57 protein-coding genes and 1 riboswitch (1 of these 58 running past the window's edge) are annotated in these 57524 nt (G+C 67.5%); of the genes, 13 read left to right on the top strand and 44 right to left on the bottom strand.

Going from position 1 to position 57524, the window contains the following annotated elements:
* Nucleotides 1–107 precede the first annotated feature (107 nt).
* From G154_RS01065 to lepA, 3 genes are all read right to left on the bottom strand, one after another.
* A complete protein-coding gene (locus tag G154_RS01065) occupies nt 108–587 on the bottom strand; it encodes a bifunctional 2-polyprenyl-6-hydroxyphenol methylase/3-demethylubiquinol 3-O-methyltransferase UbiG (protein ID WP_234713141.1) in 480 nt (159 codons plus the stop codon).
* An 85-nt stretch (nt 588–672) separates the two neighbouring features.
* Nucleotides 673–1392: a sensor domain-containing protein gene (locus G154_RS01070; RefSeq protein WP_019510672.1), complete on the bottom strand. Its 720-nt coding sequence runs from the start codon at nt 1390–1392 to the stop codon at nt 673–675.
* A gap of 32 nt (nt 1393–1424) precedes the next feature.
* Entirely contained in the window at nt 1425–3332 is a 1908-nt protein-coding gene (lepA, locus tag G154_RS01075; protein WP_081649898.1) for a translation elongation factor 4, read from the bottom strand.
* A gap of 35 nt (nt 3333–3367) precedes the next feature.
* Between lepA and G154_RS01080 the strand changes: the two genes are divergently transcribed.
* Nucleotides 3368–3955, top strand: a complete 588-nt coding sequence (locus tag G154_RS01080) for a type II toxin-antitoxin system PemK/MazF family toxin (protein WP_019510670.1) — start codon at nt 3368–3370, stop codon at nt 3953–3955.
* A gap of 27 nt (nt 3956–3982) precedes the next feature.
* On the opposite strand, the gene G154_RS01085 is transcribed toward G154_RS01080, so the two are convergent.
* Nucleotides 3983–5077: an LLM class flavin-dependent oxidoreductase gene (locus tag G154_RS01085; protein WP_019510669.1), complete on the bottom strand. Its 1095-nt coding sequence runs from the start codon at nt 5075–5077 to the stop codon at nt 3983–3985.
* A 235-nt stretch (nt 5078–5312) separates the two neighbouring features.
* Here G154_RS01085 and G154_RS01090 point away from each other — a divergent pair, with 235 nt between their 5' ends.
* Genes G154_RS01090 through G154_RS01105 form a run of 5 tightly spaced genes read left to right on the top strand, consistent with a single transcriptional unit; the run spans nt 5313 to nt 9345 of the window.
* On the top strand, nt 5313–6314 hold the full coding sequence (locus G154_RS01090) for a methionine ABC transporter ATP-binding protein (protein WP_019510668.1): 1002 nt from the start codon (nt 5313–5315) through the stop codon (nt 6312–6314).
* Nucleotides 6311–6994, top strand: a complete 684-nt coding sequence (locus G154_RS01095; protein WP_019510667.1) for a methionine ABC transporter permease — start codon at nt 6311–6313, stop codon at nt 6992–6994. Before G154_RS01090 ends, G154_RS01095 begins: the two co-directional genes overlap by 4 nt.
* Nucleotides 6995–7016: 22 nt before the next feature.
* Nucleotides 7017–7355 carry a hypothetical protein gene (locus G154_RS27015; protein ID WP_237742475.1) on the top strand — a complete coding sequence of 113 codons (339 nt, stop codon included), beginning with the start codon at nt 7017–7019 and terminating at the stop codon, nt 7353–7355.
* Entirely contained in the window at nt 7319–7939 is a 621-nt protein-coding gene (locus G154_RS01100) for a MetQ/NlpA family ABC transporter substrate-binding protein (RefSeq protein ID WP_237742477.1), read from the top strand. The genes G154_RS27015 and G154_RS01100 overlap by 37 nt, the downstream gene beginning before the upstream one ends.
* Before the next feature lie 41 nt (nt 7940–7980).
* Complete coding sequence (locus tag G154_RS01105) at nt 7981–9345, top strand: NtaA/DmoA family FMN-dependent monooxygenase (RefSeq protein WP_045546603.1); 1365 nt, start codon at nt 7981–7983, stop codon at nt 9343–9345.
* Here G154_RS01105 and G154_RS01110 read toward each other — a convergent pair whose 3' ends face one another.
* From G154_RS01110 to G154_RS01135, 6 genes are all read right to left on the bottom strand, one after another.
* Nucleotides 9346–10101 (bottom strand): ABC transporter ATP-binding protein, encoded by a 756-nt coding sequence (locus tag G154_RS01110; RefSeq protein ID WP_019510664.1) that lies wholly within the window; start codon nt 10099–10101, stop codon nt 9346–9348.
* A gap of 28 nt (nt 10102–10129) precedes the next feature.
* The gene (locus G154_RS01115) at nt 10130–11155 is read right to left on the bottom strand and encodes an iron ABC transporter permease (RefSeq protein ID WP_019510663.1); all 1026 of its coding nucleotides are present in this window, start codon (nt 11153–11155) and stop codon (nt 10130–10132) included.
* Nucleotides 11152–12165 carry an ABC transporter substrate-binding protein gene (locus tag G154_RS01120; RefSeq protein ID WP_019510662.1) on the bottom strand — a complete coding sequence of 338 codons (1014 nt, stop codon included), beginning with the start codon at nt 12163–12165 and terminating at the stop codon, nt 11152–11154. Before G154_RS01120 ends, G154_RS01115 begins: the two co-directional genes overlap by 4 nt.
* On the bottom strand, nt 12162–13190 hold the full coding sequence (locus tag G154_RS01125) for an ABC transporter substrate-binding protein (protein WP_019510661.1): 1029 nt from the start codon (nt 13188–13190) through the stop codon (nt 12162–12164). Before G154_RS01125 ends, G154_RS01120 begins: the two co-directional genes overlap by 4 nt.
* A 39-nt stretch (nt 13191–13229) precedes the next feature.
* Nucleotides 13230–13353: riboswitch (cobalamin riboswitch) on the bottom strand.
* A gap of 10 nt (nt 13354–13363) precedes the next feature.
* Nucleotides 13364–13972 carry a GNAT family N-acetyltransferase gene (locus tag G154_RS01130; protein ID WP_019510660.1) on the bottom strand — a complete coding sequence of 203 codons (609 nt, stop codon included), beginning with the start codon at nt 13970–13972 and terminating at the stop codon, nt 13364–13366.
* 8 nt (nt 13973–13980) lie between these two features.
* The gene (locus tag G154_RS01135) at nt 13981–14409 is read right to left on the bottom strand and encodes a CBS domain-containing protein (protein WP_019510659.1); all 429 of its coding nucleotides are present in this window, start codon (nt 14407–14409) and stop codon (nt 13981–13983) included.
* Between the two features lie 88 nt (nt 14410–14497).
* Here G154_RS01135 and G154_RS01140 point away from each other — a divergent pair, with 88 nt between their 5' ends.
* Nucleotides 14498–15358, top strand: a complete 861-nt coding sequence (locus G154_RS01140) for a ribonuclease Z (RefSeq protein ID WP_023986035.1) — start codon at nt 14498–14500, stop codon at nt 15356–15358.
* On the opposite strand, the gene G154_RS01145 is transcribed toward G154_RS01140, so the two are convergent.
* The 3 genes from G154_RS01145 to G154_RS01155 are packed head-to-tail and all read right to left on the bottom strand — an operon-like array spanning nt 15342 to nt 18915.
* A complete protein-coding gene (locus G154_RS01145; RefSeq protein WP_019510657.1) occupies nt 15342–16181 on the bottom strand; it encodes a transglutaminase family protein in 840 nt (279 codons plus the stop codon). The two genes, G154_RS01140 and G154_RS01145, sit on opposite strands and share 17 nt — an antisense overlap.
* Complete coding sequence (locus G154_RS01150; protein WP_019510656.1) at nt 16181–17158, bottom strand: alpha-E domain-containing protein; 978 nt, start codon at nt 17156–17158, stop codon at nt 16181–16183. The genes G154_RS01145 and G154_RS01150 overlap by 1 nt, the downstream gene beginning before the upstream one ends.
* Nucleotides 17158–18915, bottom strand: a complete 1758-nt coding sequence (locus tag G154_RS01155; RefSeq protein WP_031601606.1) for a circularly permuted type 2 ATP-grasp protein — start codon at nt 18913–18915, stop codon at nt 17158–17160. Before G154_RS01155 ends, G154_RS01150 begins: the two co-directional genes overlap by 1 nt.
* Nucleotides 18916–19071: 156 nt before the next feature.
* Here G154_RS01155 and rpsT point away from each other — a divergent pair, with 156 nt between their 5' ends.
* Nucleotides 19072–19332, top strand: coding sequence for a 30S ribosomal protein S20 (gene rpsT / locus G154_RS01160; protein WP_019510654.1), 261 nt, complete (start codon nt 19072–19074; stop codon nt 19330–19332).
* Between the two features lie 91 nt (nt 19333–19423).
* Here the strand turns inward: rpsT and holA are convergent, their stop codons facing one another.
* The 7 genes from holA to G154_RS01195 all read right to left on the bottom strand — a co-directional run bounded on the left by holA (nt 19424) and on the right by G154_RS01195 (nt 25283).
* Nucleotides 19424–20380 carry a DNA polymerase III subunit delta gene (gene holA / locus G154_RS01165; protein WP_019510653.1) on the bottom strand — a complete coding sequence of 319 codons (957 nt, stop codon included), beginning with the start codon at nt 20378–20380 and terminating at the stop codon, nt 19424–19426.
* Nucleotides 20381–20392: 12 nt separating this feature from the next.
* Entirely contained in the window at nt 20393–21907 is a 1515-nt protein-coding gene (locus G154_RS01170; protein WP_019510652.1) for a ComEC/Rec2 family competence protein, read from the bottom strand.
* Entirely contained in the window at nt 21908–22759 is an 852-nt protein-coding gene (locus G154_RS01175) for a ComEA family DNA-binding protein (RefSeq protein WP_019510651.1), read from the bottom strand.
* A 95-nt stretch (nt 22760–22854) separates the two neighbouring features.
* Entirely contained in the window at nt 22855–23292 is a 438-nt protein-coding gene (locus tag G154_RS01180; RefSeq protein WP_019510650.1) for a VOC family protein, read from the bottom strand.
* A 7-nt stretch (nt 23293–23299) separates the two neighbouring features.
* Nucleotides 23300–23701 carry a hypothetical protein gene (locus tag G154_RS01185; protein WP_131701336.1) on the bottom strand — a complete coding sequence of 134 codons (402 nt, stop codon included), beginning with the start codon at nt 23699–23701 and terminating at the stop codon, nt 23300–23302.
* 17 nt (nt 23702–23718) lie between these two features.
* Nucleotides 23719–24597 (bottom strand): alpha/beta fold hydrolase, encoded by an 879-nt coding sequence (locus tag G154_RS01190; protein ID WP_019510648.1) that lies wholly within the window; start codon nt 24595–24597, stop codon nt 23719–23721.
* A gap of 11 nt (nt 24598–24608) precedes the next feature.
* Complete coding sequence (locus G154_RS01195) at nt 24609–25283, bottom strand: TetR/AcrR family transcriptional regulator (protein WP_234713138.1); 675 nt, start codon at nt 25281–25283, stop codon at nt 24609–24611.
* Nucleotides 25284–25361: 78 nt separating this feature from the next.
* Between G154_RS01195 and G154_RS01200 the strand changes: the two genes are divergently transcribed.
* Nucleotides 25362–26432, top strand: a complete 1071-nt coding sequence (locus G154_RS01200) for a dihydrodipicolinate reductase (protein WP_019510646.1) — start codon at nt 25362–25364, stop codon at nt 26430–26432.
* Here G154_RS01200 and G154_RS01205 read toward each other — a convergent pair.
* From G154_RS01205 to G154_RS01240, 8 genes are all read right to left on the bottom strand, one after another.
* Nucleotides 26416–27252 (bottom strand): DegV family protein, encoded by an 837-nt coding sequence (locus G154_RS01205; RefSeq protein WP_019510645.1) that lies wholly within the window; start codon nt 27250–27252, stop codon nt 26416–26418. The genes G154_RS01200 and G154_RS01205 overlap by 17 nt on opposite strands.
* Nucleotides 27249–28034: a diglucosylglycerate octanoyltransferase gene (gene octT / locus G154_RS01210; RefSeq protein ID WP_019510644.1), complete on the bottom strand. Its 786-nt coding sequence runs from the start codon at nt 28032–28034 to the stop codon at nt 27249–27251. The genes G154_RS01205 and octT overlap by 4 nt, the downstream gene beginning before the upstream one ends.
* A complete protein-coding gene (gpgP, locus tag G154_RS01215; protein WP_019510643.1) occupies nt 28024–28680 on the bottom strand; it encodes a glucosyl-3-phosphoglycerate phosphatase in 657 nt (218 codons plus the stop codon). The genes octT and gpgP overlap by 11 nt, the downstream gene beginning before the upstream one ends.
* Complete coding sequence (gene rsfS, locus G154_RS01220; RefSeq protein ID WP_023986038.1) at nt 28677–29057, bottom strand: ribosome silencing factor; 381 nt, start codon at nt 29055–29057, stop codon at nt 28677–28679. The genes gpgP and rsfS overlap by 4 nt, the downstream gene beginning before the upstream one ends.
* Nucleotides 29054–29668 carry a nicotinate-nucleotide adenylyltransferase gene (gene nadD / locus G154_RS01225; RefSeq protein ID WP_286140599.1) on the bottom strand — a complete coding sequence of 205 codons (615 nt, stop codon included), beginning with the start codon at nt 29666–29668 and terminating at the stop codon, nt 29054–29056. The genes rsfS and nadD overlap by 4 nt, the downstream gene beginning before the upstream one ends.
* Nucleotides 29669–29805: 137 nt before the next feature.
* Entirely contained in the window at nt 29806–31260 is a 1455-nt protein-coding gene (locus tag G154_RS01230) for a VWA domain-containing protein (protein ID WP_023986039.1), read from the bottom strand.
* Nucleotides 31257–32150, bottom strand: a complete 894-nt coding sequence (locus G154_RS01235; protein WP_023986040.1) for a MoxR family ATPase — start codon at nt 32148–32150, stop codon at nt 31257–31259. Before G154_RS01235 ends, G154_RS01230 begins: the two co-directional genes overlap by 4 nt.
* A gap of 32 nt (nt 32151–32182) precedes the next feature.
* Complete coding sequence (locus tag G154_RS01240) at nt 32183–33421, bottom strand: glutamate-5-semialdehyde dehydrogenase (protein WP_019510638.1); 1239 nt, start codon at nt 33419–33421, stop codon at nt 32183–32185.
* A gap of 56 nt (nt 33422–33477) precedes the next feature.
* Between G154_RS01240 and G154_RS01245 the strand changes: the two genes are divergently transcribed.
* Nucleotides 33478–34329, top strand: coding sequence for a ribokinase (locus G154_RS01245; protein WP_019510637.1), 852 nt, complete (start codon nt 33478–33480; stop codon nt 34327–34329).
* A 23-nt stretch (nt 34330–34352) separates the two neighbouring features.
* On the opposite strand, the gene G154_RS01250 is transcribed toward G154_RS01245, so the two are convergent.
* Nucleotides 34353–36398 carry an NAD(+) synthase gene (locus G154_RS01250; protein ID WP_019510636.1) on the bottom strand — a complete coding sequence of 682 codons (2046 nt, stop codon included), beginning with the start codon at nt 36396–36398 and terminating at the stop codon, nt 34353–34355.
* A 34-nt stretch (nt 36399–36432) separates the two neighbouring features.
* Nucleotides 36433–37386: a phosphotransferase gene (locus tag G154_RS01255; RefSeq protein ID WP_023986041.1), complete on the bottom strand. Its 954-nt coding sequence runs from the start codon at nt 37384–37386 to the stop codon at nt 36433–36435.
* 36 nt (nt 37387–37422) lie between these two features.
* Between G154_RS01255 and G154_RS01260 the strand changes: the two genes are divergently transcribed.
* Nucleotides 37423–38259, top strand: a complete 837-nt coding sequence (locus G154_RS01260; protein ID WP_019513243.1) for an NAD-dependent protein deacetylase — start codon at nt 37423–37425, stop codon at nt 38257–38259.
* Nucleotides 38260–38285: 26 nt separating this feature from the next.
* Here the strand turns inward: G154_RS01260 and G154_RS01265 are convergent, their stop codons facing one another.
* On the bottom strand, nt 38286–39551 hold the full coding sequence (locus G154_RS01265; protein ID WP_019513242.1) for a cytochrome P450: 1266 nt from the start codon (nt 39549–39551) through the stop codon (nt 38286–38288).
* Between the two features lie 66 nt (nt 39552–39617).
* On the opposite strand from G154_RS01265, the gene G154_RS01270 reads away from it, so the two are divergent.
* The gene (locus G154_RS01270) at nt 39618–40253 is read left to right on the top strand and encodes a TetR/AcrR family transcriptional regulator (RefSeq protein ID WP_019513241.1); all 636 of its coding nucleotides are present in this window, start codon (nt 39618–39620) and stop codon (nt 40251–40253) included.
* A gap of 4 nt (nt 40254–40257) precedes the next feature.
* On the opposite strand, the gene G154_RS01275 is transcribed toward G154_RS01270, so the two are convergent.
* The 7 genes from G154_RS01275 to G154_RS01305 form a co-directional block, all read right to left on the bottom strand.
* Nucleotides 40258–41550 carry an NAD(P)/FAD-dependent oxidoreductase gene (locus G154_RS01275; RefSeq protein ID WP_019513240.1) on the bottom strand — a complete coding sequence of 431 codons (1293 nt, stop codon included), beginning with the start codon at nt 41548–41550 and terminating at the stop codon, nt 40258–40260.
* Between the two features lie 3 nt (nt 41551–41553).
* A complete protein-coding gene (locus G154_RS01280; RefSeq protein WP_019513239.1) occupies nt 41554–42177 on the bottom strand; it encodes a PIG-L deacetylase family protein in 624 nt (207 codons plus the stop codon).
* A 263-nt stretch (nt 42178–42440) separates the two neighbouring features.
* On the bottom strand, nt 42441–43556 hold the full coding sequence (gene proB, locus G154_RS01285; protein ID WP_023986042.1) for a glutamate 5-kinase: 1116 nt from the start codon (nt 43554–43556) through the stop codon (nt 42441–42443).
* Nucleotides 43557–43558: 2 nt separating this feature from the next.
* Nucleotides 43559–44998: a GTPase ObgE gene (gene obgE, locus G154_RS01290; RefSeq protein WP_023986043.1), complete on the bottom strand. Its 1440-nt coding sequence runs from the start codon at nt 44996–44998 to the stop codon at nt 43559–43561.
* Nucleotides 44999–45106: 108 nt separating this feature from the next.
* Nucleotides 45107–45373 carry a 50S ribosomal protein L27 gene (rpmA, locus tag G154_RS01295; protein WP_019513236.1) on the bottom strand — a complete coding sequence of 89 codons (267 nt, stop codon included), beginning with the start codon at nt 45371–45373 and terminating at the stop codon, nt 45107–45109.
* Between the two features lie 13 nt (nt 45374–45386).
* Nucleotides 45387–45710, bottom strand: a complete 324-nt coding sequence (rplU, locus tag G154_RS01300) for a 50S ribosomal protein L21 (RefSeq protein WP_019513235.1) — start codon at nt 45708–45710, stop codon at nt 45387–45389.
* Nucleotides 45711–45872: 162 nt separating this feature from the next.
* On the bottom strand, nt 45873–48986 hold the full coding sequence (locus tag G154_RS01305; protein ID WP_031601610.1) for an Rne/Rng family ribonuclease: 3114 nt from the start codon (nt 48984–48986) through the stop codon (nt 45873–45875).
* A gap of 111 nt (nt 48987–49097) precedes the next feature.
* Between G154_RS01305 and G154_RS26260 the strand changes: the two genes are divergently transcribed.
* Nucleotides 49098–49259, top strand: a complete 162-nt coding sequence (locus tag G154_RS26260; protein WP_019513233.1) for a hypothetical protein — start codon at nt 49098–49100, stop codon at nt 49257–49259.
* A 21-nt stretch (nt 49260–49280) separates the two neighbouring features.
* Here the strand turns inward: G154_RS26260 and ndk are convergent, their stop codons facing one another.
* The 6 genes from ndk to G154_RS01335 form a co-directional block, all read right to left on the bottom strand.
* Nucleotides 49281–49700 (bottom strand): nucleoside-diphosphate kinase, encoded by a 420-nt coding sequence (gene ndk / locus G154_RS01310; RefSeq protein WP_023986044.1) that lies wholly within the window; start codon nt 49698–49700, stop codon nt 49281–49283.
* A gap of 27 nt (nt 49701–49727) precedes the next feature.
* Nucleotides 49728–50150, bottom strand: coding sequence for a DUF4233 domain-containing protein (locus G154_RS01315; protein ID WP_019513231.1), 423 nt, complete (start codon nt 50148–50150; stop codon nt 49728–49730).
* A gap of 66 nt (nt 50151–50216) precedes the next feature.
* A complete protein-coding gene (locus G154_RS01320) occupies nt 50217–51620 on the bottom strand; it encodes a folylpolyglutamate synthase/dihydrofolate synthase family protein (RefSeq protein ID WP_019513230.1) in 1404 nt (467 codons plus the stop codon).
* Between the two features lie 28 nt (nt 51621–51648).
* The gene (locus G154_RS01325; protein WP_019513229.1) at nt 51649–54300 is read right to left on the bottom strand and encodes a valine--tRNA ligase; all 2652 of its coding nucleotides are present in this window, start codon (nt 54298–54300) and stop codon (nt 51649–51651) included.
* Nucleotides 54301–54371: 71 nt separating this feature from the next.
* Nucleotides 54372–55646, bottom strand: a complete 1275-nt coding sequence (locus tag G154_RS01330; RefSeq protein WP_019513228.1) for a trans-acting enoyl reductase family protein — start codon at nt 55644–55646, stop codon at nt 54372–54374.
* A gap of 11 nt (nt 55647–55657) precedes the next feature.
* On the bottom strand, nt 55658–57524 hold the 3' portion of the coding sequence (locus tag G154_RS01335; RefSeq protein WP_019513227.1) for a S9 family peptidase. Its footprint extends 98 nt past the window's final position; 1867 of the gene's 1965 nt are visible here — the last part of the coding sequence; the start codon falls outside the window, past its right edge — the gene reads right to left on this strand; the stop codon is at nt 55658–55660.

The raw sequence follows: 57524 nt of genomic DNA on the forward strand, positions 1-57524 counted from the left end.
GGTGCCATCGAGATGCTGCTGGTCGGTCCAGCCGCCGGGCCCGCAGTGAAATGTCTTGATCAGATACACCTGATCATCCCACCGGGGTACGACAACTCACGCAAACGTCAGCGACGTCCGACCAACCAGGCCTGTCCCCCGCCCTCACCGTCGGCGATCACATCGAGATCACCGAAAGCCGAACGCAATTCACCGGCAACAGCCCTGAATCGGCCGGGTGCGGAGCCCACCTCGCTGAGCACGCAGATCGCCAACAGCCCGCCCGGCTTCAGCCGCGCCGTCATCGAACGGTATAGGGCGGTATCGCGAAACTTGTGGCACAGCAGCACATCGGCCGGTTCACCCGACGGCAGACCTGCATCGAGATCGGCCACGTCGAAGGCAACCGGGACGGCGGTCTGTTCGGCGAGCCGACGCGCCTGGGCAATGGCCACCGCGGAGATGTCGACGGCATGCACCCGCAGCCCGCGCTGCGCCAGCCACACCGCGGCACCGCCTGTGCCGCAGGCGATGTCGAGAGCCGTACCGGTGCGCGGGAAGACATCCTCCACACCGCCGAACACAGCGGGCAACGCGGCCACGGGCATGTCGGCACCCTCGACGTACATCGCGGCCCAGCGGGCACGGTCCTCAGCGCTCACACCACACCCCCACGAACCATAGGACGAAGACCTATTTGGCGGCGTTCTCCAGCATCTGCGCGGCGATCTCCGCCGCTTCGTCGCCCGCACCGTAACTACATGCCCAGGCCTCAACGGTGAGGTTGGACGCGAAGGACAACGCGTGCTGGCATTCCCAACCGTCGGCGTCCTCCTGCGCGGTCACCTGGGTGAGCACGGTGCCACTGTCGGTCAGATCCTCGATCTGCCAGGTGTAGCTGTCGGTGCCGTCGTCGATGTCGATCGAGGAGCCCGCACACTTCTTCCACATCGCCTGGGAGTCGTCGAAGAACTGCTTTGCGTCGTCGGCCGAGGGATAGAGCACCGCGGTCTGCTCGACCCAGTGCGCATTGTCCTCATCGGGTTCGCGCGAGACCTGATCGCGCACCGCCGTGTAACCGCTGTCGCCGTAGACCGGCTGCTCGGCACCGAAGATCGCACCGAGGCACTCCGGATTGGAAACGTCGCGGGAATGGTCGACCATCTGATCGAGCTCACCGGTCACCTCCATGGTGTCCGACCCCATGATGGAGTTGATCTCGCCGATGGGCAGCAACACATCATCGAGTTGGCGCTCGCGAAGCAGTGGCACATCGGCGGGCACGGCGTTCGGGTCGCGGACCGCCTGACCGCTCACGGTGCTGGTGCAGCCGGTCAGCAGCGCGCAGCCGACGGCAGCGGCCAGGACGGCATGACGGGCGTATCGCACGCGTGACGCGGCTGCTGTGTTCACCGCGCCATTGTGACCGATGACGCGCCTGCGAGTCACTTCTTGGCTTTGTCCGCGACGGCCTCGGTGGACAGCGCCGCGACAAAGGCCTCCTGCGGGACATCGACGCGGCCGATGGTCTTCATCCGCTTCTTGCCCTCCTTCTGCTTCTCCAGCAGTTTGCGCTTACGGGTGATGTCACCGCCGTAGCACTTGGACAACACGTCCTTGCGGATGGCCCGGATGTTCTCGCGGGCAATGATCCGTGAGCCGATCGCGGCCTGGATCGGCACCTCGAACTGCTGGCGCGGGATGAGTTCCTTGAGTTTCGTCGTCATCTTGTTGCCGTAAGCCGCGGCGCCGTCCTTGTGCACGATGGCGCTGAACGCGTCGACGGCCTCGCCCTGCAGCAGGATGTCGACCTTCACCAGGTCGGCCTCCTGCTCGCCGGCCTCCTCGTAGTCCAGGCTGGCGTAACCGCGGGTGCGGGACTTCAACGAATCGAAGAAGTCGAAGATGATCTCGCCCAGCGGCATCGTGTAGCGCAACTCGACGCGCTCCGGGGACAGGTAGTCCATCCCGCCGAGCTCACCGCGGCGGGTCTGGCACAGCTCCATGATGGTGCCGATGAACTCACTGGGCGCGATGACCGTCGTCTTGACCACCGGTTCGAAGACGGCGCGAACCTTGCCCTCGGGCCAGTCCGACGGGTTGGTCACCACCATCTCGGTGTTGTCCTCTTTGACCACCCGGTAGACCACGTTGGGGGCGGTCGAGATCAGGTCGAGATTGAACTCGCGCTCCAGGCGTTCGCGGGTGATCTCCATGTGCAGCAGGCCGAGGAATCCGCACCGGAAGCCGAACCCCAGTGCCACCGATGTCTCGGGCTCATAGGTCAGCGCGGCATCGTTGAGCTGCAGCTTGTCCAGCGCCTCACGCAGCACCGGGTAGTCCGAGCCATCCACCGGGTACAGGCCGGAGTAGACCATCGGGCGGGGCTCGCGGTACCCGGTCAACGCTTCGGTCGCACCGTGGCGCGCCGTGGTGACGGTGTCGCCGACCTTGGACTGACGGACATCCTTCACGCCGGTGATGAGGTAGCCGACCTCGCCGACCCCGAGGCCGTCGGAGGCCTTCGGTTCGGGTGAGACGATGCCGACCTCGAGCAACTCGTGCGTCGCGCCGGTGGACATCATCTTGATCTTTTCGCGGGGATTGAGCTTGCCATCCACGACGCGCACGTAGGTGACCACGCCGCGGTAGATGTCGTAGACCGAGTCGAAGATCATCGCCCGCGCGGGGGCGTCGGCATCCCCGACCGGCGCCGGGATCAGCCGGACGACCTCGTCGAGCAGTTCGCGCACACCCACACCGGTCTTGCCGGACACCCGCAGCACGTCCTCGGGCTCACAGCCGATGATGTGCGCGATCTCCCCGGCGTACCGGTCCGGATCGGCGGCGGGCAGGTCGATCTTGTTGAGCACCGGGATGATGGTGAGGTCCCGGTCCAGCGCCAGATAGAGATTGGCCAGCGTCTGCGCCTCGATGCCCTGCGCGGCGTCGACCAGCAGGACCGCCCCCTCGCAGGCCTCCAAGGCGCGCGAGACCTCGTAGGTGAAGTCGACGTGGCCCGGGGTGTCGATCAGATGCAGGACGTAGTTCTCTTCGGTGCCGTCCTCGCCGGTGACCGACCACGGCAGCCGCACGTTCTGGGCCTTGATGGTGATCCCGCGCTCGCGTTCGATGTCCATCCGGTCCAGGTACTGGGCCCGCATGTCGCGGTCCGCGACGACGCCGGTGATGCCCAGCATCCGGTCGGCCAGGGTCGATTTACCGTGGTCGATATGGGCGATGATGCAGAAGTTCCTGATCTGCGCCGGCGCAGTGAACGTCTTGTCGGCGAAACTACTGATGGGAATCTCCTGGTCGAGGCGCGATAGTCGAGTCCAGCGTATCGACAGCAGGCCGTCGCCTCACAATCGCGACCTATGCTCGTCACATGGCGTCGCAGTGGAAGACCTTCCAACGCTTCGCGGAGCACCTTGTCTTCAACGAAGCACCCAAGCTCATCCGGCAGCTGCCCAAGCCCGAACGGGTCCTGCAACAGGGGCTGAAAATCGGGCTGGACGCGCTGGCCGGAGCTCAGACCGTCCAGCGCCCACCGACGGCGATCCCCGCCGGACGCCCGGTGACCAGCGCGAGCGTCCCGACCGCGCACCGGGCCAGGCGCATCGAGTACTCCCCCGACCTGGACGGCCGAGCCGACCCCGGCGAGATCGTGTGGACCTGGGTGGTCTACGAAGACGACCCCACCCGCGGCAAGGACCGCCCGGTCCTCGTCGTCGGACGCGACCAGCGCGTGCTGCTGGGACTCATGCTGTCCAGCCAGGACCGGCACGCCGCCGACGGTGACTGGGTCGGCATCGGCACCGGCAGCTGGGACTACGAAGGCCGGCCCAGCTGGGTGCGGCTGGACCGGGTGCTCGACGTGCCCGAAGACGGGATTCGGCGCGAGGGCGCAATCCTGGAACGCGAGAAGTTCGAACTGGTCGCGACCCGGCTGCGCGCCGAGTTCTCGTGGAGCTGATTTTCGCTGCCGCGAAGACGTCCCGACTCAGACCAGTAGGCCCGCGCGCACCAGCGGCAGCACGCCGTGGCCGACATGGCGGATCTCGTCGGCCTGCGGGTAGCCCGAGAGCACGAACTCGCTGATGCCCAGACCCGCGTACTCGGCGAACACCGCGGCAACCTGCTCATAGCTGCCGATCGCGGCGGTACCCGCTCCGTCGCGTAACAGGCTCGGTCCGGCCCACAGCCCGGGATGGACCTCCAGGCTGCGCGCGTCGGTCAGTTGACCGGTGGTCAGCGCCGCCATCCGGCGCTGTCCCTCCGAACCGCTGGACAGGTAGCGATCGTGAGCACGGCGCACGGCGTCGGGGTCCAGGCCGGCGATGAGCTCGTCGGCGCGCTGCCAGGCCTGCTCCCCGGTGGGCCGCGCCACGGTGTGCAGGCGCAGGCCGAACCTCATTTCCCGTCCGTGTCGCGCCGCGGCGACGCGCACCCGGTCGATCTTCTCCGCGACCTGATCCGGCGGCTCACCCCATGTCAGGTAGACGTCGGCATGTTCGGCAGCCACCTCGATCGCCTCGGGTGAGGAACCGCCGAAGTAGACGGTGGGCACGGTCTGCACCGGATAGGCCGTCCTGGCGTTCTCCACGTCGTAGAACTCGCCATGGAAGGTGAACTCCGGATTGCTCCATGCGCCACGGACCACGGTCAAGAACTCGGCGGTGCGCCGGTACCGCGCGGACTTGTCGATCGCATCGCCATAGCGGCGCATCTCGGCATCGTCTCCACCGGTGACGATGTTGAGGGCCAACCGGTTTCCGGTGAAGCGCTGGTAGGTGCTGACCTGCTGGACGGCCAGCGTCGGTGAGAGCACGCCGGGCCGGAACGCCACCAGGAACGTGAGCCGTTGGGTGTGTTGGGCCAATGCCGCGGTGGCCAACCACGAATCCTCGCAATGGGATCCCGTCGGCGTGAGGGCTGCCTCGAATCCCAGATCTTCGGCAGTGCGCACCAGCGCGGTCAGGTTCTCCAGCGTCGGCTGCAGATGCGAGTGCGCACGGCTCGCCGCATCACCCCGGTTATCGGCGATGGTGGTGGTATCGCCGTGCGTGGGCAGATACCAGTGGAATTTCACCGTCACGGAGTCGACCCCTCGCCGACGATCCGCTTCGCCGATAACAGGCAGTCTTCAACTCGCATCCTGACAAATCTACTCAGCGACAGCGACTTTCGACAATCATGGCGCAGTTCGAATCAATCAGATCGCTACCGTTCCGCGGCGGGGGCCCAGTACGTATCTTGAGCGGATTCGCGCAGAGCTATGCCAGCGCTCCGTGCCGTCCGACCCTGGGGCCGGATCAACCAAGAGAGTCAACGTGATCGAGATCGAGAATCTGACCAAGAGGTTCGGCGACCGCACTGTCCTCGACGATATCTCGCTATCGGTCGGCAGCGGTGAGATCCTGGCCGTCGTCGGACCAAGCGGCGCCGGAAAGAGCACATTGTCGCGCTGCGTGAGCTTCCTGGAACGGCCCACCAGCGGCACGGTGCGCGTCGACGGTAAGGACTTCACCCGCCTCGACCGCGCCCAGCTGCTGGCCGCGCGCCGCAGCGTCGGCGTGATCTTCCAGACCGCTCCGCTGCTGCGCCGCCGCACTGTGGCCCAGAACGTCGCACTGCCATTGCAATACCTGCACGCCACCGACGACTCGGTGACCAAACGTGTCGACGAGCTATTGGGACGGGTCGGGCTCGGCGATCGTCGCGAGTTCTACCCGGCCCAGCTCTCCGGGGGCCAGAAGCAGCGGGTCGGCATTGCCCGCGCACTCGCGCTCGGCCCGTCCAACCTGCTCTCCGACGAGGCAACGTCCGGGCTGGACCCGGCCACGACCCAGTCGATCCTTGGATTGCTCGCCGAATTGCGCAACGAGTTCGGCCTGTCGATCATCCTGATCACCCACGAGATGGAGGTGGTCCGCGAGATCGCCGATTCGGTGGCCCGCATCGACAACGGCCGCATCATCGAGAGCGGCTCGGTCGAAGACATCATCCTCGATCCGAATTCCGCTCTGGCACACGAGCTGTTGCCCGATCGTCCCAATGCACCCTTGCGCGCACCCGGTGACGTGTGGGAGATCTCGTACGCCTCCCGCGATGTCCCGCCGGATTGGTTGACCTCCATCCGATCCACCCCGGGACTGGCCGGCGCACAGGTCCATGTGCTCAGCGCCAGCGTGGAAGCGATCCGCGGCGTCGCGGTGGGCCGCGCCGTGCTCGCCATCTCCCCCGGCGCACCAGCCGGTTTCGCCGATCACCTGCGTGCCCGCGGCCTGCACGTGCGTGCCGTCGACACCGTCGGCGGCGAGGAAGCGGCATGACCCTGGTCGCCGCCGAAGACTTCAGCACCCCATGGGCGCGGGTCCCCGATCTGTTGCTGCCCGCCTACGGTGAAACCTGGGTGATGGTCGGGGTGACGATGGCGCTCGTGGTGTTGATCGGCACACCGGTGGGCATCGTGCTACACAACACGTCCTCGTTCGGGCTGTTCCCGGACCCGCGAGTGTTCAACGCGCTGAACACTATCGTGAACATCGGCCGATCGCTGCCGTTCCTGATCCTGATGGCCGCGATCATCCCGATCACCCGATTCATCGTCGGCACCACCATCGGCATCGCCGCTGCGATCGTGCCGATGACGGTGGCCGGGATACCCTTCTTCGCCCGCCTCGTCCAGAACGCGCTGCGCGAGGTCCGCATCGACGTCGCCGATATGGGACTGGTCTCGGGCGGCTCGCACGTCCAGGTCATCCGGTCCGTGCAGATGTCCGAGGCGCTCCCCGCGCTGGCCGGTGCCCTCACCGTCAACACCATCGCGATGATCGAGTACTCGGCGATCGCCGGGTCCATCGGCGCCGGCGGCGTCGGACACCTCGCGATCACATACGGCTACAACCGATTCGACGACAACATCATGATCGCCACGGTGATCGCGCTGATCCTCACCATCCAGTTGGTGCAGTTCACCGGCGACCGTGTCGTCAAAGCACTCACCCGCTGACCCGACCAGAACAGAGGAACACATGACAGACCAGCACAACCCGACGGCAGACATCGAGATCAGACAGCGCAAGCGCTGGCCGTGGATCGCCTCGGCCGCCGGTCTGGTTGCCGTCGTCATCGGCGGTATCGTCTACAGTCAGACCGCCAATCGAGACCAGCCCTTCGGCACCGAGCTCGAGGTGGCCACCTGGAGTACCGATATCGCGGCCGAGAACCTACTGGCCTACATCAGCGAGAACATCGCGCCCGAGCACGGAATCACCATCAAACCCGTGCAGATCGACAACCTGATCGAGTCAACCGCGCGGTCGACGCCGGTACCGTGGCCGGCAACTTCTTCGAGCACCAGCCGTTCCTGAACGATGCCATCGCCGCGAACGGTTTCGAACTGACGCTGGCCGCACCGACATTCACCTGGGATCAGGCCACCTACTCAGACAAATACGACAGCTGGGACCAACTGCCCGCCGGTGCCAAGATCGCCCTGCGCGACGATCCCGCCCGTCAGGCCATTGCCCTGCTGGATCTCGCCGAGGCCGGCCAGATCACCTTGGCGCCGGGCAAGGACACCGTCGAGGGGCTGCCCCAGCTCAGCGATGTGGCCGCCAACCCGAAGGACTACGAGTTCGTCCAGGTACCGATCGGCCAACTGGCCCGCAGTCTGGCCGATGTCGACGCCGTGGTGGTGCACATCTCCGATGTGTATGCGGCGGGACTGCGCGAAGACCAGATCCTGGACCGCCATCCCGCGCCCGCCGGCAGCGAGGGCGGCCTGGTGGTCAGCAACAAACATCTCGACGACCCGAACGTCGAGAAGCTGATCGCCACCTTCTCCGACCCGAAGATCGCCGAGTTCCTGCAGACCACCGACAACGCCCTCATTCGCGACACCCTCGGCCCGATCGGCGAGTCGGACTCCGCGGGACAAGGCACCAGCTCGTGACCGACCGACGCCGTAAGCCGCTGTACTACTCGGCATTCGTGATGAACACCGCATCCCATGTGCTGCACGGGTTGTGGCGGGCACCGGAGGCGCAGAACCACAAGTTCAATTCGCTGCGGCATTGGACTTCACTGGCCGCCGAGGTCGACAAGGCGGGCTACGATCTGCTGTTCTTCGCCGATGTCTTCGGGTTGCGCGCGCCGTGGAACGGCAACTGGCGCAAATCCGTCGAGGCGGGCATCCAGATCCCGGTCAACGATCCCTCGGTGCTGGCCTCCGCGCTCGCGGCGGCGACGGAGAACCTCGGCATCGTGTTCACCAGCTCCATCATCCAGGATCACCCGTTCAATTTCGCCAGGCGGATGTCCTCACTCGATCATTACACCGAGGGCCGGCTGGGCTGGAACATCGTGACCAGCTTCAACGCCAACATGTTCCGTAGTTTCGGCCACGAGGGCACCCTCGCCCACGACGAGCGCTACGAGTGGGCCCACGAATACGTCGACGTCGCCTACAAACTCTGGGAGGGTTCCTGGGACGAGGACGCGCTGGTGCAGGACAAGCAGCGCAGCGTGCATTCCGACCCGGACAAGATCCACCGGATCAACCACGTCGGACCGCGCTACCGCGTCGAAGGACCGCATTTCACCTCACCGTCTCCGCAACGCACACCGGTGCTGTTCCAGGCCGGTTCCTCCCCCGCGGGTCAACTGTTCTCGGCCCGTAACGCCGAGGGCGTCTACATCGGCAGCCCCTCACCGGCGGATGCCTACAAGCTGACCACCGAAACCCGATCACTGGCAGCCGAATACGGCAGGGATCCCGATGACATCACCTTCGCCCAAGGTCTGTCGTTCGTCATCGGCGACACCCATGCCGACGCGATCCGACGCAACGACGAACTCAAGCGCTACCTCGACCTGGAGGGCATCGCCTTGCACGCACTCGGCGATGCCGGTATCGACGCGGGCGGGCTGCCGCTGGATACCCCGATAAGTGAGCTCGGTGAGTTCACCGGCATCCAGAGCTTCAAGCGCTGGGCCGCCGAGGTTTCCGGCAACGAGGAGCCCACCATCCGCGACATGGCCTGGGTGATGGAGGGCGCCAACCGGGTCGTGGGCACCCCCGAGGAGATCGCGGACCGCTTGGAAGAATGGCGGGAGGCCGGCGTGGACGGAATCAACGTCTATCACGCCACGGTTCCACAATCGTTCCGCGAGGTGGCCGATCGGCTGTTCCCCACCCTGCGTGAGCGCGGCCTGCTCGGCACCGACAAGTCGGGCACGTTGCGCCACAAGCTGCTCGGCAAGGGAGACCGACTGCCCGACAGCCATCCGGCCGCGCGTTACCGCGGCGCTTTTGCCGGCAACTCGCTGGCCGATCGGGAGACCCAACCGGTCGCCTGATCAGTCGAGCGCGAACCGGACATGCGGAAGCCCGTCCTCGACGGTGACCCGGCATCGGACCCCGTACACCATCTCGATCAGCTCCCCGGTCAGCACCTCGGCGGGAATGCCCGTCGCCACGACGATCCCGCCGGACAGCACCACGATGTGATCGCAGAACATCGCCGCCAGATTGAGGTCGTGCAGCGCGACGACCGTGGTGATGTCCAGCCGGCGGACCAGCGCCAGGATCTCCAACTGGTGGGCGATGTCGAGGTGGTTGGTCGGCTCGTCGAGCAGCAGGTGGTCCGGGTCCTGGGCCAGCGCCCTGGCGATCTGGACCCGCTGGCGCTCGCCGCCGGACAGGGTGTGCCAGAACCGCTCGGTCATATCGGTCAGCCCGGTCGCTGCCAACGCGCGGTCCACCACCGCCGTGCCCTCGGTGTCCGTCCCGATCATGCCGGTGTACGGGATCCGCCCCAGCCGCACCACATCACGCACCGTGATGTGCAACTCGGTCTCGGCGTGCTGGGCCACCATCGCCACCCGCCGGGCCAGGGTGCGCCGCGACATCCGGGCTATCGGACGACCATCGAGTTCGACCGTCCCGTCGTCGGGATGGTCGACCCCGGCGAGCAGCTTGAGCAGCGAGGACTTACCGGATCCGTTCGGCCCGAGCAGTCCCACGGTGCTGCCCGGCGCGGGCTCCAGGGTGACACCGTCGAGCACCAGTCGGCCCGAGCGTGTCCAGCCGACCCGGTTCGCGCGCAGGCTCATGTGTCGACGATTCGCTTACAAGCTGCGCTCATGCCGGTATCCCCCGGCGGCGCAACAGGATCAACGCGAACGCAGGCACGCCCAACAGTGCGGTCACCACCCCGGTGGGCAGCTCCTGCGGTGCGAACACGGTGCGGGCCAACGTGTCGACCCACACCATGAACACCGCGCCGAAGATTGCCACCGTCGGCAGCAGGCGCAGATGCGCGGGCCCCACCACGAATCGGGCGGCGTGCGGTAACACCAACCCGACGAATCCGATCGCCCCGGCAGCACTGACCAGTGCGGCGGTGATCAGCGCGGTCATCACCAGCAGCACGATGCGGGCCTGCCGGACCGACACTCCGAGGGTGGCCGCGGCATCGTCACCGAAGGCGAACGCGTCCAGCGCCCGCGCGTAGGCCAGACAGCACACCAGTCCGGCGCCCACCACCACACCGCAGACCGCGACATCGTTCCAGGACACCCCGGCAAGGGAACCGAGCAACCAGAACAGCACGCCCCGGGTCTGCTCGGCGTCGGCCGATGACAAGACGATGAACGAGGTCAACGCCGAGAACAATTGTGTGGCAGCGACACCGGCCAGCACCACCCGGTCGGTGCCGCCGCCCGCGGCATGTGCCAACAGCAGCACCACCCCGAAGGACAGCACCGCGCCGACGAACGCGCCGCCGGAGAGCGTGAGCGCGCCCGCGCCGACCCCGAGCACCGCGATCAACACCGCGCCGGTCGAGGCACCCGAGGAGACCCCGAGCACGAACGGATCGGCCAGCGGATTGCGCAGCAGCGATTGCAGAATCGCACCACACAGTGCCAGCCCCGCACCGCAAACGGCGGCCAGCAGCACCCGCGGCAACCGCAGCTGCCATACGATGCCGTCCTGGATCCTGGTCGCGCCCGAGGGACCGGCACCCAGATGTTCGGCGACGATCCCATAGACGTCACGGACGGACAGGGCCGCCGGACCGATGGTGATGGCCACCGCCGCCGAAGCGACCAGCAGCGCCAGTCCCAGTACCCAGAGAACGGCCAGCGAGGGCGTGCGCAGCGTCAACGTTCGGCGGCGTATCCGAAGCGGCGCAGTCCATCGGCGACCTTCTCGGTGCCGTCGACGGTGCGGATGGACGGGTTGAGGTCGGCGCCGTTGACCACGATGTAGCGCTTCTGCTGGACGGCGGTCAGCCGGGAGGTCACCGGATTGGACTCCAGGAAGGCGATCTTCGCATCCAGCGCGTCACCGTCGATGGTGCGCCGGCTCAGGTCCGCGAGCACCAGTACGTCGGGATCGCGTTCGGCGATCACCTCCCAGCTGACCTGCGGCCACTCCTCGGTGGTGTCGACGAAGATGTTGCGCGCACCGACCGCGTCGGTGATGACACCCGGCGAGCCGCAGCACCCGGCGAAATAAGGGGCCCGGATATCGGAGAACCAGTACCCGAGATCGGCGTCGACCTGCAACCGGTTGGCCTGCATCCGTTGCTCCAACTCGGCGACCAGCTCCTCACCACGGTCGGTGACGTCGAAAATTCGTGCCAGATCCCGGATCTCGCGGTAGATGGCCGCCATGGTGAAAGGTTCGGTGCGGGCACCGTCTTCGTTGACCGACACCTTTCCCTCGCAGTCGCTGGGTGCCAGATAGGTGGGCACACCGAGGGAGGAGAACTGATCGCGGTCGGCAACGCCGCCGGGTCCGAGCGTTCCGGCGAAGGATGCCGATACGAAGTCGGGTTCGGTGTCGAGCACGGTCTCCAGCGACGGCTTGTTCTCCGCCAGTTTCGGAACCGTGGCATTGGCCGCGGCGAGGTTCTCCCGTACCGGATCTGTCCAGGTCGCGGTGCCGACCATCCGGTCGGCGAGCCCGAGTGACAGCAGGATCTCGGTGGACCCCTGGTTCAGCGAGACCGCGCGCTGCGGCGGCGCGGGAATGACGACATCGCGGCCGCAATTGCTGACCGTCATGGGATAACCCGGGCCTGCCGCGTCCTCTGGGACGTGGACCGCCGACTGTCCGCAGGCGGTCAGTGCCGACACGGCGGCGATGCCGAGCACGGTGCGGACGATCATTTCGGTTCCCCGATCGTCGCGAAACCGTCGGCGAGCTTCTCCACGGCGTCGATCTGACGGATACCGGGGTCGAGTTCGGAGCCCGTCAGCACGACGTAGCGCTTCTGCTGGACGGCCGTCATGTTCCGCGTGACGGGGTTGGACTCCAGGAACGCAGTCTTGGTGTCGAGGGCGTCCCCGTCGATGCGTTTGCGGCTCAGATCGGCGAGCACCAGTACGTCGGGGTTGCGGTCGGCCAGAGCCTCCCAGCTGATCTCGGGCCAGTCCTCGGCGGCGTCGGCGAATACATTGGTGGCGCCGACCTCGCGGGCGTAGAGCCCGGGCGCCGAACAGCAGCCGGCCAGGTACGGGGTGCGCAACCCGGAGAACCAGAACGCCACCGTGGCGTCGCGCGCCTCGGTCCGAGGTGCGTCATCGAGCCTCTTCTTGAGCCGGCTCACCAGTTCCGCGCCACGGTCCTGGACGTCGAAAATCTGTGCCAGTTCCGTGATTTCGCGAAACAGTGTGTCCATCTCCAGCGGTGCGGTGCGCGTCACCGTCTCGCCGTCGACAATGGCGTCGGTGCACACCGAGGGCGACTGGTAGGTGGGGATGCCGAGTTCGGCCAGGCGGGTGCGCTCACCGACGACGGCAGGGGTGAATGTGTGGGCGCTCGCCGAGGTGATGAGGTCCGGTTCCAGGTCGAGCACCGCCTCCAGGCTCGGGTCGTTGTCGGCGATCCGGGGCACCCGGTCGTTGTCGGCGGCCAACGCGGGCAGCACCGGGTCGAACCAGGTGGAGGTGCCCACCATGCGGTCCGCCAGGCCGAGGGAGAGCAGGATCTCGGTGGAGGCCTGATACAGCGACACCGCGCGTCGCGGCGCCTGCTCGAAGGTGACCTGCACGCCGCAGTTCTGCAGCGTCAGCGGATAGCTGGTGTGGCCGGCTTCAGCGGCGGCGGCAGCGAGCTCGGCGGCCGGTTCATCCGCTCTACTGCAGGCGGTGACGGTGAGAACAAGACAGAGCAGCGTGACGGTGACACGCACGGCGGTGACTTCCTTCGGTACAGGGCCCAAACGCGGAGCCGTCGACGATTGCACGACCGCAGGCATTCGGGCTCGAGGCCATGCCTCACACCGCTGCGCGTCAGCTCCGGATTGGCACCGGATTCCCCTGCAGGTCAGCACCGCACTCTACCGGTATGGCACCGCAGACGGGTTTACCGCGGGTTCCGCCACATCGGGTACATGACGGGTCCCCCGTCGGGGAGGGCGATCTCATCGGTGACCTCGAAGCCGAACCGCTGGTAGTAGCCGATGTTGTCGGGATTGCTGGACTCCAGGTACGCAGGCGCGAACTCGGCATCACAACGGTCCAGCCGCGAGCGCATCAGGGCGTGCCCGAAGCCGCTACCCCGGACCTGCGGATCACTGCCGATCACTGCCAGGTACCAGTGCGGCTCGTCCGGGTGCGACCGCTTCATCAACTCCGACACCTGCATCCCGCGCCGCACCGCGCCGCCGAAGGTCAGCAGCATCGACGGCGCCGCGCGCAATTCCTCGGCCGCGGTGTGCCGCCACTGACCCGGCGGGTCCCACAGCGCCGCCGCCGCGATGCCGGACTCCGCGCAGGCAACCTCCACCCCGCCGCCGGCCAGATGGTGATACCGGGTCAGTCCAGAAAACAGCTTGTGCAGTTTGCGCCGACGCGCCTGCGGGTCGGGCAGCATCCACGTCATCACCGGATCATCGAAAAACGCCCGGCCCAGCACCCGGCACAGGGTGTCGACATCGGAACGGACGGCGGGTCGTACCTGGGGGTCATGCACCCGTCCATTCAGCCCTGCGTGATGTACGCCTGCAAGTACTCCGTGCTGGACTCGAGTTCCTGCATGCGGCTCTTGACCAGATCGCCGATGCTCACGATCCCGGACAACCGGCCGTCCTGCAGCACCGGGATGTGCCGTACCCGGTGGTGGGTCATCGCGGCACTCAAACTGTCGACAGAATCCTCGGGCGCACAGAACAGCAGATGCGTGGTCATGATCTCGCCGACCGGTCTGGTCAGCAGATCGGCACCCAGATCATGCAGACGGCGCACCACATCGCGCTCGGAGACGATGCCGACCGGTCCTTCCGGACCCACGACCACCATCGCGCCGATGTTCCGCCCGACCAGGCCCGCGAGCAGATCGGCCACCGAGGTCTCCGGTGCGATCGTGGCCACCGACGACCCCTTGTTCCGCAGTACGTCGGCTATCCGCATGACGCCCTCCCGCGATATGTGATCTCCGCCATACTCAGGCTACGTCCGATCGGCCCCGTATGGACGATTGCGGCGGTATATGTGGGCGATGATCGAGGTGACGCTCCTTGGAACCGGCAGCCCCATCCCCGACCCGGACCGAGCCGGCCCCTCCACTCTGATCCGCGCAGGCGACCAGACATTCCTCGTCGACTGCGGCCGCGGGGTTCTGCAGAGACTCGCCGCTGCCGGCTCGGGCGCACCCCAACTCAGCGCGCTGTTGTTGACCCACCTGCACAGCGACCATATCGCCGATCTTGGCGATGTCCTGATCACCCGGTGGATCGGTACGTTCGGCCCCGACCCCACGCCGCTGCCCATCATCGGGCCCCCTGGCACCGCCGAAGTGGTCAAGGCGATGCTGGCCGCGTTCGGCCATGACATCTCCTACCGACTGGAACACCACGCCGACCTGACCGAACCGCCCCGGGTGCAGGTGCACGAGTACACCGACGGGACGGTGTGGGATGAGGCCGGCGTGCACGTGCGCGTCTCGCCCACCGACCACCGACCGGTCGCGCCGACCATCGCCTTCCGCGTCGATCACGGTGGCGCCTCGGTGGTGCTCGCCGGAGATACCGTGCCGTGCGCCACGCTGGACGCACTGACCGCCGGGGCAGGTGCGTTGGTGCACACCGCGATTCGTCGCGATCTGATCGAGGCGGTGCCCCTGCAGCGGGTGCGCGACATCTGCGACTATCACTCCACTGTGGAACAGGCCGCCGATACCGCCGCGCGCGCCGGCGTCGGCATCCTGATTCTGACCCATTACGTGCCCGCCATGGCGCCGGGCACCGAGGATCAGTGGCGGGCGCTGGCAGCCACCAGGTTCGACCGCCAGATCGAACTCGGCAACGATCTGCACCGGGTGCAGGTGCACCCCGGCGTCTGCGTCAAGCCAGCCGGGTGATCTCCACGACCACGTCCAGGTCGGTGGATCCCTCGCCCGAGTAGATGCCCTTCAGCGGGGTCACATCGGCATAGTCGCGGCCCACACCGACGCTGATGTACTGCTCGTTGATGTCCTTATCGTTGGTCGGGTCGTAATGCCACCAGTCGCCGGTCCAGGCCTGGATCCAGGCATGGCTCTGCCCTTCGACGGTGTCACCAACCTTTGCGGTGCGTTTGGGATGCAGGTACCCCGACACATAACGGGCTGGTATTCCCATGCCCCGCAGCAGGATCAGCGTCAGGTGCGCGAAATCCTGGCAGACACCCTTGCCCTCACGCAACGCGTCCAGGCCCGAGGAGTGCACGCCGGTGGTGCCGGGCACGTACTTGAGTTCACCGGCCACCCACCGCGATGCCTCGATGACCGCCTGCGCAGGGTCGTGATTCTTCCTGATCTGGCGGCCCACCCGCTCCATGCGCTTGCTGGCAGGTGTGTAGACCGTCGGGGTCAGCAACTCGTCGAAGCGGTCGACCACCGCCTCCGATTCCAGGTCGTCCCACGTGACCGAAGACTCCGGGATGACCGGTTGCTCTGTCTCCACCACCGAGGACGCCGTCACCTCCAGTTCGGTGTGCGGAGCGTGCAGATCGAACGTGGTGACCGCCGTGCCCCAATAGTCGACATAGCGGTACTGACGCGTCGCCGGCACGGTCTCCACCCGGTTCAGGATGACGTTCTGCCGGGAATCCGAGCGCGGCGTCAGGCGCGCCTCGTTGAAGGACGCTGTGACGGGCGACTTGTAGGCGTAGCCGGTTGCGTGGACTACCCGCATACGCCACATCAGATCTCTCCCTCTTCGATGACGGTGCCGCCGGCCCGACCGGCATCGGTCCAGGCAACCCACGGCGCGGAGTGAAAGTACTGCAGTGCCAACGCCTCCCCCACCTTGACACAGGTCTGCTGCAATGCCGCCAGCTGATCTTCCAGCGATTCCAGGAGCACACCGGGTGGCAGGAACTCCAGCTCGCTGCGGGCGCGTCCGAGCAGCCGCTGCGCCTCGGCGGTCGCCCCGACCCGATTGTGCCTACGGTGCAACAACTCGTCGAGACTGTGCTCGGCAAGGCGCAGGGAGTAGAAGATCGACCGCGGGAACAGCCGGTCCAGCAACAGGAATTCGACCACCCTGCTGGCGTCGAGGACACCGCGGTAGGTGCGCAGGTAGGTGTCGTGGGCGCCGGCGGAACGCAGTACCGTCACCCAGGCCGGCGACGAACCGCTGTCGCCGACCCGCGAGAGCAGCATGCGCACCGTCATGTCGACGCGTTCGATGGCCCGGCCGAGCACCATGAAGCGGTAGCCGTCATCGCGCGACAGCGTCGAATCGGCGAGACCGGCGAACATCGCCGCGCGCCCCTCGACATAGGCGAGGAACTCGTGCGGTCCCAGCCTGCGGGCGGCCCGCTCCCGCTCCGCCAAAGCGTTGTAGGTGGTGTTGAGGCACTCCCACATTTCGGTCGAGGTGACTTCGCGTGCTCCACGGGCATTCTCGCGGGCGGCGGTGATCGATTCGACGATCGAACAGCCACCCTGGGTGTCCCGGCCGAACGCGACGAGGTCGGTCAACGACCACACGTCGAGCTGTTGTTCGGGGGGTTCGATATCGAGCACCCGCAGCAGAACCCGCGACGTATGGTCGGGGTCGACGCTGGAGTCTTCGAGCAATTGGTGAACCACCACATCGAGGATGCGCGCGGTGTCGTCGGCGCGCTCCACATAGCGGCCGATCCAGTACAGCGATTCCGCGTTACGGGCCAGCATCAGTCGACCACCGCCTGTTGTTGCTGCTGCTGTTGCTGCTGTTGCTGTTCCGGGGCGGTACGGATTTCGCGGGCCTGCTGCTGCTGGGTCTGAGTCGACCCGTCGCCCTTGGCGTCCCGGCCCGCCTTGGTGCTGCGCGAGGCCTTCTCGGCGACCGAGGCCTGGCCGTTCTTGGCTGTCTCAGGCAGCGCGCGCACCACTTCGGCGGCGGCCAGTTCCCGATCGGCCGCCGAGGTCCGCGACGCCAGCACCCAGGTGTCCTTGGAACCGCCACCCTGGCTCGAATTCACCACCAGCGACCCCTCGGGCAGGGCCACCCGGGTCAGGCCGCCGGGCAGCACCCACACCTCGTCACCGTCGTTGACCGCGAACGGACGCAGGTCCACGTGGCGGGGTGCGAGCTTGTCGCCGATCTTGGTCGGCACCGTCGACAACTGCACGACGGGTTGGGCGATCCAGCCGCGCGGGTCGGAGCGGATCTTCTTCGAGATCGTGGCGAGTTCCTTGGGTGAGGCATCCGGTCCGAACACGATGCCGTACCCACCGGAGCCCTCCACCGGCTTGATCACCAGTTCGTCGACCCGGTCGAGCACCTCATCACGCTCCTCGTCCAGCCAGCAGCGGAAGGTGTCCACATTGGCCAGCAGCGGCTTCTCGCCGAGGTAGTACTCGATGATGGTCGGCACGTAGGTGTAGACGAGCTTGTCATCACCCACGCCGTTACCGACGGCGCTGGAGATGACCACATTGCCCGCGCGCGCGGCGTTGAGCACGCCGGCGACACCGAGCACCGAATCCGGCTTGAACTGCATGGGGTCCAGGAAGTCGTCATCGATCCTGCGGTAGATGACATCGACCTGGCGCTCCCCCTCGGTGGTGCGCATGTAGACGGTGTTGTCGCGGCAGAACAGGTCGCGCCCTTCGACCAGCTCGACGCCCATCTGTCTGGCGAGCAGCGAGTGCTCGAAGTAGGCGGAGTTGTACACCCCCGGGGTCAGCACGACGACGGTCGGATCGGCCTCGTTGGTCGCCGCCGCCTTGCGTAGCGCGCGCAACAGATGTGACGAGTAGTCACCGACGGCCCGGACCCGGTGCGAGGCGAACAGGTTGGGGAACACCCGCGCCATGGTCCGGCGGTTCTCCATCACGTAGGACACCCCCGACGGCGAACGCAGGTTGTCCTCCAGAACCCGGAAGGTGCCCTGGGCATCGCGGACCAGATCGATCCCGGCGACATGGATACGCACACCGTTCGGCGGGACGATCCCGACCGCCTCGCGGTGGAAGTGTTCACACGAGGTGATCAGCCGCCGCGGGATGACCCCATCGCGCAGGATCTCCTGTTCGCCGTAGATGTCGTCCAGATAGAGCTCCAGCGCCTTGACCCGCTGGGCAATGCCCTTCTCCAACCGCGTCCATTCCGCCGCCGAGATGACCCGAGGAACGAGGTCCAGCGGGAACGGCCGCTCCTGACCGGACAGCGAGAAGGTGATGCCCTGGTCGACGAACGCGCGACCCAGCGCTTCGGTGCGGGCCTCCAACTCGTCGGCATCCGACGGCGAGAGTTCAGCGAAGATTCCCTTGTAGGGCGGCCGGACGTTGCCGGAGCCGTCGAACATCTCATCGAAGGCCGCGCTGTAACCGGCGAACTCGGTGTAACCGTCGAAGATCCCCACCTGCTGTTTTTTCGTTCGTGAGGTCGAACGTGGCGGGCGTACGGTCTCGTTGGGCAGGGTTCGTAGGCTCACCGTGCACATGCTGCCGTAAGTCGGGCGTTTCGGCAGGCTGGTCCGGCCGGTTTTGGGGGATTGGTGCACCCGCTGGTAACCTGAACCACTGCTGCCCAGCCTGCATCGCTGCGCCGGGCGCCAAATACTTAGCAATCACACCGACGGTGAGAAGGAACTACACGCGTGGCCAACATCAAGTCGCAGGAAAAGCGCATCAAGACCAACGAGCGCCGTCGTCTGCGCAACCAGTCGGTCAAGTCCTCCCTGCGTACGGCTGTCCGCGGTCTCCGCGAGGCCATCGACGCCGGTGAGAAGGACAAGGCAGGCGAGCTGCTGGTGGCGACCAACCGTCAGCTGGACAAGGCCGCCAGCAAGGGTGTCATCCACAAGAACCAGGCCGCCAACAAGAAGTCCGCGCTGGCGCTGGCCGTCAACAAGCTCTGAGTCGATCTCTGCCGACCCGCGCGTCGACGCTCACGCGTCACGCGCGGGTTTTTGCGTGTCCGGGTAGCCGTGACCGGCCCCGCCGGAACGGTCAGCCGTCGGCAGCCAACTCGGCGACCTTGCGCACGGCCCGCTCCAGGGCGAAATCCGCATCGGCGGCCGCACCCTTGACATCGGCGTTGAGCGCGGCGACAACCCGGATGGCCTCGGCCACCCGGTCTCGCGACCAGCGCCGGGACTGTTTCTGCGCCTTCTGAATGCGCCACGGCGGCATGCCCAGTTCGCCGGCAAGCCGGTAGGGGTCGCCGGTGATCGGGCCGACGCGGGCGATGGTGTGCACCGCCTCGGCCAGCGCATCGGCGAGCACGACATGAGGTTCTCCGCTGTGCATGGCCCACCGCAGCGCCTCGGCGGCGCCGGACACGTCACCGGCGACCGCCTTGTCGGCGATGTCGAAGCCCTTCACATCGGCCTTGCCGCTGTGATACTGACGAACCGCGGCGACATCGACCTGCCCGTCTGTATCGGCGACCAACTGCGAGCAGACCGCGGCCAGTTCGCGGATATCCGAGCCGACGGCATCGAGGATCGCGGTGACGGTGGCGTCGTCGACCTTCATCTTCAGCACCCGGAATTCCCGCCGGACGAAATCGGCACGCTCGGCAGGCTTGCTGATCTTGGCGCACGGATGCACCTCGGCGCCAAGCTTTTTGAGCTGATCTGCCATCGCCTTGGCCCGGCCGCCGCCGGAGTGCAGGACGACAAGTACGGTGCCCGGCGGAAGGTCGGCGGCCGCGCTGACGATCAGTGCCACCGCATCCTTGCCCGCCTCGGCGGCGGCCTCCAGCACCACCACGCGTTCTTCGGCGAACAACGAGGGACTGAGCAGTTCGGCCAACTCGCTGGTGCTCACCTCCCCGGCCCGGAGCCGGTCCACCGGGACGTCGACGGTGCCTGCCCGCTTGCGTGCCGCGCGCAGCAAATCTGCCACGGCGCGCTCGACCAGCAGTTCCTCGTCTCCGAGCACCAGATGTAGTCCCTCGCTCACCCGGTGATCGTTTCACGCCGACCCGACAACGCCGGAAACGGTCCACGCCAGCAGACAGCACAGACCCGCGACCGAGAGGTTCCGGCCCCACCGCCACCGCCAGGTGACGATCACCGCGATGGTGACCGCGGCCACCAGGACCATGCCGGGAGCCCCGGCCGGGACGGGCACCGTGGCATCGGGCAGCGCGGCGATCCGGTCGGCGACGACAAGCAGCCACCAGAGCTCGGGACCGGTGAACCGGACCATCAGCTCGGCTACCGGCGCGCAGACCGCCGATAGTGCGGCGGCCGCGGTACCGATCAGAGTGATCGGCGGAATGACGGCGCCGACAAGGACATTGGCCAAAACAGCGAAGACGCTCACATTGCCCGAGATCCCGGCGACGAGTGGTGCGGTGACCGCCTGCGCCGCCCCGGCGATGCACACCGCATCCGCCAGCGGCTTGGGCCAGCCCCTGCCGACCAGCCGGCGCGACCACCCGGGGGCGATCACCACCAGCGCGGCCGTCGCCACCACCGAGAGCGCGAACCCGGCATCCACGGCCAGCTGCGGGGCCACCACCATCAGCGCGATCACGGCCGAGGACAACACCGGGATCGCCTGCCTGCGCCGGTGTGACACCACCGCGAACAGGCCGATGCCGCCCATCACCGCGGCCCGCAACACGCTGGCCGACGGTTCCACGACGATGACGAACGCGATGAGCACCACCAGCGCCAACCCGGCCGCCGGCCGGGGCCCCACCAGCGCCGCGGACAGCAGCGCCGCACCGCACACGATCGTCACGTTCGCGCCGGACACCGCGGTCAGATGGGTCAGACCCGAAATCTTGAACGCCGCGGCCGAGGTGGCCGTGACCGCCGAGGTGTCCCCGAGCACCAGGGCGGGCAGCATCGCGGCCTGGTCGGCGGGCAGGACCCGGCGAGCCGCGGCGGAAAACCGCTCCCGGACGTGTCCGGCCAGGCGACGGACGGTGGGCGTCTCCCCCAGTGTCGGCCGACCCGCTGCGGTCAGCACCGCCACCGTCAGATCGGCACGTAGCGGCCGTCCGATCCGAGCGGTGAAGGTGGCCGGGCGGCCCACGGCCAGACCGGCGAATTCCGACACCGGCGCGAAGACCATCACCATCCCCGACGACGGGGTGCCGTCCACCTCCCGCAGGCCCGCCCGAAACATCATCCGGCCGCGGCCCAATGATCGCGGCGACTCGGTGGCGGCGATCGTCACGACGGCGCGGTCCCCATACCGCTCTGTGATCGGATGGTGGCGCACGTCGGCACTGCGCAGCGCGACCACGACGCCGAAGGCGGCACCCGTCACCGCAACGGCCGCGACACCCGCTGCACCCACACGAACTGCGCCCCTGCACGTCAGCACGCCGGTGATGGCGCAGGCCACCAACACCACTGCGCACGGCACCAGCCCGGGCCACACAATCCCTGCCGCGGTCACGGCCCAGGCCGTCAACGCCGCGGGAACCAGCCGGATATCGGCCGGACGCTCCTGGGTGATCGCGACGGCCATTCACGCGACCACCAGATCACGCAGCTTGTCCAGGCGGGCCGGACCTATCCCGTCCACCTCACCGAGTTGGTCGACACTGCCGAACGGACCGTTGGCATCTCGCCACGCAATGATCGCGGCGGCGGTGACGGGTCCGACGCCGGGCAGAGCGTCGAGCTCTTCGGCGGTCGCGGTGTTGAGGTTCACCGCGCCACGTCCCGAGGATCCATCGGTGCCGGCGGTTGCAGGGGCCGTAGCGGCGGTTCGCGCCGAACCGGCCGGTCCGGACGGTTCGCCCGCAGATCTCACCGAACTGCCCATCGGCGAGGGCGATCCCGGCGGTGCCGCAAGACCGACGATGATCTGCTCTCCGTCGGCCACCCGCCGGGCCATGTTCAGTCCGACAAGATCGGCACCGTCGAGCGCTCCACCCGCGAGTTCCACCGCATCGGCAACCCTGCCACCGCCCTCCAGGGTGACCAGACCCGGCTTGTTCACCAGGCCGACGACACTGACCACCACCGGTCCCGGGGGTGCGACCGGAGGCGAACTCGCCGTCGACACCATCTGGACCGGTGGCAGGTTGGCCGCACTCACCGGATGGTCCGGACTGCGCACGACGGTGAACACCGTCACCAGCACCGCCATGACACCGACGCCGATGAGCGCCATGACCCCGGCCCGTCCTGGATCCGCACGCAGCGCGGCCACCCGATCACCGAGGGTGCGCGGCGCCGGTCCGTCCGGAAGCCAACGGGCCAACGCAACATCGGACTGCTGATCGGCGTCCTCCGCCTCGGGTGGATCCACGGCGCGATCCTGGCTTGCACCGATACGTCGGGAGAGGCGCTGCGCCGGCGATTCGGTGTCCATGCGCCTGACGGTAGGCACGGACCCCGACCTCATCGGGCGGACAGCAGCTCAGTCGCGGGTGCCTGTGCACGAATCCGAGACTGTGGATAACTCGATCAGGCCGGTGTCAGTTCCTGGGCGAGCATCACGATGATCCCGCTGGGCCCACGGATATAGGTCAGCTTGTAGACGTCCGCATAGGTCGCGACACCGCGCAGCGGATGGCAACCGTGCCGCGCGGCGATCGCCAGTGCCTCATCGATATCGTCGACCGAGAACGCGACACGATGCATGCCTATCTCGTTCGGACGGGTCGGATGCGTCGGGATCGCGGCCGGATGGATGTACTCGAACAACTCCAGCCGGCCGTGCCCGTCCGGCGTCTGCAACATGGCGATCTTGCAGTGGTTACCGTCCAGATCGACCGCGGTATCGGCCCACTCGCCGCGGACGATGTCGCGGCCGATCACGGTGAGACCGAGATCGGTGAAGAACGCGATGCTTGCGTCCAGGTCCTCGACGGCGATGGCGACGTTCTCCAATTTGATCGGCATGAGCTCCTCACCCGCCGTGCGAGGCGAGCACCGCGATCTGTGGGTGCTCGGGGCCGTCGACCAGCAGGTAGGTCACCGCCAGACGCCCCAACTCGGCACCCTCGGTATCGCACCGTACGAACGCGCCGCGGTAGAGGGCCGAGGACGCGTTCAGTTCGGTGACGGCCGCGCTGAGTAGCGTGGTGGACTGATATCGCTGGGACCGCAGCGCGTCGACCTGGCTTTCCATGACCGCGACGACCTGGTCGGCGGTGGTGAGGCTGATCGCACCGGCGTCGGTGGTCAGCATCAGCGGCACGGCATAGCAGTCCACCAGCTCGGCCATCGGTTTCTCGCCGCGGACGACCGCCGCGAACACATCCACATAGCGGTCGAACCATCCCTGCACGGTCGTGGAATCCATTGCCATACCGAGAGTTTAGGTCGTCATCGACAGCGCGCCGCGAGCCTGCGCACGAACTGCTCGATGTCGGCGGGCCTCTCCTCGGCCATGAAATGTCCGGCGCCGGTCGTTTGATAGTGCAGATCCGAGGCCCACGCACCCCAGATGTCGACGGGGTCGAAGCCCAGTTGCCCGCCCCAGTCCTGGGAGATGACGCCGACCGGCATCGTCAGCAGGCGACCGGCCGCGCGATCGGCGCGGTCCATGTCGAGGTCGACGCCCGCGCTGGCCCGGTAGTCGGCGACGATGGAGTCCACCGCGGCGATCGAACTGTCGATGTAGTGCCGGCGTGCCTCGGCGGAGAAGGTAGACCCGCCGTGATCCCAGGCGTCCAGGAAGGAGGCGAAGAATTCCTCGGCCACGGCCGCGATCATCTTCTCTGGCAGTCCGGCCGGTTGTGCCATCAGGTAGAGATGCCAGGCCACCTTGGCGTCCACTCCGCGCAATACCGACCAGGTGTCCAGGGTCGGAAGGACATCGAGCACTCCCAGATACCGCACCACCTGCGGATGGTCGAGCCCGGCGCGGACCGCGACAAGGGCGCCGCGGTCATGACCGATCACCCCGAACCGGTTGTGGCCCAGTGACTTCGTCACCTCGACGATATCGCGGGCCATCGTCCGCTTGGAGTATGTCTCGGGTCCCGCCACTGCCGGTTTGCCGCTGCGCCCGTAGCCACGAAGGTCGGGCACGATCACGGTGAACTCGTCGACGAGGCTGCCGGCGACGTGACGCCACATGTAGTGCGTCTGCGGAAAGCCGTGCAGCAGCACCACGGCCTGCCCGCTTCCACCGACGGCCACGTTGATGCCGACACCGTCGGCTCCAGGCAGCGTCGCGTAGTCGAAATCGTCAATTTTCACAGGAGTTCTCCTCATTGCTTCACTCGATCGGGGTGTCCGGAAAAGATTCCGGCCGGCAATCCCCCGGACGCGGCCGGCGAGGCGCACAACGCAGGCACGACGACATGGTCGACGAGAGTCTCCAAGTAGCTGTCGTCACAGTCGAGTCCGTTCATTCGTCGCAACAGCACAACCGCGCCGACAACCTCTTCGTAGGCAAACGGATCGACTTCACAGGGCAGTTCACCGCGCCGTACGGCGGCATCGATGACGCTCGCGGGAAGCCGCGCGCCGGTCGGCCCGACGGTCCGTTCTATCTGATCGCAGAGGTCAGGATCCTCGATCCCGGCTTGCAGCAGCAACAGAGCGGTCTGACCGTCGGTGGATTGCATGGTGGTGAGCAACCGCCGGCACAGCGCCAGCAGATCACCGCGCAGACTGCCGGTGTCGATCTCATCGGCGTCGTCGCGCCGCGCCGGCATCGCCCTGAGCGCGGCACTGACCATGTCACGCTTGTTTTTCCAGCGCCGGTAAAGAGTGGCTTTGGAGGCGCCGGCGCGCCGGGCCACCTCTTCGAACGTCAGTGCGTCATAACCGACCTCGGTCAACAGCGTGTAGACCACCGACAGGATGTGCGCCTCCCGCGCAGCATCGCGCGGGCGGCCACCGGGACGCGACGATTCCTCGTCCGAGTTACGAAACGACACGTTCCGTATCATAAACAGAATGGGTCAACCCGGGCAATCCGGCCCGACTCTGAACACATCGGCAATAGTGTTCACCCCATGTCAGACTCCCCGCCCGTCGCCGCCGGCCCCCTGCGCGTCATCCAATGGACCACCGGCAATATCGGCCGTCGCTCACTGCTCGCCATCATCGGCCGCGATGACATGGAACTGGTGGGCGTCTACGCCCACGGTGCCGACAAGGTGGGAGTCGATGCCGCCGAACTCGCGAGCTGGCCGACCCTCACCGGCATCAAGGCCACCAATGACATCGGCGAACTGATCGCCCTGCGGCCCGACGCCTGCTGTTACAACCCCCTATGGCCCGATATCGACGAATTGGTGGCCCTGCTCGAGTCTGGCATCAACGTATGCTCCAGCGCCGCGTGGATCACCGGCGGCAAACAGAGCCCGCACGACCTCGAACGGATCAAAAAAGCTTGCACCACCGGCAATTCCACGATTTTCGGCAGTGGCGCACACCCTGGCATGACGAATATGGTCGGGATGGTGCTCTCCGGTTCCTGCGAACGCGTCGACGAGATCCGGATCACCGAATCGGTGGACTGCTCGACCTACGAGTCCGCCGAGACTCAGACCGCGATGGGCTTCTCGCAGGACCCCGACACCCCCGGCCTGGCCGAGAGCGTGCGCCGTGAAAGCGAGGTCTTCGCCGAGTCCGCCGCCATGATGGCCGACGCCATCGGCGCACAGCTGGACCGGATGACCTTCGACGTCACCTTCACCGCCGCGACCGGCGACTCGGACCTGGGTTTCATGACGATCCCCAAGGGCACCGTCGGCAGCGTCTACGGCTACCACCGCGGTTGGGTCGGTGACCGCAACGTGGTCAGCGTCGGCTTCAACTGGACCATGGGTGATCAGGTCACCCCACCCAAACCGCTGGAGCACGGCCATGTCATCCAGGTCTTCGGCATGCCCAACATGCGGACGGTGCTGCACTGTCTGCCGCCCAGGGACTGGACCGAACCCGGCTTCATGGGACTCGGGATGATCTACACCGCAATGCCGGTGACCAATGCGGTGCCCGCGGTAGTGGCGGCGGCTCCCGGTATCGCCACGCTCAAGGATCTGCCGCCGGTCACGGGCCGGTTCAATCCGCGAGGCTGACGCAGGCCCCGACCGCGCCACCCCCGACATGCACGGCGAGCACCGCGCCCATATCGGTGACGGTCAGCCCCTGCAATTGCGGTAACCGGTCGGTCAGTGCCGCACCCAACGCCGCGGCGGCATCGTGGTTGTCGACGTGATGCACGGCCACGGTCGCCGGCCGCTCCCCCACCGCCGCGGCGATCGCGTCGACCATCGCGGCGTGCGCCTTGGACGTGGTGCGCACCCGCTGCGCCAGCACCAGCCGGCCGTCGACGTCCAGATGCAAGAGGGGCTTCAGCGACAGGGCGGTACCCAACCACGATGCGCCCTTGCCGATCCGGCCGCTGCGCCGCAGATTGTCCAGACGGTCCACCACGATGAACACATATCCGCGCGAGATGGCCGCCCGCGCGGCGGCCTCCACCGCGTCGAGGTGGGCGCCATCGGCCGCCGCTCGGGCCGCGGCCTGTGCGACGTAGCCGACACCCATCGCCGCCGACCGCGAATTCACCACGCGCACAGCAGAACCGAACTCACGCGCCGCCGCAACGGCCGTGGAGAAGGTGCTCGACAATGCCGCGGACAGATGGACGGCGACGACACCGTCACCATCGCTGTCGGCCAGCGCCTGCCGGTAGGCCTGCGCCAGTTCCGCAGGGGAGGCACCGGATGTGGTCACGTGGTGACGTTCGTGGATATCGTTGGGGATCTGGTCGACGCCGTCGCAGAGGTCGCTGCCGTCGACAAGCACGTGCAGCGGCACCTGGCGGATCGACCATCTCGTCAGCACATCGGGTTCCAGTCGCGACGAGGAGTCGGTGACCACCTGAACGGTCATGGGAGGGCGCGGGTTTCGGGCTCGTATGCGCCGGCCTCGGCGAGTGCGGTGAGCATCGACTCGGCCACCGCGGCGTGTGCCTCGAAGTTCCAGTGAATACCGTCCGGGTTGCCCTGACCGCTCATCACGTACTCACCGACGGCGGCCTTGAGATCAACCACCGGCACCCGGTGCTGCGCGGCCCATCCGTTGATCGCCGCGACGGTGGCATCCCGCCAGCGGTGCGATTTGCCGTAGGTCTCTGCGATGTGCACCGAGGGCACCGTCGCCACCACCGGTATTCCCGGCCGGTTGAAGTCGATCGCCGAGCGTGTCTGCTCCAGGTATTCGACGCTCAGATGCGGGGGAAGCGCGGGGCGGGCCACCGGTGAGAGCCGCGGCTGCAGCCAGCCGTAGCCGTCGCGCGCCCAGCGCCGCAGCACCGGTGGGCGCACATAGCGGATCAGCTCCCGCAGTGCGGTCGGCAACGGTGACGGCAGCGAGTCCATCCCGCACGTCGCGAAGATCACCGCTCCCGCACGCGGCAGCGCCGCCCATGAACGCGGGTCCTGGGTGGCGGCCCACCACACGTCGCGGCAGGTCCAGCCGATCCTGCCGATCAGTTCGACATCCCAATCCAGCCGCTCGGCAACGATATTGGGCCATATTCGCGGGTCATCGGCGGGCAGCCCACCGGTCGGTCCGTAGTAGGACAGCGAATCGCAGAAGACCAGCAGGGTCCGGCGGGCGGGAGCGGAGCGACCCGGGGAATCGAGATTGCGGCCGGATTTCTCAGAGGACATCGTTGGCCACCTGCGCGGAGGCGTTCCAGACATCCAGGCGCCAGGTGAGTCTGCCATCGACGGGATGGCCCGACAGCTGTGCCCAGCTGGCGTTGCCCATCCCACCGAGCACCGGCCAGTGGTCCACCGGCAGGTCCAACAGCGCCCCGGTCAGCGCGGCGATCAGGCCACCGTGCGCCACCAGCACCACCGGCCGGTCGGAACCATCGGCGCCCCAGTCGGATTCGGCGACCAGCAGCTCGTCGACCAACGGCACGCTGCGGGCGGCGACATCAACCCTGCTCTCGCCGCCGTGCGGCGCCCACCGCGCATCGTCACGCCAGGCCAATCGGGCGCCGGGAGCACGCTCGTCAACCTCGATGTGGGTCAAACCCTGCCAATCCCCCAGATGGGTCTCCCGCAACCGCTGATCGACCCGCACCGGCACCCCGGCACGATCCCCCAGCGCGGTGGCGGTGTCCAACGCGCGCCGCAGATCCGAGGACACGATGGACACCGGTTGCCGCTTGGCGAGCACCTCGGCCGCCGCGGCGGCCTGATTGCGTCCGAGATCGGTCAGGTCGGTGTCGAGCTGACCCTGCATCCGGCTGCCGGCATTCCACTCGGTCTGCCCGTGGCGCAACAGAACAAGGCGACGCACCGTCACTGCGCGCCGCCCCGCGGCTCCCCGAGATCGACCGGGACCGTCGGACAGTCCCGCCACAGCCGCTCGAGGGCGTAGAACTCGCGCTCCTCGGTGTGCTGGACGTGCACCACGATGTCCACATAGTCCAACAGGGTCCAGCGGCCCTCGCGGGTGCCTTCGCGGCGGGCCGGCTTGTGCCCGGCCTCGCGCATCTTGTCCTCGATCTCGTCGACGATCGCGTTGACCTGCCGCTCGTTGGACGCCGAAGCGATCACAAAACAGTCGGTGATGACCAGCTGCTCGGAGACGTCGATCACGACGACATCGTCGGCGAGCTTGTCCGACGCGGCACGGGCCGCGATGCTGGCCATCTGTACTGCTTCTGCCGTTGCGGTCACGACCTGGCCTCCTCGGCGGTGGGTGTGTAGAGATTGCGTTTGGATACGTACTGGACGACCCCGTCGGGCACCAGGTACCAGATGGGCCGGGACTGCTGGGCGCGCAGCCGGCAGTCACTCGACGAAATCGCCAGGGCCGGGATCTCCACCAGCGACAGCGCGTCGTCGGGCAGTTCTTTCATCGCCGCGGCGATGTGCTCCCCGTCGAGTTCGTAGCCGGGCCTGCTCACCCCGACGAACCGGGCGAGAGAGAACAGCTCCTCCCAGTTCTGCCAGGACAGGATCGAGGCCAGCGCATCGGCACCGGTGATGAAGTACAGGTCGGTGTCGGGGTTGAGCGCCGCCAGATCGCGCAGCGTGTCCTTTGTGTAGGTGGGCCCGCCGCGGTCGATGTCGACGCGGCTGACCGAAAACCGTGGGTTGGCCGCGGTCGCGATCACCGTCATCAGATAACGGTCCTCGGGCGCGGTGACGGCACGGTCACGCTTCTGCCAGGGCCGGCCGGTGGGAACGAACACCACTTCGTCGAGGTCGAACTGATCGGCCACCTCGCTGGCGGCCACAAGGTGGCCGTGATGCACGGGATCGAACGTCCCGCCCATCACTCCCAACCTGCGTCGCGTGGCCACGAACAGGCAGCTTACGGGAGTGATCGTGGCGGCCCGAACATGGCGAGCGTGCGCGGACTCCGCCACCGGACCGGCGTGTCGGTGAGCAGACACGCACGCTCACCGAAAACGGGGGCAGATCAGACGGGGAGCAGGCCGTCGATCACCGAGGCCAATTGCTTGGCCGACCGGCACTCGTGCATCGGGATCAGGTCTTGGTAGCGGGGCACGGCCGAGTCGCCACTACCCCACAGGTGCTTGGGCTCCGGATTGAGCCAGTGCGCATGCCTGCTGGCGTTCACCATCCGGGTCAGCAGGTCGGTCTCGGGGTTGCGGTAGTTGTTGCGGGCGTCGCCGAGGATCAGCAACGACGACCGCGGCGAGAGCACATTCGGGAAGTTCTGGGTGAACGAGACGAAGGCATGCCCGTAATCGGAGTGCCCGTCGCGGGTGTAGACGCCGGCCTCCCTGGTGATGCGCTGCACCGCGACGGCAAGGTCGGCCTCCGGGCCGAACATGTGGGTGACCTCGTCGGTGGTGTCGATGAAGGCGAACACCCGCACCCGGGAGAACTGCTGGCGCAACGCCGACACCAGCATCAGGGTGAAGTGACTGAAACCGGCCACCGAACCGGACACGTCGCAGAGCACCACCAGCTCGGGCCGGGCCGGGTGCGGTTTCTTGAGCACGACGTCGATCGGCACCCCGCCGGTGGACATCGATTTGCGCAGCGTCTTGCGCAGGTCGATCTCACCGCTGCGCGAGCGACGGCGTTTGGCCGCCAGCCTGGTGGCCAGCGTGCGGGCCAGCGGCTGTACGGTCTTGCGCATCTGGCGCAGTTGATCGCCGGATGCCCGCAGGAACTCGACGTTCTCGGACAGTTGCGGCACCCCGTACATCTGCACATGGTCCCGGCCGAGCTGTTCGGCGGTACGGCGCTTGGTTTCGGCTTCCACCATTCGACGCAGCTGCGAGATACGTTGTGCCGCCATCGCCTTGGCGATCTCCTCCTGGGTGGGAGTCGGTTCCTCACCGTAGGGGGCCAACAGCCCGGCGAGCAGTCGCCCTTCCAGATCATCGAGGGCCATCGACTTGAGCGCCTGATACGACGAGTAGGACGGTCCACGACTGGAGTTGTACCGGCCGTAGGCCTCCACGATGCGGGCGATCATCGCCGTCAGCCGGTCGTCGAGGTTCTCCAGTTCGGCATCCGAGCCCAGCATGTCGACCAGCGCCTGCCGCATGCTCTCGATATCCGCCTCGGGCGGGCCGTTGCCGTCCTTGGCGTCGCTTGCGTCGGGGTCGGGATCGTCGATCACGGTGCGATCGCCCAGCGCCGCGGGCCACCACAGATCGAACAACGCGTCATAGGTGTCCCGGTGGTCCGGGCGGCGCAGCACCGCACACGCCAGACCCTCGCGCAGCGCGCCGCGGTCACCGAGACCGAGCACGTTCATCACCCGGCCGGCATCGACGGTCTCCGACGGCCCCACCGCAATACCGGATCCGCGCAGCGCCTCGACGAAATCCACCAGGTGGCCTGGGATTCCGTGTGGCGCCAACGGCTGTGGCGGGCGGGTGCGTCGGGACATCAGTTCAGCCTCAGCTCTCCCGCCGCCTTGATCTGGTCGGACTGGTTCTTCAGGATGACACCGAGCGTGGCGGCGATCATCTCGTCGTCGATGGTGTCCATGCCGAGCGCCAGCACGGTGCGGCCCCAGTCGATGGTCTCGGCCACCGAGGGCAGCTTCTTGAGCTGCATGCCGCGCAGCACACCGATGATGCGAACCAGTTCGGCCGCAATGGTTTCGGGCAGCTCCGGGACGCGTGAGAGCAGGATGCGCCGCTCCAACTCCGCGTCGGGGAAGTCGATGTGCAGGAACAGGCAGCGTCGCTTGAGCGCCTCGGAGAGTTCGCGGGTGGCGTTGGAGGTCAGCACCACCAGCGGGGCCCGCTCGGCCTTGATGGTGCCCAACTCGGGCACCGTGACCGCGAAATCGGAGAGCACCTCCAGCAGCAGACCCTCGATCTCGATATCAGCCTTGTCGGTCTCGTCGATCAGCAGCACGGTCGGATCGGTCCGCCGGATCGCGGTCAGCAGCGGTCTGCTCAGCAGGAATTCCTCACCGAAGACATCGGTCTTGGTCTGATCCCAGTCCCCGGCGGCGGTGCCGCCCGCGGTGCCCGCCTGGATCCGAAGGATCTGCTTGGCGTGGTTCCACTCGTAGAGCGCGCGGGATTCGTCGACACCCTCGTAGCACTGCAGCCGGACCAGTTCGCTGCCGGTGGTCTGCGCGATCGCGCGGGCCAGTTCGGTCTTGCCGACGCCGGCCGGCCCCTCCACCAGCAGCGGCTTGGCGAGCCGATCGGCAAGGAACACCGCTGTGGCAGTGGCCTTGTCGGGCAGGTATCCGGTCTCGGCGAGCCGCTTGGCGACATCGTCGATATCGGCGAACAGAGGCGCCGGGCGGGCGGGAACGCTCAACATGGTCTCATTTCTTCTCTGGTCCGTGCGGGTCAGGCCGGACGGGTCTGGCCGTCACCCCAGACGATCCATTTGGTCGAGGTCAGTTCGGACAGCCCCATCGGGCCGCGGGCGTGCAGTTTCTGGGTGGAGATACCGATCTCGGCGCCGAACCCGAACTGCTCACCGTCGGTGAACGCGGTCGAGGCGTTCACCATGACCGCGGCGGCATCGACCTGTCCGGTGAAACGTTGGGCGGCAGCCAGTTCGGTGGTGACGATGGCCTCGGTGTGTCCGGTGCCATAGGTGTTGACGTGGTCGATGGCACCATCCACACCGTCGACGATCTGCACGGCGATGTCCATCGACAGGAACTCCGCGCGCAGTTCCTCCTCGCTGGGGTCCAGGTGCACCGTCACCCCGGCGTCCTGCAGGGCCGTCACCAACCGGGGCAGCGCGGTATCGGCGACGGCGCGGTCCACCAGCAGGGTCTCGGCGGCATTGCAGACACTGGGCCGACGGGTCTTGGCGTTGAGCAGGATTCGCTCGGCGACGTCGAGATCGGCCGCCGCGTGCACGAACACATGGCAGTTTCCGACGCCGGTCTCGATGGTCGGCACGGTGGCGTCGCGGACCACGGCGTCGATCAGCCCGGCACCGCCGCGCGGAATCACCACGTCGACCAGACCGCGCGCCTGGATCAGGTGGGTGACGCTCGCGCGATCCGCACTCGGCAGGAGCGCGACGGCGTCGGCGGGCAGGCCTTCGGCGAGCAGGGCCTCGCGCAGCGCACCCACCAGTGCGGCGTTGGAGCGCGCCGCCGAGGAGCTACCGCGCAACAACACCGCATTACCGGACTTGAGGGTCAGACCGAAGGCGTCGACGGTGACGTTGGGCCGCCCCTCGTAGACGATGCCGACGACTCCCAGCGGTACCCGCTGCTGACGCAGCTGCAGCCCGTTGGGCAGGGTGCTGCCGCGCAACACCTCCCCGATGGGATCGGGCAGGCCGGCCACCTGTCGCAGGCCGGCGGCGATACCGTCGACCCGCTGCGGGTTGAGGGCGAGGCGGTCCAGCATGGCCTCGGCGGTCCCGGCGGCGCGGGCAGCCTCCAGGTCCTCGGCGTTGGCCGCCAGGATCACCTCGACCTGGGCCAGCACACTGTCGGCCGCCGCGTGCAGGGCGCGGTTCTTCTCGGCGGTACTCAGGGTGGCCAGGCGGCGCGACGCGGCGCGGGCCGCGGCGGCGGCATCGTGGACCTGCTGCTTGAGATCGAGGACCTGCGCGCTCATTGAGCCAGCGTATCGAGCATCGGCCGAGATGGAGCGGTGGGGGTTACGGTGAGCTCATGACCCGGGTGTGCGTGGTGGGCAGCGTGAACATGGATCTCGTCTTCACCGTCGACACCCTCCCCGGACCCGGTGCCACCGTCCTCGCCTCTGCGCTGGCGCACGCGCCGGGCGGCAAGGGCGGAAATCAGGCGGTCGCGGCGGCCCGCGCCGGCGCGACGGTGAGCTTCGTCGGCGCGGTCGGCGAGGACGCGGCGGCCACCGATCTGCTGGCACATCTGCAGCGCAACGGGGTCGACACCACCGGCGTGGTCCACCTGCCGATGCCCAGTGGGACGGCAGGCATCATTGTCGACGCCGGTGCGGAGAACATGATCGTCGTCGCTCCTGGCGCCAACGCGCGTCTGACGATGGATTCGGCGCGGGTCCGCGAGCTCGTGGCAGGCTGCGAGGTCCTGCTGGTGCAGCTGGAGATTCCGCCGGAGACAGCGCTGGCGGCCGCCAGGGTGGCCAAGGGCGGCGGCGCGACGGTGCTGCTGAACGCCTCGCCCTCGGGTGCCGACCCGGACCTGCTTGCCGGCCTCGCCGAGGTGACCGATGTCGTGATCGTCAATGAAACCGAAGCGCGGCAATGGAACTGGCCAGTCCCGAATCTGGTGACCACGCTGGGCTCGCGGGGTGCGGCACTGCGCACCGAGGCGGGCGAGATCCACGTGCCGGCCCCGGCGGTGGAGCCGGTGGACACCACCGGCGCGGGCGATGTGTTCGCCGGCGTGCTGGCCACCGCATGGCCGGACGGCCCAGAACGTGCGTTGCGGTGGGCGTGCGCGGCGGGCGCACTGGCCACGACGGTGGCCGGCGCGGGTGATTGCGCCCCCACCGCCGAGGCCATCGGGGACGCGCTCGACTGACCGCTGCCCGATACCGCGGTCTGTCAGTCCTGCGGGATGTCACGTTCGATGGCGGTCAGCCAGATCCGCGCCGACATGTCCGACGGCGCCCGCCAATCCCCACGCGGGGACAGCGCACCGCCCGCCGAGACCTTCGGCCCGTTCGGCAGTGCCGAGCGCTTGAACTGGGAGAACGAATAGAACCGTTGGGCGAACACGGTCAACCAGCGCCGGATCTCACCGAGGGAGTACTCGGGGCGTTTGTCCAGCGGATAGCCCAGCGGCCAATGTCCCCGTTCGGCGTCATGCCAGGCATGCCAGGCCAGGAACGCCACCTTGGCGGGGCCGAATCCGTAGCGCAGCACCTGGAACAGTGAGAAGTCCTGCAGCACATAGGGACCGACCTTGGCCTCGCTGCTCTGGACCACTTCGTCCTCGCCCGCCGGCACCAGTTCGGGGGTGATCTCGGTGTCCAGCACCGACTGCAGCACCTCCCCCACGGAGTCGTCGAACTCCCCGGAGGAGATGACCCAGCGGATCAGATGCTGGATCAGGGTCTTGGGCACCCCGCCGTTGACGTTGTAATGCGACATCTGGTCACCGACACCATAGGTCGACCACCCCAGGGCGAGTTCGGACAGATCGCCGGTACCGAGCACGATGCCGCCGCGCTGGTTGGCCAGCCGGAACAGATAGTCGGTGCGCAGACCGGCTTGCACGTTCTCGAAGGTGACGTCATAGACCTTCTCCCCGCGGCCGAAGGGGTGGTCCATCTCGGTGAGCATCAGCTGGGCGGTATCGCGGATGTCGATCTCGGCGAAGGTCACCCCGAGCGCTTCGCTGAGCGCGATGGCATTGCCCTTGGTCCGGTCGCCGGTGGCGAAGCCCGGCATGGTGAAGGCGAGGATATCGCTGCGCGGACGGCCCTGCGTGTCCATCGCGCGGGCGGCGACGATCAGTGCGTGGGTGGAATCCAGCCCGCCCGACACCCCGATGACGACCTTCGGGTAGTTCAACGCGCGCAGTCGCTGCTCCAACCCGGACACCTGGATGTTGTAGGCCTCGTAGCAATCCTGTTGCAGCCGTGCGGCATCCGAGGGAACGAACGGGAAGCGCTCCACCCGCCGAAGCAGGCCGATGTCACCGGTCGGCGGGTCGAGGGTGAACTCGATGCGGCGGAAGTCCGCACCGCCGCGGCGGGCTTCGTGTTGTGCGTTGTCGTCGAAGCTGCCCATCCGCAACCGTTCGGCCCGCAACAGCGACACGTCGACGTCGGCGGTACTGCGGCGCTCCCCCTTGGGGAAGCGCTCCGACTCGGCGAGCAGCACGCCGTTCTCGTAGATCATCGTCTGCCCGTCCCAGGCCAGGTCGGTGGTGGACTCCCCCTCGCCCGCGGCGGCGTAGACGTAGGCTGCCAAGCACCGCGAGGATGCCGATCTGGCGAGCAGTTTGCGGTCATCGGCGCGGCCGATGGTGATGGGGCTGCCCGACAGGTTGGTCAGCACGGTCGCCCCGGCCAGCGCGGCGCGCGCGCTCGGGGGCACCGGCACCCACATGTCCTCGCAGATCTCGACGTGTAGGACGAAATCGGGCAGATCCGCCGCCTGGAACAGCAGGTCCGGCCCGAACGACACGATGGCACCGTTCATCCGGATCAGACCGCCGAGTCCGTCGCCGGGAGCCAGCTGACGTTTTTCGTAGAACTCCCGGTAGTTGGGCAGATAGGACTTGGGTACCACACCCAGCACGGCACCACGATGGATGACGACAGCGCAGTTGTACACCCGGTTGCGGTGGCGCAGTGGTGCACCGATCACCAGCACCGGCAGCAGGTCCACGGAGGCGGCGACGACGGTGGCCAGGGCCTCTTCGACGGCATCGAGCAGGGTGTCCTGCAGCAGGATGTCCTCGATCGAGTAGCCGCACAGCGTCAGCTCCGGGAACACCGCCAACCCGACGCCGTCGTCGTGGCACTCACCGGCAAGCCGCAGTACCGATTCGGCGTTGGCGGCGGGATCGGCGAGCGTGGTGTGGTGCGTGCAGGCAGCCACCCGGACGAACCCGTGCCGGTAGGCGGAGTAGAAGTCCACCGGGTCATTCTGGCATTGTCGGCAAACCCGGAGTTCACATCGTGGGCTGCGTGCGCCAGTCGGCTATGACGCCGGCGAGACCGTCGGCCAAAACCGGTAGTTGCGGCACCAGCACCACACAGCTGATGAACTGCAGTGTGCGCGCGGTGTCCATCAGGTGTTGGACCGCCGGGTTGGTCCTGCGCAGACCGAGTGCCTCGGCCGCCTCGTCGTACTCGGCGACGGCCTCGGGCCCGAGCATGGCCAGATCCCACTCGACCGGACCACGACAGACATCCTCGAAATCCGCGAACTTCACTCCGGTGGTGGTGCGGATGACGTTGTGCGAAGGTCCATCTCCCTGGAGCGTCTGGACTCCGACATCGGGGTGGCGGGCGGCGAAGGCGTCGGCGCTGCCCAACACCGCCGACAACTCGGCGAACTGGCCCCGGGCACGTTCGATGTCGTTGCTGCTCAAGAAGTCCGAAGGCTCCAACCGGTCGAACATATCGGGCGCCGCCTTGGTGAAGGGCACCAGAAAGGGCAGCGGCGCAGGATAACCGGCGAGCCCGGCATGCAATTCGGCACTCTTGGCGATCGGCACACCGGCATAGGGCTGATGATCGGGTGCGACGTCGGCGAGTTCCCAGAATGTCATCCCGAACCCACCGCAACGCACCGGGACGCGGGCCACCAACGGGCTGGGCGCCACCACCGGCACACCGTGGGCATCGAGCCAGGCCACGACGTCGAGTTCGCGTTGTTGGCGCGCCGTCTGCAGCGCCGGGGTATACCCGGGCGGCAACACCACCGGGATGCGGGCCACCACCGGGGCCGGCTCCAGGTGCACCACGACCGAGAAGACGTCGTGCAGGATGGTGGCGCGCTCGACCTCCAGCCCCGCCGCGCGGCCGGCCTCCAGCGCGGCGCCGGCGGCGCGGCGGGTGCGCTCGGCGAGCTGGTCGGCGGTGAGCGGGCGCCCCGGTCGCGGGGCTGATGCTGCCGTCATGGGTCCACCCTGCCACGGCGGCCTATCCTCGAATTCATGGAAGCGCCGGAATTGGTCGCCGCCCTGGCGGGGCGTCGGATTGCGGTGCTCACCGGGGCAGGCATGTCGACCGATTCGGGGATCCCCGACTACCGCGGGCCGGACTCCCCGCCGAGCAACCCGATGACCATCGCCCAGTTCCGCTCGGACGCGGTCTTCCGGCAGCGCTACTGGGCACGCAACCACATCGGGTGGCGGCACATGGACCGGACCCAGCCCAATGCAGGCCACCGCGCGCTGGCCGCGCTGGAGGCGGCGGGAGTGCTGACGGGGCTGATCACCCAGAATGTGGACCTGCTGCACACCAAGGCGGGCAGCCGCACCGTGGTCGACCTGCACGGCACCTATCAGCAGGTGATCTGCTTGCAGTGCGGATCGACGATGAGCCGGGCGGAGCTGGCCGATGAATTGGAGGCGCTGAATCCGGGTTTCGCCGACCGCGCCGAACAGGTCGGGGGCATCGCGGTGGCGCCCGACGCCGACGCGGTGGTCAGCGACACAGCGAGCTTCCGGTACCTGGACTGTCCACGCTGTGGCGGCATGCTCAAACCGGATATCGTCTACTTCGGCGAAAGCGTGCCCAAAGAGCGTGTTGCACAAGCTTTCTCGTTGGTCGATGCCGCCGACGCGCTACTGGTGGCGGGTTCGTCGCTGACGGTGTTCTCCGGTTACCGCTTCGTGCGGCACGCGGCGTCCGCCCAGCTGCCGATCGTGATCATCAACCGGGGGCCGACCCGCGGTGACGATCTGGCCACCGTGAAGGTCGACGGAGGCTGCTCGGAGCTGCTGGTACTGCTGGCCGGTGAGCTGCCGCTGACGATGACGGCGCGCTGAGGATCACCCCCAGCGCGCCGTCGCCGCTAGAAACTACAGGGCAGCGAGCGGACCGCGTGCACGAAGTTGCCTGCGACATAGGACGGTTCGCCGACCTCTAGATCGGGAATCTGGCGCAGCAGTTCGCCGAAGATGGCCCGCAGCTGCGCCCTGGCGACATGGGCGCCGAGGCAGAAGTGCCGCCCGCCGCCGCCGAATCCGACGTGCGGGTTGGGATGCCGACCGAGATCGAGCCGGTGCGGATCGGCGAACACCTCGCTGTCCCAGTTCGCCGAGGAGTAGAACATGACGACCTTGTCGCCGGCGGTGATGGTGCGCCCGCCCAGTTCGTAATCGCTGGCAGCGGTCCGCCGGAAGGTCATCACCGGACTGGCCCATCGCACGAACTCCTCGACCGCGGTGCCGATGCGGTCGTCGAAATCGGCCATCAGCCAGGCCCGCTGTTCGGGGTTGTGGGTCAGCGCCGTCATCGCATGGCTGGTGGTCTGACGGGTGGTGTCGTTGCCGGCGACAGCCAGCAACACGAAGAACGCCGCGACCTCCTGATCGGTCAGGCGCGAGCCCTCCACTTCGGCGTGGACCAAGGCGCTGAACAGGTCATCGCCCGGGTTCTCCCGCCGCTCGGCGGCCAGCGCGAGCGCCACCTGGTGCAGATACATCTGGTTGGCCACCAGGACCTCCAGCGGGTTGCGGCCCGCCAGATACTCCGGATCCCCCCAGGAGACGAGCGCATCGGCCGCCGCGGCGACCTGGTGGCGCTCGGACTCGGGGATGCCGACCATGTCCGACAGGGTGCGGATCGGCAATTCCTTGGCGCACAGGTCCACGAAGTCCGCACCGCTGCCCGCGGCGCGCAGCTCGGAGACGATATCGGCGGCGTTGGCCTTGATGGAGTCCTCGATGCGGCGCACCTGACGCGGCGTGAACGCCGAATGGACCACCTTGCGGATCTGGGTGTGCCGCGGCGGATCCATCGCCAGGAAGGACTGTGAGGCCTCCAACAGCTCCTGGGGCACGTTCTCGAACAGCACTCCCTGCCCGGACAGGAACACCTCGCTGTTGCGGCTGACCTCGACGACGTCGGCATGCCGGGTCACCGCCCAGTACCCGCGGTCTGCCGGATCGGGCATCAGCGAATCCTCGACCGGCGGATGCCAGCTCACCGGGCGGTGCGCGCGCAGTTCGGCGAACGCGATCTCGCGGTCGGCCGCCGTGGTGGCCCAGAACGCCCGGGAGGAGAGGTCGATGGGGTCGAAAGCGCGCTCAGTCGTTGTGATCGGTGACACAGTCATGACGGCGACAATAGGTCTAGACAAACTGTCTAGTCAAGGAGGCGCCGCAGCCGATACGCTGGTCCCATGGCATCGGTGACACGGGCGAGTCGCAAGCCCCAGGTCAAGCGCCAGGAACGCCGCGAACAGATCGAGCGCCAACTCCTGGAGGCGACGGACCGACTGATGGCCGAGGGGGCGAGCTTCACCGAGCTCAGCGTGGACAAGCTGGCCACCGAGGCCGGCATCTCCCGAGCCAGCTTCTACATCTACTTCGAGGACAAGGGCGACCTGCTGCGCCGTCTGGCCACCCAGGTGTTCGGCGACCTGACCGCCGACGCGGCGCAGTGGTGGACGGTGGCGAATCGTCGCGACCCGGCCGATATCCACGCATCGATGACACGCCTGATCGGAAGCTATCGCACCCACCAGCCGGTTCTCGTTGCCCTCGGCGAGATGGCCGCCTACGACGCTCAGGTCGGTGAGACATACCGCGAACTGTTGACCGGTATCGCCGCGCAGTTCACCTCCGTCATCGAAGAAGGCCAGGCCGACGGTGCCATCCGCACCAACCTGCTCCCCGGCCCGACCGCGAGCAGCCTGGTCTGGATGGTCGAACGCGCCTGCCAGCAGAACCTGCCGAACCAACCGCCAGAATACGATTCTCAGTTGGCCACCGCACTGACCGAAATCATCAGGGGCGCCTTGTATCTGGACGGCTGAGCGGTCAGAAGCGCTCGGGATGCCAGTAGACATCCTCGGCTTTGCCGGACACGGCGTGGTCGACGGCCTGGCGGCCCTGCATGTATCCGTAGTCCTGGTTCGACGACTCGTAGCGCCACCCGCCGAACCGTCCGCGGCTGTAGATGCCGTGCGCCAGCAGCAACTTGTCGGCCTCACGTAGCAGATCGTCGCGGCCCAGCGTCGGCACCGGATAGCCGAAACTCAGAGTCTTGACGAATCGCCCGGCGATCAGGTCCGGATCGGCGCCGAGGTTACGCAAGGATGCCACCACACCGTCGACGGCCGCCTCTGGCGAGGCCGGTGAGTGCGCGAAAATCGGTACCTCGCACAGGATGTTCCACCGCCCTGGACCGGCATTGGACCGGTCGTAATTGCTCAGCATCGTGGCGCGGTACCACGGCACCGTCTCGTCAGGACAGTACAGCCACGTCTTGTCGGCCAGCGCGGCAGGCGGCCGGCCGGTGAAGCCGATCCCGACCGCATGTAACCGGCTGGCCCGCAGCGAATCCGCGCGATCGAGCCCACCGATCCACCCGAGCGCACTGGTGATCGGCGCGGTGCTGACGCAGTACCGGAAATCGACGGTCGACCCGTCGTGCAGCCGGGCCACCCGCGCCGCCGGATCCACATCGAGCACCGCCGTGTTGAGCCGCACCGAGTTCGGTGTCATCAGGCGGTCATGGACGGCCTGCCACAGCGCGCCCGTTCCGCCGACGGGATATGGGAACGTCGACGCGGCGGGGGTCGTGGTGCCGGCCAGCGCCAGCGTCGGCACATTGCGGGCGGCGCTACCGCTGCGCAGCGAGGTCCATTGGTCGTCGATCAGGTCCAGCGGCAGCGTCCACATCTTGCGGTTGTACGGTTCGAAGAACTCGTCGTACAGCTGCCGACCGAAGTTGTTGCGGTAGTAGTCGGCCAGATTATCGACCGGCCCGTGCGGGTCCAGATCCGTTGGCAGCTCGGCGAGTTGCTGTTGAATGGGAGTCGGGACCAGGCTGTGCGGACCGTCGCCGCGCAGCCACACCCAGCCGTTGCGCGTCACATGGTTCAGCGTGATCCCGCTGGCTGCCACCGCCCGGTCGAAATCGGCAAAGTGACTGTGCAGCACGTGTCCGCCCAGATCCCAGGTAAATCCGTCGTCATCGGTGATCGACGCCGACATACCGCCGACCTGAGGTCCGGCGTCGACGACGAGATGATCGATCCCGAGTTCGGTCAACCTGACCGCGGCGCCGATACCGGTGCTGCCGGCACCGATGATGAGAAATGTTGGCACAGACTAGAAATCGACGACCTGGCGGATCGGCTCGAATCCCTCGGCGAACGGGCGCCTGCACAGGAATCCGTAGTGCTCGGCCGAGCTACGCACCCATGAGGCGCTGACCTTCTCGCTCGCCTCCGCCTGCGACACATGGCACATCAACGCCTCGATCTTCTTGTCGAGGCAATCGGAGATGTCGATGAACGAGGTCGGGTTGAACCCCACCGCTGACGGGCCACCGTAGGCCATGATCGTCGACACCCACCGCGCGGCCCCCATGGTGCACCGCGACACGACGCGATGATCCTGGTGACTGTCATTGGCCATATGGGTGTAGACCACCGTGGCCGAAACCTTGTCGATGGCGTCCTCGATCAGATGCACCAACTCGAATTCCTGTAACGAGACCCGGCAGTCAAGAAAGCCCTCGCCCCAGATCAGCCTGTCGATGCCGAGCGCCTCGGCGGCTGCCTGCTGTTCGGCGACCCGCTGCGACGATTTGCCAGGCCCCTCTTCGCCACGGGTGATGACGAGCATCGTGACGTGATCCCCCGCAGCAACATGTTTGGCCAGTGCGCCCCCGCACCCCAGCTCGATATCGTCGGGGTGCGCCCCGACCGCGAGAACCGAACGACGTGTCATGCCCCCAACTTCCACTTTGCTGACACCGAATTGGTGCGAGCATACCCCGGCGTCCGGCGGAATGTCCGACTTAGCTCGAAGGAAAGCGTTTGCGGCGTTTATTCGATCGATTGCGCCCAACGGCAATTTTGACCAAAAGGGCCAGCAAATGGATTTATTGACGGGTGAACTATTTGCTGGATGATATTAGCTGCCGGCCGAGGACAACAATTCGGCGTCGGTGAGTCGACGACCCCGACCACCAGCACTGAGGGCGGGACGACTCACACCGCAACCAGGTCATCGGCGTGCACCGCTGGCCTGCGCAACTCCGGAGGCAGGTCAGGTGTCGAGCGCCCGATGATCGCGGCCAGCTCGACCGCGTCATAGGCGACCACCCCGCGCCCGGCGACAGCGCCATCGGGTCCGCGCAGTTCCACCACGTCACCGCCGTGAAAACGACCGGATACCGCGGTGATCCCGGCAGGCAACAGGGAACGCCGCCGCGTGATGACCGCGCGCACCGCACCCTCGTCGAGGGTCAGGGCGCCGGTGGCCTCGGCGGCGTAACGCACCCAGAACCGGCGCGCCGACATCCGTTCCGGGCGGGGCGCGAACACCGTGCCCACCGATGCGTCGGACAGGGCTGCCGCCGCATCGGCGGCCGCCGCCAACAGCACCGGGACACCGGCGTCGGCCGCCAGCAGCGCCGAGGACAGTTTGGAGGCCATCCCACCGGTCCCGAGGCTGCTGCCCCGACCCGCCACCACGCCGTCGAGGTCGCCGTCGGCGGCCACCTCGGGGATGAACCGCGCCGGATTGTCGGCGGGCGCCTTGCGCGGATCCCCGTCGTACAGCCCGTCGATATCGGAGAGCAGTACCAGTGCGTCGGCACCGACCAACTGGGCGACCAGCGCCGAGAGCCGGTCGTTGTCACCGAACCGGATCTCATTGGTGGCGACGGTGTCGTTCTCGTTGACGATCGCCACCGCGTGCAGGGCGCGCAACCGGTCCAGGGTGCGCTGGGCGTTGTTGTGCTGTACCCGCATGGCGATATCATGCGCGGTCAACAGCACCTGACCGACCGTGCGGTCGAAGCGGGCGAATGCCGTGCTCCAGGCATTCACCAGCGCCACCTGGCCGACGCTGGCGGCGGCCTGTTTGGTCGCCAGATCGGTGGGTCTCCGGGACAGCCCCAGCGGCTCGATTCCGGCGGCGATGGCACCGGAAGAGACGATCACGACATCCGAGCCTGCCCGCATCCGGCCCTCGATCGCCTCCACGAGGACGGCCAGCCTGCCCGCGTCGAACACACCGGTGGGTGTGGTCAACGCCGTGGTACCGATCTTGACGACGACGCTACGGGCGGTCCGGATGGCTTCCCGATGCACCGAGGGCACACTCATTCCCGGTGCTCCCGACGTGCCTTCCGTGCCGCCTTGCGCTCGTCGGCCGATACCCGCTCGGTCTGCTCGAGGCGCACATCGGTGCCGCGCCCGGACATCATGGTGTCGATACCGGCCGGGGTTTGCGGCTCCCAGTCGAAGGTGACATCCCCGATGGTGACCGCGCACCCGGGGGTGGCGCCCTGTTTGACCAGTTCGTCCTCGACACCCAACCGGGCGAGCCGGTCGCCGAGGTACCCGACGGCCTCGTCGTTGTCGAAAGCGGTTTGTGCGATCCAGCGTTCCGGGCGGGTGCCGCGCACCACGAAACCGCCCTGGCCGTCCGGGGTGACGGTGAAGCCCGTCTCGTCGATCGCGACGGGGCGGATCACCGGTCGGCGCGGTGCCACCTCGGGCTGCGCAGCCCGATACGCCGCGACCATCTCCCACAGCCCGAAGATCAAGGGACGCAAGCCGTCTCGACTGACCGTCGAGATCTCGAACACCGGCCAGCCGTACTTCTCCACCACATCTTCGCGGACGAACTCGGCGAGCTCACGCGCATCCGGCACGTCGATCTTGTTCAGCACCACCGCCCGCGGCCGGTCGGCGAGATCACCGAGGGTGGTATCGCCTTGCAGCGTGGGCTGATAGGCGGCGAGTTCAGCTTCGAGTGCGTCGATATCGGAGATCGGGTCGCGGCCGGGCTCCAGGGTGGCGCAGTCCACGACGTGGACGAGCACGGCGCACCGCTCGATATGGCGCAGGAAGTCCAGTCCGAGACCGCGGCCCTCCGAGGCGCCGGGGATGAGCCCGGGCACGTCGGCGACGGTGAAGGTGTGGTCCCCTGCCGACACCACGCCGAGATTGGGGACGAGGGTGGTGAAGGGGTAGTCGGCGATCTTGGGCTTGGCCGCCGAGATGGTGGATACCAGCGATGACTTACCGGCCGAGGGGAACCCGACGAGGCCGACATCGGCGACGGTCTTGAGTTCGAGGGTCAGATCGCGGATCTGCCCCTTCTCCCCCAACAACGCGAAACCGGGGGCCTTGCGCGCACGCGATGCCAACGCCGCGTTACCGAGCCCACCGCGCCCGCCCACCGCAGCCTCGAACCGGGTGCCTGCCCCGACGAGATCGGCGATCAGCTTGCCGTCGGCATCGAGCACCACGGTGCCGTCGGGCACGTGGACCTCAAGGTCGGTACCCGCGGCGCCGTCACGGTTACTGCCGGCACCGGGCTTGCCGGACGGGGCGACGACGTGCGGATGGAAATGGAAATCGAGCAGGGTGTGCACCTGGGGATCGACGACCAGCACGATGCTGCCGCCGCGGCCACCGTTACCACCGTCGGGCCCGCCGAGCGGTTTGAACTTTTCGCGATGTACCGAGGCACAGCCGTTGCCGCCGTTACCGGCCTGGGCGTGGATGACCACACGGTCCACAAACCGGGGCATTGCGGGTCCTTCCGATGAAAACAGTGAAGCTGCTGCGAGTGTTCTCTAGAGAACTCGCAGCAGCTTCACTGTTCGTTGATACGGTCCCTGGAGGACGTCCTAAATAACTCAGGCCTCCGAGCGCACGAGGCGGACGATGTTGACCGTCCGACGACCACGCTTGGCGCCGAATTCGACCACACCGGGGGCGGTGGCGAACAGGGTGTCGTCGCCGCCACGACCGACGTTCACGCCGGGATGGAAATGGGTGCCGCGCTGACGGACGAGGATCTCGCCGGCCTTGACGACCTGGCCGCCGAAGCGCTTGACGCCGAGCCGCTGGGCGGCTGAGTCGCGACCGTTGCGTGAGCTGGATGCGCCCTTCTTATGTGCCATGTCTGACGACCCCTTACTTGATTCCGGTGACCTTGAGCACGGTCAGCTGCTGACGGTGCCCCTGGCGCTTGTGGTAGCCGGTCTTGTTCTTGAACTTGTGGATACGGATCTTCGGGCCCTTGGTGTGCTCCAGGACCTCGGCGGCGACGGCGACCTTGGCCAGGTCGTCGGCCGAGGTGGTCACCTTGGAACCGGCGACGACCAGGGCGACCGGCAGCGACACGGAGGCGCCGGGCTCGGTCTCCAGCTTCTCGACCTTGACAATGTCACCGACGGCGACCTTGTACTGCTTGCCGCCAGTCTTGACGATTGCGTACGTGGCGTTATCGGCTGCCATCGTGGATCTACCTCTGCTTCGTTCATCTGGGCGCGCGCATTATGGAGCATGCACGTGCGGGTCTTGGGTGCGGGCCGAGCCAGCAGTTGCGGCTGCAAGCCCCGCGACAACTGGTCAAGGGTACGTGACCAGCGTGGAGAGGGTCAAACCGGCTGCTCGCCGTCAGTCCTCCCCTACCGGCGGGCCTGCCGGACGTGCTGCCGCGCGGCGTCGCGGCCTGCGGACGGGGCCGGCAACGACGGGCTCAACGTCGTTTTCTGAGTCGTCCTCGGAGTCTGATTCGTCGTCGTCGGAGTCCGAGTCGTCGTCGGAGTCATCCGCATCGTCATCGTCATCGTCGTCGTCGAACTCGTCGTCGTCCGCATCGTCGTCGTCATCGTCGTCCGAATCATCGTCATCGTCGTCGAGGACGTCGACGATATCGTCGTCGATCCCCACCACGGCGTCGTCATCGTCGTCGGTGTCATCGTCGTCGGTGTCATCGTCGTCGGAATCGTCCGAGTCCAGGTCGTCCTCGACGGGCCCGCTCTCGAACGCCTCACCGCGGCCGCGGTGCTCATCCGTCTGTTCGGTGCCATCGATCTCGAGCGACTCGTCGGTCTGGTCCTCGTCACCCTCTTCGCGACCGGCCGCGGCCATCGCCTTGAACATCGGATGTTCACCCGAGGCGTGTGACGGCACCTTCGCCATCTGGATGGACTCCTGCGGCTCTTCGGGCTTGCCGGCCTTCTTACCGCGCTTACCGCGACGGCCACCGCCACCACCGTTGCCACCGTTACCGCCATTGCCGCCGCCGGAATCCGACTTGCGGCCGTTACCGTTCGGCGCCCCCGAATCGACCGGATCGGCATGCAGCACGATCCCGCGACCGGCACAGTGACTGCAGGTCGTGGAGAACGCCTCGATCAGCCCGGTACCCAGCTTCTTACGGGTCAGCTGCACCAGGCCAAGGGAGGTCACCTCGGACACCTGATGGCGGGTCCGGTCCCTGGCCAGGGCCTCGGTGAGCCGGCGCAGCACCAGGTCGCGGTTGGACTCCAACACCATGTCGATGAAGTCGATGACGATGATCCCGCCGATATCGCGCAACCGCAGCTGGCGGACGACCTCCTCGGCCGCCTCCAGGTTGTTGCGGGTCACGGTCTGCTCCAGGTTGCCCCCGGAACCGGTGAACTTGCCGGTGTTGACGTCGACGACGGTCATCGCCTCGGTGCGGTCGATCACCAGCGTGCCGCCCGAGGGCAGCCACACCTTGCGGTCCATGGCCTTGGCCAGCTGTTCGTCGATACGGTGCACCGCGAACACGTCCGGCCCGTCCGGCGAGCTCGGCTCGTACTTCGTCATTCGCGGAACGAGTTCCGGTGCCACCGAATTCACGTAGTCGTTGATGGTGTTCCAGGCCTCGTCACCCGAGACGATCAACCCGGAGAAATCCTCGTTGAACAGGTCACGGATGACCTTGACGAGCACGTCGGGCTCCTCGTAGAGGGCCACGGCGGCGCCGGCCTTCTTCGCGGTCACCTCGGCGGCGCTCGCCTCGATCTGCGCCCACCGCTCCTGCAGCCGGTTCACATCGGTGCGGATGTCGGATTCCTTCACGCCCTCCGACGCGGTGCGGATGATGACCCCGGCTCCGGCCGGGACCACCTCCTTGAGGATCTCCTTGAGGCGCTGCCGCTCGGTGTCGGGCAGTTTGCGACTGATCCCGGTCGAGGATGCTCCCGGCACGTAGACCAGATAGCGACCGGCCAGCGAGACCTGGGTCGTCAGCCGCGCACCCTTGTGCCCGACGGGGTCCTTGCTGACCTGGACCACGACGTAATCGCCGGGTTTGAGGGCCTGCTCGATCTTGCGCTGGGCACCACCGAGGCCGGCGGCCTCCCAGTTGACCTCGCCGGCGTAGAGCACACCGTTGCGGCCGCGGCCGATGTCGACGAAGGCCGCCTCCATCGAGGGCAGCACGTTCTGGACGATGCCCAGGTAGATGTTGCCGACCAGGGACGCCGAGGCGGCCGACGTCACGAAGTGCTCGACGACGACACCGTCCTCCAGCACCGCGATCTGGGTGTACCGCGCGCCCTCGTGCGGCGGTTCGGTACGGACCTTGTCGCGCACGATCATGGTGCGCTCGACCGCCTCGCGGCGGGCCAGGAACTCGGCCTCGCTCAGGATCGGCGGGCGGCGGCGGCCGGCATCGCGGCCATCACGGCGGCGCTGTCGTTTGGCCTCCAGTCGGGTCGAGCCCGAGATGCCCTGGATCTCGTCGGGATCTTTACCGTCACGTGCCGAGGCCGCCTTGGACCGCGGCGCACGCTCGTGCACGACGGTGTTGGGCGGATCATCCGGAGCGCCGTTGTCGTCGGAATCGGCCGAGCCGGACTTGCGGCGACGGCGACGCCTGCGGCGACGGGTACCCGCCTCGCCGGTGCCGTCCTCGCCGTTGTCCTCGTCGGAATCCTCGCCGTCCCCGGCATCACCGGAATCTTCGGCGTCGTCGGTGGCGGACTCCGCGGACTCGCCTTCGGCGTCGGTCTCGGCGTCTGCATCGCCGTCTTCGCCGTCCTCGGCGCTCTGCTCACCACGGCCTCGGCCCCGGCCCCGGCGACCACGGCGACGGCGCCGCGCGGCGGGACGTTCGGAATCGTCACCGTCACCGTCGGCATCATCGACGTCGCCGTCGGTATCGGTATCGGTGTCCTCGGAGTCACCGGCCGGTTCGGATGCGGCCGGACGGGGTGCAAGTTTGACCGGCTGCGGGGCCACGAACAGCGGCATATACGCGGCGGGCTCCTCGGCCGGTGGAGAACTGGGCGGCGCCTCGAGGAGCAGCCGGGACTCGGGTTCCTCGATCGCCGGTGCGGCGAACACGGTGTCGGTCGCCGGCACCTCGGTGATGGTCTCTTCGACGACGACCACCTCGGTCGGGGTCGTGACCTCGGCTGGGGTCTCCACGGCGGCGGTCTCCACGACGGGGGGCGCCTCGGCCGGGGTCTCCTCGGCCGGGGTCCCCACAGCTGGGCTTTCCGCTGCGGGGCCCTCAACTGCGGTGGCGGTCGCCTCGGCGTTGAGCACCTCGCGAACACGCTCGGCCTCTTCACGCGCGACGGTCGAGTGTGGGCTGCGCGCACGGCCGTCCAGCTGGGCCAGCGCGTCCACGATCCGCTTGCTGGTGGTGCCGAGCACCCTGGCCAGCGAGTGGACTCTCAGCTTCGCCGGCAGTTCCTCGCTGTGTGCGGTGTTTTCAGATAGGTCTTTGTTAGGGGCATCTTCGGCCACGAATTCTCCTCAAGCCCCCGGGCGCGTCCGATGACGCGGCCACGCGAGGGCTTCCGCTATGGGTCCGGGGAACTTCTCCCGAACTTGTTATGGTCTCGCCCCGAGGGATCCATGACGAACCCGTTCGGCGCCTGGCTGAATGATGGCTGGACGCTCTGGCGCCGCACCGCTCGCGCGATGGTCGCACTCGTCGAAGTCTTCATCCGGGTTCCCGGCCCCAGTGTGGCGCCGGTCTCCCGTGGTCAGTATCCCATATCGCGCGCCCGAATCTGACCAAGGCGGCGAAAGCGAGCGCTAAGCGCCGGTCAGACCGGGGAACCAGAGCGCGATCTCACGGGCAGCCGACTCGGGCGAGTCGGAGCCGTGCACCAGGTTCTCCTGGGTCACCGTGGCGAAGTCGCCGCGGATGGTGCCCGGGGTGGCCTTCTCGACGGGATCGGTGCCACCGGCGATCTGACGGAACGCGGCGATGGCCCGCGGACCCTCGACGACTGCGGCCACAACCGGCCCGGAGGTGATGAATTCCAGCAGCGATCCGAAGAACGGCTTGCCGTCGTGCTCGGCGTAATGCTGGCGAGCCACGTCCTCGCTGACGTTCTTCAGCTCCAGCGCCGCAAAGGTCAAGCCCTTGCGCTCGATCCGGCCGAGGACCTCACCGATCAGGTTCCGCTGTACGCCGTCGGGCTTGATCAACACGAGAGTCCGCTCAGTCACGGCGCATAGCCTACCGGGCAGTAACGACTACTCGGCGTCGGGTCGGCGAGCGGCCTGCTGTGACGGCAGCTGACCGCGATCCTGGCGCCGTTTCACCTCGGCGCGCAGATAGATGATCAGCGCCCATACCGCGGCGAACACGACGCCGATGAAGCCGATGGCGGCGTGTATCAGAGCACCGGCGATCAGCACGAACTGCACCCCGAGGTTGACCCAGATGATGCCGGGCCTGCCCTGCACGCCCGACATCAACACCAACACCACGGCGGCACCGATCAGGAACCCGCCGCTGGCCACCGTCAACCCGGCCGCGCCGTTGGCCACCACCGGCAGCGCCAGCAGCGCCACGATGGCCTCCAGGATCAAGGTGCCCGCCATGATGCCGCGGAAGCTCTTCCACGGATCCGGAGGTGTGCCGGGTGTGACCGGGCGTTCGCTGGCGTCGCTCATGCGACTGCCTCCCAGGCTCGGCTGTCACATATCCGACTGTCGATTCGCTCCCAAGCGTCGCTCATGTCAGGCGGGATCCTTCCCGAACAGGGTGCGGGCCGCACCGGCGGTGACGACGGAGCCGGTGATGACCATGCCGCTACCGGAGAAACCCTCACCATCGTTGCCGGACTCCTCGACCAACGCGGTGGCTGCCTCGATCGCGTCGGGCAGTGTGGCGGCGGTGAGCACCCGGTCTGGCCCGAAGCGTTCTTCGGCCCGCGCGCCAAGGGTCTCGACATCCAATGCCCTCGGGGACCCGTTGTGGGTGACCACGAGCATGTCGAAGGCAGGCTCGAGGGCCGCCAGGATCCCGTCGACATCCTTGTCTGCCATCACCGAGATCACGCCGACCAGATAACGGAAATCGAACTCGGCGTCCAGCGCCTGGGTCAAGGCGGTGGCACCGGCTGGATTGTGCGCGGCGTCGACGAATACCGTCGGCGCGCTGCGCACGCGTTCCAACCGGCCCGGACTGGCCACCGACGCGAATCCGGCGCGCACGGCGTCGATATCGAGCTGACGCTGTGCACCGGCGCCGAAGAACGCCTCCACCGCCGCCAGCGCGAGCACCGCGTTGTGGGCCTGATGCTCACCGTGCAGCGGTAGGAAGATCTCGTCGTACACGCCGCCGAGCCCCTGCAGGGTGAGCAGCTGACCGCCGATCGCGATCTGGCGATCCAATACCGCGAATTCCGAGTCTTCGCGTGCCACAGCGGCATCGGCGCGCACGGCCTCGGCGAGCAGCACCTCCATGGCGTCGGGAGGCTGGCGCGCGATCAGGGCGACCGTGTCGGTCGGGATGAGCGCGTCCTGCTGCTTGTGGATGATCCCGGCCTTCTCCCCCGCGATCTCGGCGATGGTCTCACCGAGAAAGTCGGTGTGGTCCAGCCCGATCGGGGTGATCACCGCGACGGGGGCCTGCACGACATTGGTCGCGTCCCAGCGCCCACCCAGCCCGGTTTCGATGACGGCGACGTCGACGGGCGCATCGGCGAAGGCCGCGAAGGCCATCGCGGTGAGCACCTCGAACTTGCTCATCTTCGGGCCACCGGCCGCTTCGGACTGCTGGTCGACGAGCTCGACGAACGGTTCGATCTCGCGATACGTTGCCACGTATTCGGCTGGGCTAAGCGGCTTTCCGTCGATGGAGATGCGCTCGACCGCGGACTGCAGGTGCGGACTGGTGGTGCGACCGGTGCGCCGGTGCAGTGCGATCAACAGCGCGTCGACGATGCGGGCCACCGAGGTCTTGCCGTTGGTGCCGGCGATGTGGATCGAGGGGTACGCGCGCTGGGGTCCGCCCAGCAGTTCCAGCAGCGCGACGATCCGGGTGGTGCTCGGCTCGATCTTGGTTTCCGGCCAGCGCTGGTCGAGCAGATGCTCGACCTGAAGCAGGGCCGCGACCTCATCGGGGGTGGGTTGGCTCATCGGCGATCGGCTCCGCTGCTCGCTGGTCTCATTTCAGGTCGGCGAGTCGCGCGGTGATCCGTTCGACCTCCTCGGCCGCCAACTGTTGCCGACCCTTGATCTTCTCGACGACGTTCTCGGGTGCCTTGGCCAGGAAGTCGGCGTTGCCGAGCTTGCCCGTTGTCTGCGCGAGTTCCTTCTGCGCGGCGGCAAGATCCTTTTCCAGACGGCGCTTCTCGGCGGCCACGTCCACGGTGCCCGAGGTGTCCACCTCGACGGTCACCGTGCCATTGGTCAACCGCACCTCGACCGCTGCCGAGGCGGCGAAATCCTCGGTGGGGTCGGTGAGCCACGCCAGCGCGGTGACCGCGGGCAGCTGCGACTCGATATCGCTGGCATCCAGACCGGTCAACCGGGCCGGCACCTTCTGCCGATCGGCCAGGCCCTGATCGCTGCGGAACCGGCGCACCTCGGTAACCAGCTTCTGCATATCTGTGATGCGTCGGGTCGCGGTGGCGTCCACGCCGTGCGCGGTGACGGTCGGCCAGTCGGCGATGACGACCGACTCCCCGCCGGTGAGGGCCTTCCACAGCGTCTCGGTGACGAACGGCATGACCGGGTGCAGCAGCTTCAGCAGGGTGTCGAGCACCGCGGCCAGAACCGCGCCGGTGTGCGAATGACCCTGTGCTACCTGGACCTTGGCCAGTTCCAGGTACCAGTCGCAGAACTCGTCCCAGGCGAAGTGATACAGCGCCTCGCAGGCCCGGCTGAACTCGTATGCCTCCAGTGCGGCATCGGCCTCGGCACGCACCTCCTCGAGGCGCCCGAGGATCCAGCGATCGGCATCGGTGAGCTGATCGGCGCCGGGTAGATCGGTCAGCTCGGCGCCGTTCATCAGGGCGAACTTGGTGGCGTTGAACAGTTTGGTGGCGAAATTGCGGGAGGCGCGAGCGTGGTCCTCACCGATGGACAGGTCGCCGCCGGGGCTCGCGCCGCGGGCCAGGGTGAACCGCAGCGCATCGGCACCGAACTTCTCCACCCAGTCCAGCGGGTCGATGCCGTTGCCCTTGGACTTGCTCATCTTGCGGCCGAACTCATCGCGGATCAGGCCGTGCAGGAACACATTCTCGAACGGGACCTGCGGCCGGCCGGTGGCCGGGGCCGGCACGGCGTCATCTCCGGAGACGAAGGTGCCGAACATCATCATCCGCGCCACCCAGAAGAACAGGATGTCGTAGCCGGTCACCAGAACCGTTGTGGGATAGAACTTCTGCAGCTCGGGAGTAGCGTCCGGCCAGCCCATCGTGGAGAACGGCCACAACGCCGAGGAGAACCAGGTGTCCAGGACATCGGGATCCTGTTCCCACCCCGGCGGTGGGGTCTCGTCGGGGCCGAGGCAGACCTGCTGACCGTCGGGCCCGTGCCAGATCGGGATGCGGTGACCCCACCACAGCTGCCGTGAGATGCACCAGTCGTGCATGTTGTCGACCCAGGCGAACCAGCGAGGCTCAAGGCTGGCGGGATGGATCACGGTGTCGCCCTTGCGGACCGCGTCACCGGCGGCCTTGGCCAGGGCATCGACCTTGACCCACCACTGCAGGCTCAGCCGGGGTTCGATGGGTTCGCCGCTGCGCTCGGAGTGGCCGACGCTGTGCAGATACGGTCGCTTCTCGGCGACGATGCGCCCCTCGGCGGCCAATGCCTCGCGCACCGCCACCCGCGCTGCGAAGCGGTCCATACCGTCGAAGCGCGTCCCGGTCCCGGTGATGGCGCCGGTGGTGTCCAGGATGGACGGCATCGGCAGGTTGTGCCGCAACCCGATCTCGAAGTCGTTCGGGTCGTGGGCCGGGGTGACTTTCACTGCGCCGGTGCCGAACTCGGGGTCGACGTGAGCGTCGGCCACGATGACGATTTCGCGGTCCAGATATGGGTGGGGCAGCGTGGTGCCCACCAGCGCGCGATAGCGCTCGTCGTCGGGATGCACCGCCACCGCGGTGTCGCCGAGCATCGTCTCCAACCGGGTGGTGGCCACCACGATGTGCGGCTCGTCATCGTTCATCGAGCCGTACCGGAACGAGACCAGCTCGCCCTCGACGTCCTCGTACTTGACCTCGAGATCGGAGATCGCGGTCTGCAACACCGGCGACCAGTTGACCAGCCGTTCGGCCTGATAGATCAGCCCCGCGTCGTAGAGCCGTTTGAAGATGGTGCGCACGGCCCGGGAGAGACCCTCGTCCATGGTGAACCGGTCGCGGCTCCAGTCGACACCATCGCCGAGGCGGCGCATCTGGCCGCCGATGGTGCCGCCGGACTCACGCTTCCAGTCCCAGACCCTCTCGATGAAGAGCTCGCGTCCGAGGTCCTCCTTGGTCTTGCCGTCGGCGGCGAGCTGCTTCTCCACCACCGACTGGGTGGCGATGCCGGCATGGTCCATGCCCGGCAGCCAGAGCACCTCGTAGCCCTGCATGCGGCGACGGCGGGTCAGCGCATCCATCAGGGTGTGGTCCAGGGCGTGTCCCATGTGCAGGCTGCCGGTCACATTCGGCGGCGGCAACACGATCGAATACGGCGGTTTGTCGCTGCCGGGATCGGCGGTGAAATACCCGGCGTCGACCCAACCCTGATACAGGTCGCTTTCTACCGCACCCGGCTCCCAGGATTTGGGCAGGGCATCGGCACGCGAAGAGGGGCTGGCAGTCACCTGGCCATTCTAGGAAGGCCGGTCGGGCAGATGCCGAGGGCCCACCGTTGGCCCGGTCCGGGAGCGGCTGCTCAGTCGAGTCGCGCCGTCTCCAGGGTGACCCCGGCCGCCGGTAGGCGAGTGAGCAGTGCCGAACCCGCCGCGGCGGCCGGGGTCAGCACCCCGCGCAGATCCGAGAGCTGGTCGCGGTCCAGCGCCAAGGCGAGCCCGCATTCGGCGAGCAGCACGGCGGTGGCCTTGTACCCCGGGTCGCCCTGCTGGGCGATGGTCGCGCGGTACCGGGCTCCGGTGCTGGTCGTGGTGTAGGTCTCGATGCGGTAGTGACCGTTGTCACGGGTGCGCTCGCTGGGTCCGCTGCCCGGCTTGGGCAGGATCCGCTCCAGCAGTCCCGCGGGCACCTTGTTGATATAGCGGCTGCCGAGGCTGAAGGTCGCCACACTTGCGGCGGTCTCCAGCGCCGCGGCGGCCGGTGCCAATACCGAGGAGCCCAGGCTCATCTGCTCGGCGTAGCGGAAGTGACGCCCGTATGCCCAGTCGAGCAGCGCGTTGCTGCGACGCACGATGCGCGAGTTCGGTGCGGCCATCGCGAAGGCACCGGTCCAGATGCCGTCCAGCTCGGGTGCGATATCGCGGCCGCGCCGCCACGGGTTGTCGGATTGATGGCCCAGTTCCGGTTCCGCGCCGCGGTCGGTGGTCAGCGTGTACGGATCTTCCAGGTCACGGCGGGCCTGCGGGTCTTCGGCCGCGGCCCGCATGAACTCGATCATCGAGGCGGCAGTACCGCCGGAGACCCCGCCGGCGAAGGTGCGCAACACCAGATTGGTCTCGGTCAGCTCGCCTGAGCCGTCGGCGGTCACCCGGTCGTACAACGCGTACACGCTGATATCCGATGGCACCGAGTCGAATCCGCAGGAATGCACGATCCGCGCGCCGGTGTCGACGGCCTGCTTGTGGAACTGTTCGGCGCTGTCCCTGATGAACAGCGTCTCACCGGTGAGGTCGGCGTAATCGGTGCCCGCTGCGGCGCACGCCTGCACCAGCGGGAGCCCGTACTTGGTGTAGGGGCCGACGGTGGTGATGACCACCTGGGTGCGGGCGGCCATATCGGCCAGTGTCGAGGGCGAGCCGGCGTCGGCCTCGACGAGCTGCCAGTCCTGGGCCTTGGGGCCCAGGCTGTCGCGCACGTCGCGCACCTTGGCCAGCGAGCGTCCGGCCAGCGCGATCCGGGCGCCCGAGGCGGCCAGCGCCAGGTACTGCGCGGTGAGCTTGCCCGCGAAGCCGGTGGCGCCATACAGGACGATGTCGAATTCGCGCTGCGGCGAGGTCGGAGAGGTCGGCGAGGTCATGGAACCCGAAGCTACCCGAGGATCTCGGGTACAAACATGTCCCGCCCGAACAGGTGGTTGCCCAGGAAGGCCGAGATCACCTGGTACCAGATCTTGGTGTGCTGCGGAGCGGCCACCCAGTGCCCCTCGGACGGGAAGTACAGGAATTGGTGGGGGCTGGTGCCGTCCTCGTCGGCCGGAAGACCGGACCGGCTGAGCAGCTCGTACCACAGTCGCAGACCTTCCCCGATCGGGACGCGGTAATCCTTGTCACCGTGGATGACCAACATCGGGGTGCGGATCTCACCGACGTGGTGGTGCGGCGAATTCTGTTGTGTCATATGTTCGGTCATCTCGCGCTCCCACCAATACGCGCCATCGGTGGTAGGTCCGAACTGATCCAGCGCCCACAGGCTGGCATGACTGACGATCGCGGTGAACCGGTCGGTGTGCCCGGCGATCCAGTTGGCCATGTACCCGCCGAACGAGCCGCCCATCGCGGCGGTGCGCTGCCGGTCGATGCGCGGATGCTCGCAAGCGGCATCGGTGGCGGCCAGCAGATCGGTGTAGGGCGGCCCACCCCAGGCGCCCCACCCGCGCTGGATGAAATCCTGGCCATAGCCGGTGGACAGCGCCGGGTCCGGCAGCAGCACGGCATACCCCTCGGCAGCCAAGAGCCATGGGTTCCAGCGCCAGTGCCAGGTGTTCCAGCTGCCGAGGGGGCCACCGTGCACCCACAGCAGTAACGGCGCCGGCTCGGTTCCGCCGGGCAACACCAGCCAGGAGTGCACGGGGGTGCCGTCCGGTGCCCGAGCGGTGAGTTCCTCCACGGTGCCCGGCAGTTTCGGCAGCTCGACGCACGGCAGGATCGTGATGGTTCCGTCGGGGTCGATGCGCACCGGGTGCGGTGGCGCGAGGTAGGAGCTGCGCAGCGCGAAGATCACCCCACCCGGTGCGGTGCACACATCGCTGTAGGCCTGATCGTCCTCGGTCAACCGGGCCACCGTGCGGGTCGCCGGGTCCACCGCGAAGATGGGATGCCTGCCATTGTCGTCCGCGGTCACGATGAGCCTGCTCCCGTCGGCGCTCCATGTCACCGAGGCCGGCCACCGGTCCCATTCGGTCAGCTCGGTCCAGGCCTGGCCGATTTCGCCCCAGCACAACGTGATCCGTGGCGCCTGCTCGGGTGTCGAGGTGGTCTCTCGCAGAAAGGCGATGCGCCGACCGTCCGGGGCCAGTGCGGGCGCGTCGAGGTCTGCGCCGGGATCGTCGGCGATCACGGTGCGCTGCCGGGTCGCGGTGTCGATCCGCACGATCTGCGAGCGCAGCGCCACCCCGGCCACCGGCCCGTACCAGCTGCTGACCAGGAAGGTGCCGTCGCCGCTGATATCGAGCGCGGTGTCCCGCAGTGCCGCACCGGGCTCGGGTGTGAGATCGCGCCGTCCGTCGGTGTCGAACAGGTGCGGCAGTTCGGGGCCCAGATCGTGGTCCCAATGCCGCACCGGGTAGCCGCGGTGCAGAATCGCCGAGACCTTGTTGTCCTTGCGCAACGCCCGCAATCGCTCGTCCTCGTCGACCCCGGCGGCCGAGCGCAGCAGCGAGGTGGTGACCACCGTTCGCGGCGCGTCACCGGCGACATGCACCGCCGACACCCCACCGGGCAGCGACATCTCCTCGACGGCCTCGCCGCCCTCTTTGGGCAGTCGCCAGAGCGCTGCCGGCGCCGACTCCTGCCCCGATGTGGGCCGGCTGGCAAGAAATAACAGGTCACCGTCGGAGGTGAAGACCGGTGCCGACTCGCCCTTCCCGCCCCGGGTGAGCCGGCGGGCGGAGCCGATCCCGGCGGGGTCCAATTCCCAGATCGCCGTGCGATATTCGGTGCCCTCGGAGCTGAGCTCG

It is taken from the genome of Mycobacterium sp. VKM Ac-1816D (assembly GCF_000416385.1).
Lineage (GTDB): Bacteria > Actinomycetota > Actinomycetes > Mycobacteriales > Mycobacteriaceae > Mycobacterium > Mycobacterium neoaurum_A.

Bases quoted from the DNA above. Each gene is read 5' to 3' on its own strand.
- G154_RS01110 (WP_019510664.1), bottom strand. From the start codon at position 10,101: ATGAGCCTGCGCGCGAACCGGGTCGGCTGGACACGCTCGGGCCGACTG.
- rplU (WP_019513235.1), bottom strand. From the start codon at position 45,710: ATGGCAGCCGATAACGCCACGTACGCAATCGTCAAGACTGGCGGCAAG.
- G154_RS01270 (WP_019513241.1), top strand. From the start codon at position 39,618: ATGGCATCGGTGACACGGGCGAGTCGCAAGCCCCAGGTCAAGCGCCAG.
- G154_RS01185 (WP_131701336.1), bottom strand. From the start codon at position 23,701: ATGGCAATGGATTCCACGACCGTGCAGGGATGGTTCGACCGCTATGTG.
- G154_RS01320 (WP_019513230.1), bottom strand. From the start codon at position 51,620: ATGAGCCAACCCACCCCCGATGAGGTCGCGGCCCTGCTTCAGGTCGAG.
- G154_RS01080 (WP_019510670.1), top strand. From the start codon at position 3,368: ATGGCGTCGCAGTGGAAGACCTTCCAACGCTTCGCGGAGCACCTTGTC.
- G154_RS01120 (WP_019510662.1), bottom strand. From the start codon at position 12,165: ATGATCGTCCGCACCGTGCTCGGCATCGCCGCCGTGTCGGCACTGACC.
- G154_RS01140 (WP_023986035.1), top strand. From the start codon at position 14,498: ATGATCGAGGTGACGCTCCTTGGAACCGGCAGCCCCATCCCCGACCCG.
- G154_RS01330 (WP_019513228.1), bottom strand. From the start codon at position 55,646: ATGACCTCGCCGACCTCTCCGACCTCGCCGCAGCGCGAATTCGACATC.
- G154_RS01240 (WP_019510638.1), bottom strand. From the start codon at position 33,421: ATGAGCGCGCAGGTCCTCGATCTCAAGCAGCAGGTCCACGATGCCGCC.
- G154_RS01200 (WP_019510646.1), top strand. From the start codon at position 25,362: ATGTCAGACTCCCCGCCCGTCGCCGCCGGCCCCCTGCGCGTCATCCAA.
- G154_RS01095 (WP_019510667.1), top strand. From the start codon at position 6,311: ATGACCCTGGTCGCCGCCGAAGACTTCAGCACCCCATGGGCGCGGGTC.
- G154_RS01315 (WP_019513231.1), bottom strand. From the start codon at position 50,150: ATGAGCGACGCCAGCGAACGCCCGGTCACACCCGGCACACCTCCGGAT.
- obgE (WP_023986043.1), bottom strand. From the start codon at position 44,998: ATGCCCCGGTTTGTGGACCGTGTGGTCATCCACGCCCAGGCCGGTAAC.
- G154_RS01280 (WP_019513239.1), bottom strand. From the start codon at position 42,177: ATGACACGTCGTTCGGTTCTCGCGGTCGGGGCGCACCCCGACGATATC.
- G154_RS01245 (WP_019510637.1), top strand. From the start codon at position 33,478: ATGACCCGGGTGTGCGTGGTGGGCAGCGTGAACATGGATCTCGTCTTC.
- octT (WP_019510644.1), bottom strand. From the start codon at position 28,034: ATGTCCTCTGAGAAATCCGGCCGCAATCTCGATTCCCCGGGTCGCTCC.
- G154_RS01260 (WP_019513243.1), top strand. From the start codon at position 37,423: ATGGAAGCGCCGGAATTGGTCGCCGCCCTGGCGGGGCGTCGGATTGCG.
- G154_RS01175 (WP_019510651.1), bottom strand. From the start codon at position 22,759: ATGGACACCGAATCGCCGGCGCAGCGCCTCTCCCGACGTATCGGTGCA.
- G154_RS01180 (WP_019510650.1), bottom strand. From the start codon at position 23,292: ATGCCGATCAAATTGGAGAACGTCGCCATCGCCGTCGAGGACCTGGAC.
- G154_RS01265 (WP_019513242.1), bottom strand. From the start codon at position 39,551: ATGACTGTGTCACCGATCACAACGACTGAGCGCGCTTTCGACCCCATC.
- G154_RS01255 (WP_023986041.1), bottom strand. From the start codon at position 37,386: ATGACGGCAGCATCAGCCCCGCGACCGGGGCGCCCGCTCACCGCCGAC.
- G154_RS01150 (WP_019510656.1), bottom strand. From the start codon at position 17,158: ATGCTGGCCCGTAACGCGGAATCGCTGTACTGGATCGGCCGCTATGTG.
- G154_RS01065 (WP_234713141.1), bottom strand. From the start codon at position 587: ATGCCCGTGGCCGCGTTGCCCGCTGTGTTCGGCGGTGTGGAGGATGTC.
- G154_RS01170 (WP_019510652.1), bottom strand. From the start codon at position 21,907: ATGGCCGTCGCGATCACCCAGGAGCGTCCGGCCGATATCCGGCTGGTT.
- G154_RS01105 (WP_045546603.1), top strand. From the start codon at position 7,981: ATGAACACCGCATCCCATGTGCTGCACGGGTTGTGGCGGGCACCGGAG.
- G154_RS26260 (WP_019513233.1), top strand. From the start codon at position 49,098: ATGACGAACCCGTTCGGCGCCTGGCTGAATGATGGCTGGACGCTCTGG.
- rpmA (WP_019513236.1), bottom strand. From the start codon at position 45,373: ATGGCACATAAGAAGGGCGCATCCAGCTCACGCAACGGTCGCGACTCA.
- G154_RS27015 (WP_237742475.1), top strand. From the start codon at position 7,017: ATGACAGACCAGCACAACCCGACGGCAGACATCGAGATCAGACAGCGC.
- G154_RS01135 (WP_019510659.1), bottom strand. From the start codon at position 14,409: ATGCGGATAGCCGACGTACTGCGGAACAAGGGGTCGTCGGTGGCCACG.
- G154_RS01205 (WP_019510645.1), bottom strand. From the start codon at position 27,252: ATGACCGTTCAGGTGGTCACCGACTCCTCGTCGCGACTGGAACCCGAT.
- G154_RS01145 (WP_019510657.1), bottom strand. From the start codon at position 16,181: ATGTGGCGTATGCGGGTAGTCCACGCAACCGGCTACGCCTACAAGTCG.
- G154_RS01155 (WP_031601606.1), bottom strand. From the start codon at position 18,915: ATGTGCACGGTGAGCCTACGAACCCTGCCCAACGAGACCGTACGCCCG.